Source organism: Mucilaginibacter sp. UR6-1, from assembly GCF_020880975.1.
GTDB lineage: Bacteria > Bacteroidota > Bacteroidia > Sphingobacteriales > Sphingobacteriaceae > Mucilaginibacter.
Genome location: NZ_JAJIWP010000009.1, coordinates 1 through 51,157, shown reverse-complemented (window position 1 = coordinate 51,157; position 51,157 = coordinate 1). Strand labels below are relative to the sequence as shown.

The 51,157-nt window shown below is 43.0% G+C and carries 39 protein-coding genes; 24 read left to right on the top strand and 15 right to left on the bottom strand.

The genetic code is table 11. From position 1 onward, the window contains the following. The 8 genes from LJ707_RS20225 to LJ707_RS20190 form a co-directional block, all read right to left on the bottom strand. The coding region (locus tag LJ707_RS20225; RefSeq protein ID WP_228954585.1) for a DUF6443 domain-containing protein at positions 1-906 on the bottom strand (906 nt) is incomplete at its 3' end. Positions 907-1,257: 351 nt separating this feature from the next. Beyond that, positions 1,258-1,818 carry a PKD domain-containing protein gene (locus tag LJ707_RS20220; RefSeq protein WP_228954583.1) on the bottom strand — a complete coding sequence of 187 codons (561 nt, stop codon included), beginning with the start codon at positions 1,816-1,818 and terminating at the stop codon, positions 1,258-1,260. 98 nt (positions 1,819-1,916) lie between these two features. Further along, a complete protein-coding gene (locus tag LJ707_RS20215) occupies positions 1,917-3,209 on the bottom strand; it encodes a hypothetical protein (RefSeq protein ID WP_228954581.1) in 1,293 nt (430 codons plus the stop codon). Then, on the bottom strand, positions 3,164-4,051 hold the full coding sequence (locus LJ707_RS20210; RefSeq protein ID WP_228954579.1) for a hypothetical protein: 888 nt from the start codon (positions 4,049-4,051) through the stop codon (positions 3,164-3,166). Before LJ707_RS20210 ends, LJ707_RS20215 begins: the two co-directional genes overlap by 46 nt. A 40-nt stretch (positions 4,052-4,091) precedes the next feature. Then, positions 4,092-4,874 (bottom strand): hypothetical protein, encoded by a 783-nt coding sequence (locus tag LJ707_RS20205; RefSeq protein WP_228954577.1) that lies wholly within the window; start codon positions 4,872-4,874, stop codon positions 4,092-4,094. 855 nt (positions 4,875-5,729) lie between these two features. Beyond that, a complete protein-coding gene (locus LJ707_RS20200; RefSeq protein ID WP_228954575.1) occupies positions 5,730-6,125 on the bottom strand; it encodes a two-component system response regulator in 396 nt (131 codons plus the stop codon). A gap of 107 nt (positions 6,126-6,232) precedes the next feature. After that, positions 6,233-6,442: a hypothetical protein gene (locus LJ707_RS20195; RefSeq protein WP_228954572.1), complete on the bottom strand. Its 210-nt coding sequence runs from the start codon at positions 6,440-6,442 to the stop codon at positions 6,233-6,235. 153 nt (positions 6,443-6,595) lie between these two features. After that, the gene (locus LJ707_RS20190) at positions 6,596-7,618 is read right to left on the bottom strand and encodes an LLM class flavin-dependent oxidoreductase (RefSeq protein WP_228954565.1); all 1,023 of its coding nucleotides are present in this window, start codon (positions 7,616-7,618) and stop codon (positions 6,596-6,598) included. A 634-nt stretch (positions 7,619-8,252) separates the two neighbouring features. Here LJ707_RS20190 and LJ707_RS20185 point away from each other — a divergent pair. The 5 genes from LJ707_RS20185 (at position 8,253) to LJ707_RS20165 (ending at position 19,199) form a co-directional block, all read left to right on the top strand. Then, the gene (locus LJ707_RS20185) at positions 8,253-11,408 is read left to right on the top strand and encodes a TonB-dependent receptor (protein ID WP_228954563.1); all 3,156 of its coding nucleotides are present in this window, start codon (positions 8,253-8,255) and stop codon (positions 11,406-11,408) included. Positions 11,409-11,418: 10 nt separating this feature from the next. Next, positions 11,419-13,104 carry a RagB/SusD family nutrient uptake outer membrane protein gene (locus LJ707_RS20180; protein ID WP_228954561.1) on the top strand — a complete coding sequence of 562 codons (1,686 nt, stop codon included), beginning with the start codon at positions 11,419-11,421 and terminating at the stop codon, positions 13,102-13,104. 27 nt (positions 13,105-13,131) lie between these two features. Continuing rightward, entirely contained in the window at positions 13,132-14,280 is a 1,149-nt protein-coding gene (locus tag LJ707_RS20175; protein WP_228954559.1) for a glycan-binding surface protein, read from the top strand. Positions 14,281-14,307: 27 nt separating this feature from the next. Beyond that, positions 14,308-14,919, top strand: a complete 612-nt coding sequence (locus LJ707_RS20170) for a hypothetical protein (RefSeq protein ID WP_228954557.1) — start codon at positions 14,308-14,310, stop codon at positions 14,917-14,919. A gap of 158 nt (positions 14,920-15,077) precedes the next feature. Further along, a complete protein-coding gene (locus LJ707_RS20165; RefSeq protein WP_228954554.1) occupies positions 15,078-19,199 on the top strand; it encodes a hybrid sensor histidine kinase/response regulator transcription factor in 4,122 nt (1,373 codons plus the stop codon). A gap of 1 nt (position 19,200) precedes the next feature. Here the strand turns inward: LJ707_RS20165 and LJ707_RS20160 are convergent, their stop codons facing one another. The 4 genes from LJ707_RS20160 to LJ707_RS20145 all read right to left on the bottom strand — a co-directional run bounded on the left by LJ707_RS20160 (position 19,201) and on the right by LJ707_RS20145 (position 22,681). Beyond that, entirely contained in the window at positions 19,201-20,307 is a 1,107-nt protein-coding gene (locus LJ707_RS20160; RefSeq protein ID WP_228954552.1) for an endo-1,4-beta-xylanase, read from the bottom strand. A gap of 193 nt (positions 20,308-20,500) precedes the next feature. Beyond that, positions 20,501-20,896, bottom strand: a complete 396-nt coding sequence (locus LJ707_RS20155) for a cupin domain-containing protein (RefSeq protein ID WP_228954550.1) — start codon at positions 20,894-20,896, stop codon at positions 20,501-20,503. 1 nt (position 20,897) lies between these two features. Beyond that, entirely contained in the window at positions 20,898-21,617 is a 720-nt protein-coding gene (locus LJ707_RS20150) for an SDR family NAD(P)-dependent oxidoreductase (protein ID WP_228954548.1), read from the bottom strand. 2 nt (positions 21,618-21,619) lie between these two features. Then, positions 21,620-22,681: an NAD(P)-dependent alcohol dehydrogenase gene (locus tag LJ707_RS20145; RefSeq protein WP_228954546.1), complete on the bottom strand. Its 1,062-nt coding sequence runs from the start codon at positions 22,679-22,681 to the stop codon at positions 21,620-21,622. Positions 22,682-23,006: 325 nt separating this feature from the next. Here LJ707_RS20145 and LJ707_RS20140 point away from each other — a divergent pair, with 325 nt between their 5' ends. The 16 genes from LJ707_RS20140 (at position 23,007) to LJ707_RS20065 (ending at position 46,547) form a co-directional block, all read left to right on the top strand. Beyond that, positions 23,007-23,567, top strand: a complete 561-nt coding sequence (locus LJ707_RS20140) for an RNA polymerase sigma-70 factor (protein WP_228954544.1) — start codon at positions 23,007-23,009, stop codon at positions 23,565-23,567. 115 nt (positions 23,568-23,682) lie between these two features. Further along, complete coding sequence (locus tag LJ707_RS20135) at positions 23,683-24,666, top strand: FecR family protein (RefSeq protein ID WP_228954542.1); 984 nt, start codon at positions 23,683-23,685, stop codon at positions 24,664-24,666. Positions 24,667-24,865: 199 nt separating this feature from the next. After that, positions 24,866-28,168, top strand: a complete 3,303-nt coding sequence (locus tag LJ707_RS20130) for a SusC/RagA family TonB-linked outer membrane protein (protein WP_228954540.1) — start codon at positions 24,866-24,868, stop codon at positions 28,166-28,168. Between the two features lie 11 nt (positions 28,169-28,179). After that, on the top strand, positions 28,180-29,589 hold the full coding sequence (locus tag LJ707_RS20125; protein ID WP_228954538.1) for a RagB/SusD family nutrient uptake outer membrane protein: 1,410 nt from the start codon (positions 28,180-28,182) through the stop codon (positions 29,587-29,589). Between the two features lie 37 nt (positions 29,590-29,626). Beyond that, a complete protein-coding gene (locus LJ707_RS20120) occupies positions 29,627-30,565 on the top strand; it encodes an ABC transporter ATP-binding protein (RefSeq protein WP_228954536.1) in 939 nt (312 codons plus the stop codon). Next, positions 30,562-32,850: a Gldg family protein gene (locus tag LJ707_RS20115; protein WP_228954534.1), complete on the top strand. Its 2,289-nt coding sequence runs from the start codon at positions 30,562-30,564 to the stop codon at positions 32,848-32,850. The genes LJ707_RS20120 and LJ707_RS20115 overlap by 4 nt, the downstream gene beginning before the upstream one ends. A gap of 49 nt (positions 32,851-32,899) precedes the next feature. Continuing rightward, entirely contained in the window at positions 32,900-35,650 is a 2,751-nt protein-coding gene (locus LJ707_RS20110) for a pitrilysin family protein (protein ID WP_228954533.1), read from the top strand. Positions 35,651-35,818: 168 nt separating this feature from the next. Next, on the top strand, positions 35,819-37,030 hold the full coding sequence (locus LJ707_RS20105; RefSeq protein WP_228954532.1) for an AraC family transcriptional regulator: 1,212 nt from the start codon (positions 35,819-35,821) through the stop codon (positions 37,028-37,030). A 119-nt stretch (positions 37,031-37,149) separates the two neighbouring features. Next, complete coding sequence (locus LJ707_RS20100; RefSeq protein ID WP_228954531.1) at positions 37,150-37,755, top strand: DUF2306 domain-containing protein; 606 nt, start codon at positions 37,150-37,152, stop codon at positions 37,753-37,755. A 206-nt stretch (positions 37,756-37,961) separates the two neighbouring features. Beyond that, complete coding sequence (locus LJ707_RS20095; protein ID WP_228954530.1) at positions 37,962-39,209, top strand: efflux RND transporter periplasmic adaptor subunit; 1,248 nt, start codon at positions 37,962-37,964, stop codon at positions 39,207-39,209. Between the two features lie 4 nt (positions 39,210-39,213). After that, positions 39,214-40,671, top strand: a complete 1,458-nt coding sequence (locus LJ707_RS20090; protein WP_228954527.1) for a TolC family protein — start codon at positions 39,214-39,216, stop codon at positions 40,669-40,671. 64 nt (positions 40,672-40,735) lie between these two features. Continuing rightward, positions 40,736-41,401, top strand: coding sequence for an ABC transporter ATP-binding protein (locus tag LJ707_RS20085; protein ID WP_228954525.1), 666 nt, complete (start codon positions 40,736-40,738; stop codon positions 41,399-41,401). A gap of 23 nt (positions 41,402-41,424) precedes the next feature. Next, a complete protein-coding gene (locus LJ707_RS20080; RefSeq protein ID WP_228954522.1) occupies positions 41,425-42,666 on the top strand; it encodes an ABC transporter permease in 1,242 nt (413 codons plus the stop codon). A 29-nt stretch (positions 42,667-42,695) separates the two neighbouring features. Beyond that, positions 42,696-43,874, top strand: a complete 1,179-nt coding sequence (locus LJ707_RS20075) for an ABC transporter permease (RefSeq protein ID WP_228954520.1) — start codon at positions 42,696-42,698, stop codon at positions 43,872-43,874. A 17-nt stretch (positions 43,875-43,891) separates the two neighbouring features. Next, positions 43,892-45,265, top strand: coding sequence for a sigma-54 dependent transcriptional regulator (locus tag LJ707_RS20070; RefSeq protein WP_228954518.1), 1,374 nt, complete (start codon positions 43,892-43,894; stop codon positions 45,263-45,265). Next, positions 45,249-46,547 carry a PAS domain-containing sensor histidine kinase gene (locus tag LJ707_RS20065; protein ID WP_228954516.1) on the top strand — a complete coding sequence of 433 codons (1,299 nt, stop codon included), beginning with the start codon at positions 45,249-45,251 and terminating at the stop codon, positions 46,545-46,547. Before LJ707_RS20070 ends, LJ707_RS20065 begins: the two co-directional genes overlap by 17 nt. Positions 46,548-46,601: 54 nt before the next feature. Here the strand turns inward: LJ707_RS20065 and LJ707_RS20060 are convergent, their stop codons facing one another. Both LJ707_RS20060 and LJ707_RS20335 read right to left on the bottom strand, forming a co-directional pair. Continuing rightward, positions 46,602-46,928 (bottom strand): hypothetical protein, encoded by a 327-nt coding sequence (locus LJ707_RS20060; RefSeq protein ID WP_228954513.1) that lies wholly within the window; start codon positions 46,926-46,928, stop codon positions 46,602-46,604. Continuing rightward, the gene (locus LJ707_RS20335) at positions 46,928-47,059 is read right to left on the bottom strand and encodes a hypothetical protein (RefSeq protein WP_255679017.1); all 132 of its coding nucleotides are present in this window, start codon (positions 47,057-47,059) and stop codon (positions 46,928-46,930) included. Before LJ707_RS20335 ends, LJ707_RS20060 begins: the two co-directional genes overlap by 1 nt. Positions 47,060-47,595: 536 nt before the next feature. Here LJ707_RS20335 and LJ707_RS20055 point away from each other — a divergent pair. The 3 genes from LJ707_RS20055 (at position 47,596) to LJ707_RS20045 (ending at position 49,710) form a co-directional block, all read left to right on the top strand. Next, a complete protein-coding gene (locus LJ707_RS20055) occupies positions 47,596-48,825 on the top strand; it encodes a BamA/TamA family outer membrane protein (RefSeq protein WP_228954510.1) in 1,230 nt (409 codons plus the stop codon). 118 nt (positions 48,826-48,943) lie between these two features. Next, positions 48,944-49,135, top strand: a complete 192-nt coding sequence (locus tag LJ707_RS20050) for a cold-shock protein (RefSeq protein WP_228954508.1) — start codon at positions 48,944-48,946, stop codon at positions 49,133-49,135. Between the two features lie 122 nt (positions 49,136-49,257). Next, positions 49,258-49,710 (top strand): cold-shock protein, encoded by a 453-nt coding sequence (locus LJ707_RS20045; RefSeq protein ID WP_228954505.1) that lies wholly within the window; start codon positions 49,258-49,260, stop codon positions 49,708-49,710. 185 nt (positions 49,711-49,895) lie between these two features. On the opposite strand, the gene LJ707_RS20040 is transcribed toward LJ707_RS20045, so the two are convergent. Further along, complete coding sequence (locus LJ707_RS20040) at positions 49,896-50,852, bottom strand: SDR family oxidoreductase (RefSeq protein ID WP_228954502.1); 957 nt, start codon at positions 50,850-50,852, stop codon at positions 49,896-49,898. Positions 50,853-51,157: the final 305 nt, after the last annotated feature.

The window sequence follows — 51,157 nt, the reverse complement described above, 5'->3', positions numbered from 1 at the left end:
AGGGATGGTCTTTTCAGTCAACCTGCCTTTGTCGTCGTACGTATAGGTAAATATCAACTTACTGATGATTGCTGTACTTAGCGTATAACTGTTGTTAGCAGCCAGCAAGTTTACTGCCTTTGGCGGCAAAACATAACTAACTAAACCGGCATTGTTGTATATGTAATAGGTGTCATTATTCGTCGTAGTATTAACTACCTGGCGTTTAAGGATTGTCCGGCCCAGATCGTCCGTAAACACAACAGCCTTGTGACCTTCTGTATCGGTAGCCTTGGTTACAGAGAGGGCATTAACACCATAATTCCCTGTGTTCGATCCTTCTGGACTCCACATAATAATATTGCCATCTGCCGCTGTATTGCTCCGGTAGCTCATGCTGGAATAATGCTGACCGGATAGGGGCTGGAAATCATTGCCTACACCTCCTGCGGAAAGTACGCGCTGCAAAGGGCTGTTTTCAAATAATTGTTCACTATAGGGATTGGTATCGTCGGCTATTTTGTCCGAAGTGCCGTTATTATAAAATGCGGGCTGCTCACTGGTGAGGGCATTCGGACGGAAATTGCCGCTGCCGTCCGTACCGACGTAAGGCAGATAGCCACGGTTTTGTCTTCCCTGGTTGTCATATCCTATCGGCTGGATAATGTCCTTTTGCGTGGGGCTGCCTTGTACAAGTGCTTGTTGTACCGGGCGTCTCAAGCCATCATAATAAGTTTTTGAAGTTGTCTTTTGCGTGGCATTCAATCCGTAGATCATGTCCTCAGTTGTTATACCGGAGATTTTGATGATCTCTGTTTGCTCCACGCTCAGATCCTGCTGTTGCTGAGCATTTGCATAAATGGTGCCTAACAGTAATGGTATCATTACCGCTAACGTACGGGTATGTTTCTTGGTAATTGGTCGCATTGTTGTGAGGTTAAGGTTGATCTTATTGTTCTTCGGATGGGGGGGGGAGTTGTCAAGCTGACGCCACCTCCGATTGGCCAATTGGGATTACAACTGCTCTCACTTAATATGACCGACATATCGCTTTTTCCATTCAGATCTATACCGTAAAATGTATAAACATTACTCGTAGATTTGTAGTTTATGCATCCCAGCACCTGGCTGCCGCATTGTATGTAAACACATTTGAATCCATTTCCGGTCACAGAATTATACTGTGAGCCGCTGATGGTCACGGTAACAGTGTAAACACCTTGGTTCACCACGTAGCTGGTTCCAGCTTGTGTTTGTTCTTTACCTGCTCCAGTGCCGCTAAATTGTACGCTCGTAATTGCCACCTTGTCTGTCTATGGTATACAGCGGTAACTTAATAGTCGAATGATCAAATATTTGAACAGCTTGTGTAACAGTTTTAGTACCTATTATCGGTGAAGTTTTTGTCAGCGAAACCGAATAATTACCCGGCTGTGTATAGGTGTGTCCGAACGTACGGTATTCCACTGGCTGCCCGCTTTCCATAACAATACTTACTGTACCAGGACCGGTTACGGTTGGTGTGCCGTCACCAAAGTCATATGTTCGCATATTACCGTCCAATTCCGTGTCAACGCGATCTCTGAATGTAAGCTGGTTGTTGTAGTTCAATACATCCCCCTGCAGGTTGTTTGCGAAGTAAACACTGAAGCTGGAGTTAAAATTCGTGTAATCATCCGGTTTGAGGTAGCCCTTTCTTTGGATAATGTTTTTGTCCTGATCCAGTATGGTCTTGAGTCGTCCGTAAGTGTCGTAAGTATAATAGACAGACACGCCATTCATATCTGTATCGGAAGTTTTAGCCAGTGTTTCCTGATCATATACTGCAGTTTGAACCATGGCATGTTCCGGGTAGAACAAAATGTCGTCAACCAGTACATTAGCGCCAGCGATGAGCTTACAGGTGAAAGAGTTTGCCAGACTGTTCAGCGTGGTTTTTATTTGGTAAAACCGCCACTTGCCAGAGGTATTTGCATAATTAAGGGGATAGCTGTAAGTGTTTGTACCGTCAGTAAGCTGTACGGTAAGCGTCCCGGTCGCAGTGGTGTTGACCCATATCGAAAAATATTGTTCGCCGCCTGCGGGTTTCTGGTCATCGCCCGGCTGATCACACTTGTCGTTTTTAAGGTAGCAGCCGTTTTACCTGTTCTGGCATTAGTGCTGGCAACGGTATCTGTAAACGTAAATCCTGCACCAAGATAAGGAGTATCAAAATCCTTATAGGCTATTTCAGATAACAAGGCGTTTGTAAATACGGCAAATGGTTGATTACTCTTGTGATCTGTCAGCGTGGTCACCTGCTGGCGCTTGTTATTATCGGCCATTTGTAATATGCCCATGTTATCATAAGACAAGTAGTTGGCTTTTACTTCGTACCTGCTATCCCATATAAGTGCATTCCCTGATATGGATGAAGGCTGAAAGTCCGAAACGCCTGCCGGCGATACAAAAGATAACGATTGAGTAGGCTTATCTCTGACTCCCGCAGAAACCACGTTTTTATATAACGTTAAATTGGCACCGGTTGTGAAGGCAGTACCTCCGCGTTGAACTTGTTGATACTGTTCAATAGGAAAGTTCTGGTTCGCCTGGTTCATCCGGTATAAGGAATTTGCCATTGAATCCGTGCCTAATGTCGTGGCATAATCTTTTACATATTTTGTGAACGCCTTATTGACGCTACCATCACTGTTAGCTGTCTCCAGGGAGGTAAGCAATTTGTGATTAGGACTTTCATATTTGTAAGTGATCGTTTTCGACTTAAAAGTTGTCAGTGCAGGAAGATCGAACACCTTGCTTGTCTGCTGCGCAGTCAGCTTAGAGGTAGTAGTCAGGATATTGTACTTGGCATAATTACGTGCTGTGCTGGTATTATTCTCAAACTTTAATCCTGTTATAACTATTGGGTTAGTATAAGATCTTTGATAAGTATAGCTTTCTTCACTGGTCTGCTGCCCGGCTTCATTATAAGTACTTACCTTTTTCAGCAATCCACGCTCAAAGTCAAAGTTTGGATTCGGGGCATAAGGATAATTATTCCTTTGCGTGGTAGCATAGGTCGCTGCTGTACAGGCTATGCGCCCGGAATATACCGTGGTGGGTGACCAGTCCGGCGAGGCGCTGGCATCCCAGAATGTGCCGGGGATCTCGTATTCATAGCGTACCTGGCCACCTCCCGTACGGGTTATGGATACATTTTTATAAACGATGGTTTCATCTTCTTCTGCCATATCATTTTCAGAACGGACTGTTGATGCAGCCCATTTAGCTTCGTCTGTTCCAGTACCCGTATAAGGGATGGTAAGGCATAAGAAGGGAGATTAATTGGCTTGCCACTGGTGGCGCCAGTAGCCGGATCATTATAGTTATAATTCGTTACGATAGTATTACCGGAACTGAGGCCGTCACTGGACGACAGCTTTTTGACCCTGATCCCGCCGCCGTTGATTATCCCAGCTGCCGTATTATCGTAATAGCTGTTCAATTCATATTCGATCGTGCTAGCGCCGCCGGTGTTGGCCGTAACGGACATTAAGCTGCCGTTGATTGCCGCGGCAACGTTAGCGGAACGATCAGCTCCGCTCAATGTATAGATATAATTGGACGATGCTCCCGGTGGGATCACCCGGTAGCGCTCAGCTGAATGTAATGGATAAGTGTACACCTGAAGCGTAAGACTTGTAGCGCCACTTGCATTATAATACCCCCAATAATCAATCTCTTTTGAGGCTGAATCAGGTAAGTTGATAAAATCTCCTATCGTACTATTATTACTCAAGCCATAGTAGGATAGATCAAGAGTGCTTTTCAGGCCTGAGCCTGAAACAGTAACCCTGCTTAAAAAAGATCGTTTGGTGGCGGGGGCTGTAAATCTTTTGTATGCGAATCCAACCTTACGGCCCATGCCAGAGATATTAGTTATTTCATCCTCTGTATCAAATAGGCCATAACTGAAAATCACCGCTGATGAATTAATATCGTCAGTCGTTAAAATTTGTTTTACTAATACCGGATCGTATGATCTAGTTATGGAAAATAAAGTAGTAGAAGCAGAAGCATTAGGCAGGGTCACGGAAACTTTATCGTTGTTTTTTATCCGGTTACCGTTAATATTAGGTGAACATAATTGTTTCCCCTGAACGAGATGAAATATTGGTCAGCTTCCATGAGCGTGCGAAGCTGATCTCATTCACATATTGATCGTAACCGCGCTTAAAATAACTTACTGTACCAGTTGTTGTACTTTTGCGATACTCTATTTCAGTTTTGCTAAACGTATAGATAAGTCCTTGCTCATTAATAACTGAAAAAGACTCAATTTTGCCGCTCGTTACATTAGCTGAGTAACTAATCTTCAAGTCTCTATAGGGGATCGTTCTTACAATTTTGTCCTTATCAAACAAGAACTGACAAGAAAGCCCGGGCGCATTAATGTTGAAAATATCTGGCTCGGTGTCAGAAAGGTCGGCAAAATTCGAGCTGATATAGCTGTTATCGGCTGTTTCATCTGAACAGACCGTTGTGCTATTACTGTTGCTGATCGCAAAATTATTGATCTTAGTGCCATTCGTATTATATAGCCAGCCTAAACGGCTGTTATCATACTTCATATCATCAGGCAGCCCCCGCAGTGCCCGGCTTATTTCTCCGCCTGCTATTAAACCCCAGTTCATTCCCATTATGCCTTTAGCATCCTTAACTTTAACACCATTGGCATTATACGCTGCTGCTATTTGTAGACTCAAGGAGCCGGATGTTACCTGAAATAAGGGTATGGTGACATTAGCAGTACCCGTGTAGTTATTGACACTGACGTTTGCGCCGTTTTGGGCTATAGCTGTGCGTGCTAATATGCTTAATAAGCACAAAAGCAGGAGCATTTTGCGTGTATTCATTGTGATAAGGAAAGCTTAACAGATTGTAATGATTATAAAAAAGAACTCAGTTATAACAAAGTGCTTGTTGATTTAATTAAAAAAATTATGATGCATTTTTTACGCATATGGGATAAAGTTTAGAAACGAAGAATAGGGAATTTTGTATGGCATAAAAATGTAAGGGCTGCCAGGGATTTTTTTGTGTGAATTGCTGTAGCATTGTGACGGCTAAAAAATGTTTAAGTTGCTCAATTATAAGTAATATCTTACATTTTGCAAAATTGCAAAATCGAATTCTAAATTATTTTAGATGTCTGGAATAGGGTAGGTGTAAAACGATAAAGATTATTTCGTAAATTTACATTACGAATTTTAACGTTCTTTAAATTAGTTAGCTTCTTTGCAGGAAGCTTTTAAAAGATACTCGGAGAAAGGTGGAAAGTAGTTGTGGCACTTTTGTGGCACTCATCTCGACAAGTCACATTTACACGCTTTAAAAGCACTTTTTTGGGCTAAGTTCATTTCCCTCTCTCTCCGCCAAGTAAGATTATCTATTTCAAAACGCCTTAAATCATACGATTTGAGGCGTTTTTGTTTACAGGCAATAATCGAGCAGTATTTTGGGAATGCAGAAGCTCTTTGATTGGTGGGGCAATAAATCACACTCAGTTGTAGAATGCTGACGAAACTGTTGTAGAGCTGATCTTTATTCATCATACATATTATTAATTTATGCCGTAGCAATCCAATTAATAATATGATATTGTTAAAATTGCCCATTAGTTTATCATTTTTATATGATTTTGATTTTATGGACATAAAGGCATTGCTGCAACAAGCTGTTAATGCATTGATCTTTAAAAAGATGGTATCTTATCTATCATTCATTTGATCTTCTTTTTTAGAGGAGGCCAGGAGTTGAGCGACTGTTGCGCTCAGGTCATCGTTATTAAACGGCTTATCCATAATTTGGTCAGCGCCGTAATCTCCAAGAGATTCTAATACTTTGCCATAACCGGATAATATGATTACAGGCAAATGTGCAGTGCGGGCATCCCGTTTGATTGCGCTGCAATACTCTCCGCCGTTAATTCCTTCAAGTATATAATCGGTGATGATAAGGTCAGGTCCGGTATCCAGAACTGTCTGAACAATGTCATCAGCCTCAGTAATTGCTGAAACCTTGTACCCATCATCTGCCAGTACAGTACTAATAATCTCTGTAATATCCGTATTGTCCTCTATGAGCAATATTTTTTTCTCTGTCATAATTATCTGTTCCGGGTATCTGTTTATCATCAGTCCCGATTTCGTCCGACAATAACAATAATCATGCTATAATGCCCGGAGTGACAAAATTCAAGGGGTTTTTTACTTCAAACCGGAGCCGTCACATCCTGTTTTAGCATTACATCCATTATGGAAGTAAATATTGCACGTCCGCTGTACTTAACCCAAATGTTTGTCCATCCGTTACTGTCGTAACCTAAAAATGTAACAAAAGGGTTCTCTTCCCTAAATCCCACGAAGGCTTTTCCTGTGTATAACAATTCAAGGCCTTCCAGTAGTTCTTCTTTAGTGATCATAAGTAAAAACGTTTAGTGATGAACTGTTATAACATTGGGATACGGAGACTGTTTTAATCTTATAAAACGTTATAAGCGCTGCCTTTGGTCAGCGGCTTGAGAAAATTCGACAAAAAATATTCCTGCAAATTTTCTCAAACCCTTCACATAAGCTTAACGCCAGCCTAATCCCGGTGCTACATGCTCTAAAATTGATGATAGCACATGCACGTTGTAATCAACACCTAATGTATTAGGTATGGTTAAAAGTATGGTATCGGCCTCCTTAATGGCTTCATCCTTGCTTAGTTGGTCAATTAGTTTATCCGGTTCTGCCGCGTAGCTCTTTCCAAAAACCGCTCTTTTATCACTTTCAATGTAACCAAAACTATCGGCGGCTTTAGCTTGTTGCCCAAAGTATTGCCTGTCCTGATCTGTTACAAGCGCGAAAATGGAACGGCTTACTGAAATTCTTGGTTCTCTTTGATGCCCGGCCTTTTTCCAGGCTTCTTTATATAATCTTATCTGTTCGGCCTGCTGTACATGGAAAGGTTTGCCGCTTTCATCAAACTTTAAGGTTGAGCTTTGCAGATGCATACCATTTTCGGCCGCCCAAACAGCGGTAGCGTTAGATGCTGCTCCCCACCAAATACGTTCACGCAAGCCCTCGGAGTGAGGCTCCAAACGTAACAAGCCCGGTGGATTCGGAAACATTGGATAGGGGTTGGGCTCGGCAAAACCAACACCTTTTAGTTTATCTAAAAACTCCAACGCCTTTTTGCGCCCCATGTCGGCATCGTTTTCACCTTCATCAGGATTATAGCCGAAGTATCGCCAGCCTTCAATAACCTGTTCCGGCGAGCCTCTGCTTATACCTAATTGCAATCTTCCGCCTGAGATCAGATCGGCAGCTCCGGCATCCTCAACCATATACATAGGGTTCTCATACCGCATATCAATTACCCCGGTTCCAATCTCTATTTTTCTTGTTTTGGCACCGACCGCCGAAAGCAGAGGGAATGGCGATGCCAGTTGGGCAGCAAAATGGTGCACACGAAAATATGCACCATCCAAGCCCATCTCTTCGGCAGCTACAGCCAGATCGATAGACTGGAGCAATGTATCGCCTGCTGTGCGGGCTTTATAAGCAGGGTGATTAGCCCAATGGCCAAAAGATAAAAATCCAATTTTCTTCATTATTAACAAATGTAATAACCGCCAGGCCTATTTGGCATCAGTGAAAAGTCAACCTTTAATTATTTCCGCACACAACCAGGTTAACACACAGAGGTGTTCATTTGGCTTGTACTTATCTGTGACAGGTAAATATGATATGAAATACACACGCAGTAAAGGTAAACCGTAATAGATGATTTTTATGTAAAGTATTAATAATAAGAGTGTTATTAAAGGTTAACATTTGTGGTATTAATATTAACATCCTTTGTATGCATTAATTTTAAACCCACCTAAATTCAGCAATTATAAATACGGGCAATTCAACTAACCGGCCCGGCATGTAAACCAATTTTTTTATAAACCAATTTCCTAAATAATGAAGTGCTATGGTAAAATTTTTACTTCTGATTTTCTATGCTGTAAATTCAGCGATCAATTGCCAACAACCTGTCGCCATTTTTTACCGGCAGTTATAATTGAGCCTGTTAATTATACGGGTAACAATTGATATACAACCACCAATTAATTCCTTTAATATCCTGATAAACTTTCGGCGAAACCTGAACGGATAATAGGCCGGTGTAACCGCAATATTAAGCGTGTAAGCATACATTATTACAAGCCACTTACCAATAAACCTAATTAATAAACCATGCGACAAATTTTACAAAGATTACTATTGCTGTCTGTGTTTACCTGCGCGTGTGCAATTGCATTTGCACAAAGCCGTGTAATAACCGGGACAGTTACCAATCAAAGCGGCGAAACCCTTCCGGGAGCAACCGTTACGGTAACCGGTACCAACGTTTCGGTTGCAACAAACGCGATGGGTGCATTTTCAATTAACGTGCCCGGGGGCAGCAGCAGTTTAACCGTTTCTTATTTAGGGATGGAAAAACAGCAATTTACCCTAACCGACAAAACTAATGTAAGCATAGCCTTAAAGCCATCGGCAACCGCTTTAGAAGAAGTTGTTGTAAAGGTAGCTTACGGCAGCGCTAAAAAGGCCAACTTATCAAGCGCGCAAACATCTATTTCGGCAAAAGAGCTTAACCGTACAGTTAATACAACTGTTGAGCAAGCCTTGCAAGGCCGCTCGGCCGGCGTGTATGTAACCCAAAATACAGGGCAGCCGGGCGGCGGCATGTCAATCAACATACGTGGTGTGAGTACTATTAATGGTGCTACCGATCCGCTTTATGTTATTGATGATATACAGATAGCTCCTACTCAAATAGGCTTAGGTCCGCAAAGCTCAACTAACCCTTTAGCGGGTATTAACCCTACTGATATTGAAGATATCCAGGTGTTGCAAGGTCCGGCAGCAACATCGCTATATGGTTCGCGCGCCACAAACGGCGTTGTATTGATCACCACAAAAAGAGGTAAAGCGGGAGATGTAAAACTTACCTATAACTACCAGTACGGATTGCAAACCGCGCCCAAGCACCTTGATGTAATGAACCTTAGGCAATATGCCCAAATGGTTGGCGAGTATCATGCTATTGCCGGTGGTGAAACACCGCTTGAGTTTTTAGACCCATCGTTATTAGGCGAGGGTACTAACTGGCAGGATGAGCTTTTTAGAAACAGCGCGCGCCAAAACCATACCCTGAGCCTTAGCGGAGGTACCGAAAAAACAAAATATTATCTATCAGGCGATTATCTTGACCAAAAGGGCGTGGCAGCAGGCTCGGGCTTTAAAAGGTATTCGGCACGCTTAAATATGGATAGTAAGGCAAAGGAATGGTTAACCTTTGGTACTGATCTTAATTTTAGCCAAACCAAAGAGAATTTAACTACCAGCCAAGAGAACCTAATATCTAACGGCATACAGCTAACACCACAAATACCGGTCAAAAATATTGATGGCTCATGGGGCGGTGGCGATCTTAACAATGGTGCCAACCAGTTTGCGCCTGTTAACCCGGTTGCTATAGCAAACCTGGTAACCAACAATTTTTTACGCCGCGAGTTTCGCGGTGGTTTAAGGGCTGATGTTAAAATACTGCCCGAGCTGCATTTTAAAACATCGCTCACTACAAACGTTGGCTACTCCGAATCGCAAAACTACATTCCTACTTATAAAATTGGCTGGGCCGAAAACGTTACGGCCGCTTTTACAAACGCCACCGGCTCAAACACGTACTGGAACTGGAACCAGTTGCTGGAATATAATAAAAGCTTTGGCAAACATAATTTTAACGTAATAGCCAGCCATGAAGCGCAGGCAGGTACCTGGAAAAACCTTTCGGCCCGCCGAACAGGCTTTTTAACAAACGATGTATTTGATATTGAGGCCGGTGACCCACTAACCGCAAGCAATGGCGGCGGCTCCGGGCATTGGGCCTTAGAATCATACCTGGCCCGGATCAATTATAACTATAACGACAGATATATTGTATCAGGTGCCATACGTGCCGATGGTTCTTCAAACTTCGGTTCAGAAAATATCTGGGGTTATTTCCCATCGGTATCAGCAGCCTGGCGTATTACAAACGAGAAATTCTGGAATATACCGGCGATCAACGAGTTAAAACTTCGTGTTGAAACAGGCTTAACCGGTAACCAGGGTGGCGGCGCGGGCATATACTCGCCACTGGCGCCGGGTGCTACACCAAGCAGTACCGGCTTTTTACCAAGCAAGTTTGCTAACCCTAACCTTAAATGGGAAGAAACCCGCACCAACAACATCGGCGTAAACATTGGTTTACTTAAAGACCGCATTAACATTGAGGCTGACTATTATGAAAAAGAAACCAGTAACTTGTTGATGGACCTTTCGCTGCCATGGTATATGGGCACAAATGGTACCGGTGCTGTTGGCGCTCCGCTGGTAAACATTGGTACTTTAACCAATAAAGGCTGGGGCGTAACCTTAAACACAACCAACATCACCAATAAAAACTTTACCTGGACAAGTAATTTCAACATATCGCACTTTAAAACCACTATCAAAAAGCTTAATAGCGAGTCGGCATTTATATCACGTACATCATGGTGGTTAGATAACTGGACGCAAAAATCAGCAGTGGGTTCGGCACCATGGTTATTCCAGGGATATATTGAGGAAGGCATTTTTCAATCTGTTGATGAGATAAACAACAGTGCTGTACCGGTTGATAATAATGGCAACAGGCTGCCAACTGCCGATGTTAACGGTGTTTGGGTAGGCGATGTTAAGTATAAGGATATTAACGGCGATGGAAAGATTGATGTGAACGACCTTACCAACATCGGCAACCCATGGCCTAAGCTGTATGCCGGTTTTACCAATAACTTCGCTTACAAGGGTTTTAACCTGAGCGTGCTTTTAACAGCGGCTTATGGTAATGATGTATACAATTACCTGGCAAGGGCAAACTCAAACCCAAATAATATTAACCTGAGCCGTAACATGCTGGTTACCGCTATGGATTATGCCCGCCCTATAACAAATGCTGACGGCTCGGTATCATTGGCAAACCCGGGTACAAACGTTGCCCGTATATCATTTGGCCCCAACGGCAACTACGCGCGTATTACCGATAAGTGGGTTGAGGACGGATCATTTATCAGACTTAAAAACGTAACCCTGTCATACAACGTGCCTGCTAACTTTTTGGCTAAACAAAAATTTGTACGCGGTGCCCGTATAGCTTTTGGTGTGCAAAACCTGGCCACAATAACCGGCTATAAAGGTTTAGATCCCGAAGTTGGCTCATACGTTGGCCGCGATGCGCAAGCCACTAACCAGGCTATTGGGCTTGATAACGGGCGCTATCCGCTAACGCCATTTTACACATTCAGTTTTGGAATTGATTTATAATATTAAAGAGATGAAAATCACAAATAATAAGATTTTTTGGGGCTTGTGTTTGTTCCCCGTGATCATGCTCTCGGCATGTAAAAAGGCCTTTTTAGAAAAATTGCCTACTGATGCTATAGTTGATGCCAGTTTTTATAAAACGGACGACCAGGTACTGGCAGGCACAGGTTTACTATATAGTAAAGTTTGGTTTGATTATAATGACAAGGCATCATACAACCTGGGCGACTTTAGGGCCGGAACGGCTTTTTCAGCTTATAACGACAGGGGTAACGTATTGTTTAACACCACCGGCGATAATTTGGAAAACTCGGCAGCCTGGCGCGCATTTTTTATTGTTGTTGCCCAATCAAACCTAACCAGGCAAAACATTGAAACCTATGCGGGTGATGGTGTATCAGCCACAGTAAAAAATCAAGCTATAGCCGAAACACGTTTTATGCGTGCACTGGCTTATCGCTTTTTGGTGATGAACTGGGGCGAGGTGCCTGTTATTGAAAACAACACAAAACTGTTGTTAGATACCAGCCTTCGTAAAAACACGGTGCCCAGCGTGTGGAAATTTATTATTAACGACATGCGTGCCGCCGCCAATGGGTTAACAGAAACACCCATACGTCCGGGCAGGGTAACCAAATGGGCTGCCGAAGCCATGCTTGCCCGCTTTTATCTTAACAGATCAGGCGTTGGGAGCGCCGGATCAGGCCAACGCAACCAAACGGATCTTGACAGCGCCAAATACTTTGCCGATAGGGTGATAAAGCAAGGCGGTTACACGTTACTGCAAAACTATGCCAGCCTTTTCCTGTTTCCTTACGATAATAATACCGAATCAATATTCTCATTACAGTGGGTGTACTCACCGGGTGCGTGGGGTACGCAAAACTCAACCCCGGCTTACCTTGCTTACAGCGGCGACATTGCCAACGGCGATGGCTGGGGCGGCGATAAAAGCGCCACCTGGTGGATGATGAAACAGTATGACGGCTTTACGGTTAACGCGGCCGACAATGAACTTAAAGGCCGTACGCTCGACCAGCGTTTAAAAGCTACCTTTATGCTGCCCGGCGCTTCGTATCCTGAAATTACCCAATCAATACCCGGCGGTGAGCAAAGGCTCATATATCCTTTTACTGGTAGCGACAATAACTTTTTAGCCATCAAAAAGTATGTAACCGGCAAAGCCAAGGATAATGGCGGCTTAGCCGCGCAACAATACTACGGGCACGATACTTACATGATGCGCCTGGCCGAAATGTATTTAATATATGCCGAAGCTGAGCTGGGTAACAGTGCATCAACTACGGATGCGGTGGCTGTTGACTACTTTAACAAAGTACATACACGATCAGGATTGCCTGCCTTTGAGGACCCGCTTACGCTGGATGTGATATTTAAAGAGCGCGTACTTGAATTCGCGATGGAGGGCATGGCCTGGTATGATCTGGTGAGCATGCATTATTACAATGCGCAAAAGGCGTACAGCATACTTAACTCGCAGGATAGAGGCTTGTTCTTTACTGCTCCTAACCAGTTCCCGAACCCAACACAATGGACGCTGACCAAAACGCCATGGGCTACTACCGACCGCGTTATCAACGCCAATAGCGGTAACTTTTTATTGCCTATACCTACACCGGAGTTGGACCAGGCGCCCAACCTGAAAAAACCGGCGGTTGACTATTATGCACAATAAACATCTGTTTATTTAAATAAAGTAAAGATGAAAAAGATATTCAAAGCACTCATATTACTTATTGTGGCAGCACTTACAGTAAGTATTTATTCGTCATGTTCAAAAAATGATAATAACGATGGCGGTACACCAACCATAAGTTACATCAGGATAACTGACCCGAATTCATCCGATTCGTTGTTGGTATCCGCAGGGCAGGGTAATCTTATTGCAATAGTTGGTACAAACCTGCAAAACGCCCGCGAAATATGGTTTAATGACAGGAAAGCTATTGTAACTACCACTTATGTAACCAGCACCTCAATACTGGTAAGCGTACCCAGTGAAATTCCGGTAGATATTACTAATAAGATAAAAATTGTTTTTTCGGACGGAAAAACACTTGAGCATGATTTTACTGTTAGCATAGCCGAGCCGCAAATATCATATATGGATTGTGAGTATGTACCTGCCGGTGAAATAGCCACTATTAATGGCAACTATTTTTACCAGCCGTTAACCGTAACCTTTACAGGTGGCGCCGAGGCTGAAATTGAATCAATTACCGACGCGGTAATCAAAGTACGGGTTCCGGCTGGCGCGCAGCCCGGCCCTATCACGGTTAAAACCAATTTTGGTGAAACCAAATCAGACTTGTTTTTCAGGGACAACCGTAACATCATTCTGAGCAGCGACCCTTTTACAGGCTGGTGGAACGCGTCGTTCGTAGTGAGTTCTCCGGGGCCTGACGATCCGATCGCTATCAACGGCAATTACATTCGTGTAAAACGTGTAATTGGTGCCTGGGGCTGGACAGAAGTTGCAGGCGGCCCACCTGATGCCATGGGGCCTATCAGTAAGAATATTCCGGATGCTGCCATTTTAAAGCCCGAAGATTACAACCTGAAATTTGAAGTAAACACCGTTAAGCCATATAACAACAACATGATCCGGTTTAATTTCGGTTTGTCTGACTTTAATAACGACGCTTATTTATGGAACCCGCCGATAGATACAAAAGGCAAATGGCAAACCATTACTATTCCGTTTGATGAATATGCGGATAGTTTCGCCTCACCGCTGACTGTAAGGCCGAATGGCTATTACACGCGTATACTTCTCCTTGGTCCGGGAGAGTTAGATGCTGACATATCATTTGACAACTTCAGGGTAGTTCCTAAAGTTAATAAAGACTAACGCTATTCATACTCAACCTGAAATAATATGAAACTAACATATCATAAACCATTATTTACCGTAATTACCGGCTTTATGCTGGTAATTACCATGGCCATGTCATGCAAAAACACAGATAACGAAGTTAATTCCGGTAAGGTAGAACTGTTAAGCTTTGGCCCTGCAGGTGTTAAGCACGGCGAGCAGATACGCTTTATTGGCAACAACCTGAAAAAGGTTACCGAAATTGACCTGCCGGGCGCAACCGTATCAAGCTCGGCTTTTGTTGAACAGTCTGACGAATTGATTGTGATAACCGTGCCGCAGGAAACCGAAAAAGGATTAGTAACCCTTAAAAGCGCTGACGGCGACGTTACCTCAAAAACGGAGATACAGTTTGAAGTACCGGTAACCATAACATCGGTACCTGCTACAGCACGTGCCGGGGATAACATAACCATTACCGGCGATTTTGTGAACTGGGTAACAAGCGTACAATTTTCTCCGGATATATTGGTTGAGGACTTTGTGAGCAAATCGTTAACGCAAATAGTAGTTAAGGTGCCGGCTGAGGCCGCTACCGGCACGGTTGTGTTTTATACCGGGGGTACCAAACCGCTCGTAATTGAATCAGAGAACGAGTTGGTTATCACTCCCTGATAATTATATGGTTAAGGGCATTATATTCAACGTGCTTTAGTAACCCAACACTCCTGCAGCGTTAACCTGACTGCAGGAGTGTTTTATTTATAATGATATGATGACAGGCATTATAATGCGGATTATGATATCTATTTAATAGATTTGATAACCTGATTATGACGAAGCCTTTATTTATGCGATATGTGTTTGCGTTACTGTTATTTTGGCAAAATGCTTTTGGCCAGAATGATAAATATGCTTTTTCACATATTAATGTCAACACCGGGTTATCGCATAATAATGTAACGGCATTTATAAAAGATAGCCGCGGTTTTTTATGGATAGGCACCCAAAATGGCCTTAACCGTTATGATGGCAATACCTTTAAATTATACCAGCACGATGCCGCTAACCCTAAATCTCTGAGTGATAATTTTATCATCAGTATTTTTGATGCGCCAGGCGATAAATTCTGGATAAAAACACAATCGGGTTATAGCATATATGATCAATCTACCGAAAGTTTCAGCGAAGATGTTGGTGCTTATTTAAATCCTTATGGCGTGCCCGACTACCGGGTGATGAAAATACTGAAGGGCAAAAACGGTAATTACTATTTTTTGCACGCTGTTGAAGGGCTTTTTATTTATAATCCGGTAACGCGCAAAACCCGGAGCTATCCTAATGTAAAAGGCAAATCAGGCTCGCTGTATTCTATCAACGTGGCCGATATGCACCTTGATTCAAAAGGCAACGTATGGATAGTGTATAAAGATGGCGTAATTGACAAGTTTGATACGCGTGTTAATAAGGTAACATACCGATCAACCGCTATAGCGAACAGCCTTGAACGTAAATCATACCAGCTATACCGAATTTTTGTTGATGCCCAGGATGATATTTGGCTTTATTCAGGCCCTATCGGCGCATTTTACCTTAATCCGGCAAACGGAACCATAAAGCATTTTTATAGAGATGCGCCCGGACAAAGCCTTAATGCTAACCTGGTAAACAGCATTATACAGGATAACAACGGAAAAATATGGCTGTCAACCGATCCGGGTGGGGTAAACCTGATCGATAAAAATGGCTTTACAATCAGCTATCTTGTAAAGAAGGAAAACGACAGCAAAAGCCTGAGCCAAAACAGCTTAACCGAATTATATAAAGATGATCTGGGTACTATTTGGGTAGGCACCTACAAAAAAGGGTTTAACTACTACAATCAAAACGTAATAAAATTCCCTTTATACCGGCATAACCCCCTGCAGCCAAACACTATTGGTTATGACGATGTTAACGCTTTCGCCGAAGATGCAAAAGGCAATTTATGGATAGGTACCAACGGCGGCGGGCTAATTTACTACGACAGAAAAGCCGAGAAATTCACCAGGTACATCAACAGCAAAACCAACTCCAACAGTTTAAGTAACAATGTAATAGTTAGCCTTGCCGTTGATCATGAACAAAAACTGTGGATAGGTACCTATTTTGGGGGACTTGACTGTTTTGATGGAAAGACGTTTACGCATTACAGGCACAACGAAACTGACCCATATAGCCTGTCTGACGATAGGGTGTACGAAATTAAGGAAGATCACCTGCACCGGCTTTGGATAGGCACACTATCCGGCGGATTAAATGTGCTTGGGCCCGATAGGAAGAAATTTACCTTTTACCGTGCTTTTAAACCAAATTCTATCCACTCCGATTACATTTTCAGTATCATTGAGGATAGTAAAAACAATATCTGGGTAGGCACCTCAGACGGGATCGACGTAATTGCACCAAATGGCAAAATAGCTCATTATAAACACATTAACGGCGACCCCAACAGCTTGGTTTATAACAATGTTTACTCATTGCTGGAAAGCCGTAACGGCAATATTTGCATAGGCACACGTGAGGGGCTGAACATTTTAAACCCTAAAACCAAACAGCTAAAACTCTATAGCAAACAGGATGGATTGCCGGATAACAACATCGTATCGTTAGAGGAAGATGCGGAGGGCAACCTTTGGATGGGTACCGCGAACGGGCTATCGCAAGCCAAACCTATAGCAGTTAATGGTGAGCAGCGGTTAAAATTTATTAATTTTAATGAGAGAGATGGCTTACAGGGCAGACAGTTCAACGATGATGCATCATTAATTACCCGTAAAGGTGAATTGCTGTTTGGCGGTGGTAACGGCTTCAATTTATTTAACCCTTCAAGTATTAAACTCGATAAAACAACGCCCCGCTTTGTTTTTACTGATTTTCAATTATTCAATACCAGCATAAAACCCGGCGAAAAGGTAAACGGTGATGTGATTCTGTCAAAACTTATTGCTGATACTAAAACGCTTACACTTGATTATGACGCTGATTTTTTTTCGGTTGATTTTGCCGCGCTCAATTTTTTGAATCCCGAAAATGTAAGGTACAGCTACAAAATGCAAGGTTTTGACGATGATTGGATCTTAGCTGATAATAAAGTACGCAAAGCAACCTACACCAATTTAAGCCCCGGCGATTATACTTTTATTGCCCGTGCCGAAGCGATTGACAACTCGTGGAAGGCGCAAACCATTTCTTTGAAAATAACGATTTTGCCACCCTTTTGGCGAAGCACAGCGGCTTACATATGCTATTTAATTTTAGCATTGGCTATACTTTTTTATATACGCTATCGGGGCATCAAAAAATTGAAGGCCCAATTTGCGCTTGAGCAGGAAAGAAAAGAAGTGGCCAGGCAGCGCGAGCTCGACTCGATGAAAATAAAATTCCTTACCAATGTAAGTCATGAATTTAAAACGCCCATATCGTTAATTATGGCGCCTGTTGATAAACTGCTTAAAGATCCGGCGCTCAGCGAGCAGGGAAAAGATTTAGGCATTATCAAAAAAAACGCCTATCGCTTACTTAACCTGGTAAACCAGTTGTTAGATCTGCGTAAGCTGGAAACCCGCGAATTAAAGCTTAACCTTAAAGAGGGCAATATTATAGCCTTTATAAAGGGCATCTCGTACTCATTTACAGACATAGCCGAGCAAAGCAATATACAATTTGCGTTTGATACGGATACCGTTAAACTCGACACCATTTTTGACCACGACAAGGTTGAACGCGTATTGTTAAACCTATTATCAAACGCATTTAAATTTACCCCTGCGGGAGGAAATGTCAGCGTGTTTATTAGCAGTAAAATGCATGCTGAAAATACAGGTTATTGTACACTTAAAATAAGTGTGATTGATACCGGCATAGGTATCCCGGCAGATAAGGTGGATAAAATATTTGAACGCTTTTTTCAGAATGATGCACCGGCATCAATGATAAATCAGGGCAACGGCATCGGGCTTTCAATAGCCAAGGAGTTTGTTAAAATGCACAATGGCGTTATTAATGTTGAACATGTGGCCAACGGCGGAAGCTGCTTTACAGTAGAGTTGCCATTGCCTGTTAAAGAGGCTCAAGTTGCCGGTAACGCCCGGGCAGAAAATAAGGCCAAAGCAACAGCGCAAGATTTAAATAAAAAGGCGAAAGTTTTGCTGGTAGAAGATAATGATGATTTCAGGTTTTACCTGAAGGATAACCTGGCCGAACATTATACCATACTTGAAGCGGTAAATGGCAAAGAGGGCTGGCAAAAAGCGCTGGCATTTCATCCCGATTTGATTGTAAGCGATATTAGCATGGCTGAAATGGACGGACTGCAGCTTTCAAGCAAAATAAAAGCTGACAGCCGTACCTCACACATCCCTGTTATATTATTAACCGCTATGCCAAATGAAGAAACGCTGTTGCAAGGCCTTAATACCGGCGCTAACGACTACCTGGTAAAGCCGCTGAACTTTGATGTGTTACAATCAAAAATTAAAAATTTACTGGCGCTGCAAATGGTTATTAAAAATAGCCAGAGTAAAAAAGTTGATGTGCAACTGCATGAAACAGCTATACCTTCGGCCGATCAGAAATTTATGGACACAGCCTTACAATACATCGAAACCAACTTGCAAAACGCCAACCTGAGTGTTGAGGAACTTAGCAGGCATATGTGTATGAGCCGCGTTTCGCTTTACAAAAAAATGTTGCTGCTCACCGGCAAAACGCCTGTTGATTTTATACGCTCGATACGGTTGCGAAAAGCCGCCGGCATGTTGGCCAAAAGCCAGCTCACCGTTTCAGAGATATCGTACCAGGTTGGCTTTAATACCCCGCATTATTTTGCCAAAACATTTAAAGCCGAGTATGACATGCTGCCCTCTGATTATATACATCAGCACAGAAAGGAAACTCAACACCGGGAGGTATGAGTTATTTGAAATTTACAACCTCCCAAAACGCTTTTTTTGGCTGCAATTGTGTGTCAAACAATAAAGGATAATTTTTACGCCCTTTAACCGGGTAATTATCAAGCCAGGTGTGCCGGTCAGAAATGTTCCAAAACGTTACTCCTGTTATTACATTTTTATACTGCCTGAATTGATCAAAAATCATTTTGTATTGACGGGCCTGCTTGTCGGCCATATCGTCCGTAAATACGTCCGATTCGCCAGGCCTTAATGCACGGTTTTGTTTCTCCCAGGGATAAACAGAAACATCCAGCTCAGTAATTTGCATCCTTATACCCAGCGATGCAAATTTTTCAATTGTAGCCGACAGCTCTTTTTGAGATGGCTCAAATACCGACCAGTGGGCCTGTAAACCTACAGCATGTACAGGTACTTTTTTAGCCAATAGTTTTTTTAGTAACTGATACACCCTTTCGCGTTTTTCGCTACGTTCGGTATTATAATCGTTATAAAAGAGCACCGCGTTTGGGTCGGCGGCGTGAGCATATTCAAACGCTTTAACAATAAAATCTTCACCGCATATCTGGTACCATAATGAGTTGCGTAAGAATTTTGTACTGTCGTCATCAATAGCTTCATTAACCACATCCCAGGCATAAACTTTGCCTTTGTAGCGCCCCACAACCGAGTCAATATGCGTTTTCAGCCTTTGTAGCAATACGGTTTTTGATACCTGCTTACCATCTACGCCAATAAATAACCAGGATGGTGTTTGCTCATGCCAGCAAAGGGCATGCCCCCTTATTTTTAAGCCATTGCTTTGCGCAAATGAAACGATCATATCAGCATCGTTCCAGTAAAACCTGTCTTCAACCGGGTGTATAGGCCCCATCTTCATAGCATTTTCAGGAGTTATGCTGTTGAAATGCTTTATAATTAAATTGGCTTGCTCCGGGCTTTTAAGCGCCTGCGGCGACACGGCAACACCAATTGGAAAGTAATTTGCATAATAGTCTTTCAGCCCTGGTTGTTTGGTAATTTGCTGGCTGTAGCCACCTGTATTTATAGCAGTAATAAATAATACTGCATAAAACAACTTTAATACTTTTATATGTGATTGTATTAACATAAAGTATGGCTTTAACATTTTGGGCAAATTCCTTCTTTAAAAATAAGTAAATAAATCATTGTATATCACAAAGTTTCTGTTCGGTACAATAGGTAAGGTACAAGCTGATACAGGCATCATAAAGGTTATAAACGGCAGGAGAAAAAAGATGCTATAAGTTAAAAGGCACCGTATTTACGGCACCTTTTTAATATCAATGTTTGTAGTCTTCATCAGTAACATGTTCCAGCCAGTCAACCACTTTTCCATCTAAATTTTCCTGTATAGCTATATGGCTCATACCATTAGTGGCTGAAGCGCCGTGCCAGTGCTTTTCATTGGGTTCAAACCATACCACATCGCCGGGCCGGACTTCTTCAACCGGGCCACCTTCACGCTGCACCCAGCCCAGGCCGGTGGTAATAATAATTGTTTGCCCCAGCGGATGCGTGTGCCAGGCGGTGCGGGCACCAGGTTCAAACGTAACCGTGGCCGCGGCAGCGCGGCGTGCTTCATTCGCATCAAAAAGAGGGTCGATCCTTACAGCACCGGTGAACCAATCACCCGGGCCTTTTACAGATGGTTTTGTTGCTATTCTTGTAATTTCCATATCAATTTAATTTTATTCCGGTAAACTGTTCACAAGCCGCCAAAAAGCGATCCTGTAACGCATGGTCATCAGCAACATGATTATAGCTGCTGTCTTTTTTATGATGCAAATAACTGCCGGAAAACTCATTGTTATTAACCAGCCACACTTGTGTTTCATAGCCCTTTTGCAGGCTATCAGGCGCGCCGGAACCGCCCATTTTGGTGGGCACCCAACCTGGATCAATGGCATTTGATAATATATCGGGCCACATACGCGCTACGGCCTTGGCCAATAATAGCATGTGCAGCTTGGTGTCTGAATAAGTGATGCTGTTTACATCATGCGCAAATGCTTCCAGCCTGGGTTTGCCGCCCAAATGCATGCCCGAACTCAGGTAAATCAGCCGTTTAGGTTTCTCTATTAAGCAGGTTAACAAGTAAGGAGCGATGGTATTGACCGCGAATAGTTGAGCGGCAGGTGCTTTGTATACACCCGCATTATGTATCACTGCATCAAATGTCCCAAGTTGGTTAATCTTTTCTGCCAGTTGTTTAACAGCAGAGGGATCAGCCAGATCAGCGGCCAAAGCGGCTTTTGCGCCGGGAGCATTACGCAAAGCCTCCTGCACGCGCGCTTCATCGCGCGCATGCAGTACCACTTCATGCCCTTGTTCTATCAAAGCCACGGCCGTTAGTTGCCCTAAACCATCAGCAGAACCGGTGATAAATATTTTTGCCATGCTTAGTTGCTTTTCAGCGATTTCATATCAATCACGAAACGATATTTTACATCACCTTTTAATAATCGTTCGTAAGCCTCATTGATGCTTTGGATATCGATCATCTCAATATCTGCAGCAAGGTTGTGTTCAGCACAAAAATCCAGCATCTCCTGGGTTTCTTTTATACCACCGATGGCAGAACCGGCAAAGCTTTTTCGGCCAACAATAACGCTGAACGCTGAGATAGGCAGCGGATGCTCCGGAGCGCCAACCAGTGCCAGTGAGCCATCCACCCGTAATAATGCCAAATAAGCGTTCACATCATGCTGTGCTGATACGGCATCCAGTATGAAATGCAGTTTGCCACGGTAAGCGGCCATTTGTTCTTCATCTTTTGATAGTACAACTTCGTCAGCACCCAAGCGCTTCGCTTCAGCAAATTTGCTTTCTGAGGTGGTAAAGGCTACTACATGTGCACCCATTGCTTTAGCTATTTTAATGCCCATATGGCCCAAGCCGCCTATGCCAACTATACCAACCTTTTTGCCCGGGCCAACCTGCCAGTGATGCAGCGGCGAATAAGTAGTGATACCGGCACACAAAAGTGGGGCAGCCGATGCCAGATCCATGTTATCCGGAATGCGCAGCACATAGTTTTCATCTACTACAATACGCTCTGAATAGCCGCCAAAAGTGGGGTTGCCGGGTAAGTTTTTGTCGGGCGAGTTGTAAGTTCCGGTCATTCCGGGTTCACAATATTGTTCCAGATCATCTTTACAATACTGGCATTCGCGGCATGAATCAACGATACAGCCAATACCAACCGTATCGCCTACCTTAAATTTACTCACGTGCGTACCCACGCTTTTTACTTTGCCCACAATCTCGTGGCCCGGAACGCAGGGGTATATTGTTGGCCCCCATTCGCTGCGGGCCGTGTGCAGGTCTGAATGGCAAACCCCGCAAAACAGTATTTCTATCTCCACATCATGGGGCGTAGGTTTCCGGCGGTCAATATTCAGGTTTTTTAAAGGTGCCTCGGCAGACTGGTTACCATAAGCTTTGATATTTGTTGTTTCCATAGTTTGTTGTTTTTACGTTGTTTTATATTGTAGCCGTATCAATAACATACCGATAGCGCGCCTGTTTGTTTAAAACTTTGGCCCGGGCATATTTATTTCTGTCGCTTTTATTACCTGCATCTAAGGCAGCAATAGGTAAGTATGGTTAAATTATATATGATTATGATAATAATTACGTCGTGTTTAAACTCGTACTTAATATCAATATGTTCATCAGCAAGGTGTTACCAGAATGTATCCTGAATATAAATTCTGTGTGTGTTACCTGTTTATATATTTTGTTCAAGTTTCACTATATTAGTTTTTTGCTAATACAATGACGTACATGAAAGGTAAGACGGACGAAGAGTTAATTGATCACATTCGCGATCATAGCCTTCCTGCCTTTAATGAACTTTATGATCGTTACTGGAACCCATTGCTTGCCAAGGCTGCAGATCGTTTAAAAAACAGGGAAGATGCCGAGGAAGTATTGCAGGAGCTGTTTGTTAACCTTTGGAGGCGCAGGGAGCGCTTAGTTTTGCAATTTACTTTTCGCACTTATATTTATGCCGCCCTAAAGTATGAAATATTGCGACAGGTGGCCAAAAGCCAGATAAGGAGGAATGAAGTTGCCCTTGAGGATAATAGCCTGATGGAATTCCTCAGCCTGGATGAAAGTTTTTTCTCTGTCGAGATCAAAGAATTACAGGTGCAGATAGAACAAGAGATCAATAAATTGCCGGAAAAGTGTCGTTTGATTTTCCGGATGAGCAGAAATGAGGGAATGAGTGCGAAAGAAATAGCTGATAATCTGAATTTGTCCACCCGGACGGTTGAAAATCAAATCGGAAAAGCGCTGAAAATCTTAAAAGGCAGCTTAAAGTCCTTTATTTTTCTCTTTTAATAACGGATTTATTAAATCTATAGATTAAAACCGCAGAGAATAATATTTTTTTTATTTGAGAATGAGTATTGGTGTTAAAAATATGCGCTATCATTCCGAATAACCTCTTTAAAAGATGTCGGTTCCGGAAAAAATAAAAGTATTAGTATTTAAATGGCGTAAGGGCACGCTGACTCCTGAAGAAAGAAAGGAGTTAGACGCATGGTATGTTGCCGCCCTGCCCGAAGAAATAGATTTTGCTGACGATATAACGGAGGATGACTATCGGCAGCAATTGCTTGGCCGTATTCATAACAGTATAGGAGCAGGCAGTGCCCAAACCGTAAGGATGATCCCGGCATGGTTACGTGTAGCTGCGGTTTTGCTTGTTTTTTGTGGTGTATCACTCCTCATTTACCGGTATCTCGATGTTAAAAAGAATGATATGCCGTTGCAATCAATCCATACGCAAAACCTGACTGTGAAACGTATAGTATTGCCTGATAGCAGCATAGTATGGTTAAAAGGTAACAGTAACTTATCCTTTCCGGATAAATTTGACAAACTAACCAGGCAGGTTGAGCTTCACGGCGAAGCCTTGTTCGAGGTTTCCCATCATGAGCACTGGCCATTCAAGATCAGGTCAGGTAATTTTGTTACCACCGTATTGGGTACCAGCTTTAATATCAATACCGGTATTAAAGATGATGATTACAACATCAGCGTGCTGACCGGGCGCGTGCAGGTGGTGCAAAAAAAGGCAGATAAACAAGATGGCGTGTTTTACATTAACGCCAACCAGGTTTTTCAGGCGGCTGCTGGAAAAGTGGAAACAGTACCGGCAGTAGAAAAGCAGGCGCAGCGGGTTTTGTTAACAAAAGGTACAACGTATGATATGGACTTTGAAAAAATTCCGTTTGAAACGATCATGCATCAGTTCTCTGCCAAGTTCGATATGGAATTTGAAGGTTACACCGGCGAATATAAAGCTTGCAGCATAACGGCTGATCTGACGGGTTTGCCGATGGAAAAAGCGCTGAAAATATTATGCCTGTCAATCAACGCTACTTACAAAATACACGGAAACAAGATCAAATTAACGGGGGGAGGCTGTTTTTAATGAATTGATTTTTCCTAATTATAAAATAAAACGGAGATGCTCGCAACACCTCCGTTCAGTGGTTTTTCAATTTCTTTTACTCAAAAATCAAACCTATCAAATGTATAAAAAATATTTGACATGCACTTTCTATGTCTTGTACAGACATTGGCTGAAATTCATAAATAATGTGCTGCAATCAGCGCCAGAATTTCGTATTATGAAGCTAACAAGGCTTTTTCAAATTTGTTTTATTTGTTTGCTGCTCTCGCAGCAGGCGGCTTTGGGGCAAACCATACCGGCGAAAACCATCACCGTTTCATTCAATAATATAGGCCTGGAAGAGGCGCTTAAACTGGTTGAAACCCGCACCGGGTTAAGGGTGGTTTATAATGATAACCTGATAAACCGAAAACTTATCATTAATCAGCGCTACCAGGATCAATCTCTGCAGGTTGTTTTAAACGGACTTTTGGCGCAGGCGCAACTTACTTATCAGTTGGTTGACGATCAGTATATTATACTCAGACCAAGCAGTATACCTCCGGGCAATGCTCAGGCTGCTGCCAATAATGCCGCCGGTGCCAACGTTGCCGGCTTTGTGCAGATAGGGGTAGTTGTTGACGAAACAGGATCACCATTACCAGGCGTTTCAATACGCCTGAGCAACGCTACCAATACGGCGCAATCAGACGCGAAGGGCCAATTTGCTATCGGTATACCCGGTGGTAGCCAAACATTGATATTTACCTATATAGGCTATAAAAAAGCAGAGCTCCCTGCCTTGCAGAACCAGGATTTAAAAGTTGCTATGGAACCCGATCCGGGAAAGCTTGACGAAGTAACGATTATTGGATATGGTACTTCTACAAGAAGGACCAGTACGGGTTCACAAGTTGAAATTACGTCAAAAGAACTTACAAATACACCGGCAACCAATCCTGCCGCGGCATTGCAGGGGCGTGTGGCAGGGGTATATATAGAACAGGCTAACGGTTTGCCCGGCAGCCCCATGACGTTTACCATACGCGGAACGAATTCTATCGCTGGCCGCAATAATCCCTTATTTATTGTTGACGGCGTGCCCTACCTTGCCGATGCGATCAATGCCCAGGCCGGAACACCGCTTGATGCGGCGAATGGCGCAACCAGCCCTTTAAACAGCATCAATCCGGCAGATATTGAAACCATTACAGTACTGAAAGACGCAGACGCGACCGCGATCTATGGTTCAAGAGGCGCGAATGGTGTGGTGCTGATCACCACCAAAAAAGGCAAGGCCGGACGTACACAGGTTGACGGACTGGTAAAGCATGGCGTATCACAAGTTACCCACTTTGTTCAAACCCTCAGCACGCCGGAATACTTGGCCATCAGGCGCCGTGGTTATCAAAATTCAGGAATAGATCCGGCAGATGATCAGGCTTTTGACCTAACGCAGTGGGATCAGAACGCATATACGGATTTTCAAAAACTGCTGATCGGCAATAAAGCGGAGATGACTGATGCTACACTTGCACTTAGCGGCGGTAATGCTTCAACCAATTTCAGATTCAGCGGCACCCATCACCGTGAAGGTAACGTTTTTATAGGAGATCAGGGGTTTGTAAGAAGTGCAGCTAATTTTAACCTGGGGCATAAAAGTGATGATAACAAATTTGAGTTTAACCTCTCAACGATTTATAGTACAGACAGGAACAATGTTTCAGTATTAGATCAAACCAATGCCGCCTACAATCTTCCGCCCAACTATCCGCTATACAACCCGGACGGTTCGTTGTACTGGAGTGGCGTGAGTTTTGGTATACCGGCCAATCCATTGGGCCAGTTGAACGAATTACAGGATAACAAGGCAAGTAATTTGATCAGCAACATGTCGTTAACCTATCATTTCCCTAAAAATATTACGTTCAAAACCTCGCTGGGTTATAGCCGTTCGGACATGGATCAGAAACGGCTGACACCCATGTCGTCAATGGATCCGGGGGTGCCATGGAATACGTCAAGAAGTATGTTTGCCTATAACCTGACCAACAATTACATTATAGAACCACAACTTACCTATAGCACTAATATCAGCAAGGGGCAGTTAAACGCGCTGGTAGGTGCTACATGGCAATTTCAAAATTCAAAACAGCCCTTTTATACACTGGCCAGTGATTTTGCATCTGATGCTTTTTTAGAGGATCTGTCATCTGCGGCTAATGTATCTACAAGCAGCGGTTCCAGCCAGTATAAATACGCATCACTATTTGGCCGAATTAATTACGACTGGGAAAAGAAGTATATTATCAACCTGAATTTCAGACGTGACGGATCTTCCAGATTTGGCCTCAATAACCGTTACGGTAACTTCGGATCAGTAGGTGCCGCCTGGATATTCAGCGAAGAAAACTTTACCAAAGGCCTTTCTTTTCTGAGCTTTGGTAAATTGAGGGGGAGCTATGGTATACTTGGCAGCGACCAGATCGGTGATTATCAATACCTGGACTCTTATGCCTCAACCTCGTATAACTACAATGGTGTACCCGGACTTGTACCCACACGTATAGCCAATAATAACTACCGCTGGGAACAAACACGTAAGTTAGAGGCTGCCATTGACCTGGGTTTCCTGAAAGACAGGATCTCAGTTGCTGCGGCATTTTACCGTAATGTAACCGGTAATCAATTGGTTGCCTTCCCGCTGTCAATACAAGCCGGATTCAGCAGCTACCAGGCTAATATGCCTGCACGTGTTGAAAACAAAGGCTGGGAGTTTACCCTGTCAACGCAAAACTTTAAAACAAAGGCCTTTCAGTGGACTACCGGTTTCAACCTTTCTATCAACCGCAACAAATTACTTTCATTTGCTAACATTGAAAGAACTTCATATTACTCCCGGTATGTTGTCGGGCGTCCGCTTAACAGTTTCTATGTATTTCGTTACACCGGATTTAATAGCCAAACCGGGCTTCCTGATTTTGAGGATATTAACGGAAACGGTAGTATAAACTTTGGCCTGGCTGAAACAGGCCGCGGCGACCGCTACTTTGCAGGTGCCTCACGGCCCCAATATTATGGAGGTGTTTCGAACACTATCAGCTACAAAGGTTTAACGCTCGACTTCCTGGTGCAGTTCGTGAAGCAACGGGGGAGTTCAATCCTCTCTCAATCATTTTACCCTCCGGGTTTTATGTACAATTCTGCAGCAGGGCCAATGTTGGGATATATCAACGCCGGGCAACCATCACAACCACAGGTTACCAGCACGTTTGATGATGCTTATGACGCATACTCCAACTATACCGCTTCTGATGCCATATTACAGGATGCTTCGTTTATTCGCTTTAAAAACGTGAGCTTATCCTATGATTTTAAAAGCGATTGGGTAAAGCGTGCCAAACTTCAAAACCTGCGGTTACAAGTGCAGGCACAAAACCTTTTTACCATTACCAATTACGTTGGGTTTGACCCCGAATCACAGGGCGTAAGCGTGCCTCCGTTACGCACCATAGTAGGTGTTATTCAGTTTACCTTTTAATTCCGGTATTTATGAAATCAACAAATAACATTAAAATATTAATTATAGTTACACTGCTTTCGTTAACCTCTTGCCAAAAAGTGCTTGATATTGATGCACCTACTAATGAGCGCCCTTCCGGGGTGGTATTTGGCAGTGACGATAATGCAAAAGCGGCGCTTTCCGGCGCTTACAGCCAGCTTGGCGGAACGCAAACTTATGGCTCTGATTTAACACTTATTACCGGGCTGGCTGCGGATGAGCTCAAAACAAGCTCTCCGTCTGTAAGGTATGTTCAATTACAAAACAATACTTACGATGCGATCAATAACAGCCTGATCCGTAATGCGTGGGAAGATTCGTACACCAGTTTATATCGTTTCAATGCCATTATCGCCGGGCTCAGCAGTGCAAACGGGGTAACACCCGCTGTTGCCCAACAGATGCTGGGTGAGGCAAAAGCGATGCGCGCTTACATCTTGATGTCTCTTGTATCATTATACGGTGACGTGCCGCTGATCCTGACCACTAATGTTCAGGAAACGGCTACCATGCCCAAAACACCGGCTGCCCAGGTATGGCAACAAATCATCACTGACCTGACCGAGGCCAAAGAAGAACTGGCCGATGCTTATGTCAGTAATAACGGATCGGCTCAGCGTATGCAGATAAACAAGAGCGGCGCGGCTGCCTTACTGGCAAAGGCTTACCTGGCCACAGGTCAATGGGCGCTTGCGGTAAGTAATGCAAGCGAAGTGATCAGCAACACTACACTTTATGGTTTGTTACCGGGTACACAATTAAGCGATGTATTTCTGGCAAATTCCAGAGAGAGTATATTGCAGCTTGGATCTGCTTTTATGGGAGATACCGGTTACACAGGTGAAGGGTCGATTTTTATACCCAGCGCCTTCACTTCTGCCATGAATTTCGCGATCAGAGATGGCTTGCTTAACGCCTTTGAAAACAATGACAGGCGCCGGGATGCCTGGGTGCGGACCTATACCTTAAATGGGGTAACAACCAACCAGCCGTTTAAATACCAAAATGTAGACCGTGATGCGGCTACTGCATCAGGCAGAACGGAATCGGTAATGGTTATCAGGCTGGCCGAGGTTTACCTGGTACGTGCTGAAGCTAACGCCCGCTTATCAAACGCTGGTCAGGCAGTGGCCGATTTGAACGTGTTACGAACACGTGCCGGACTGGCCGCGCTTCCGGTAACCGTTAACTTACTGAACGCGGTGGAGCAGGAACGCCGGGTGGAGTTATTTTGTGAGCGGGGCGACCGCTGGTTTACACTCAAAAGAAATGGCAATGTTAACCAGGTGATCGGCGCGCTGAAGCCACAAACATGGACTGAAACAGCACAGCTTTTCCCTATACCGCAAACGGCTATTGATGCTAATCCAAACCTTATACAAAACCCGGGTTATCGCTAAGCAGTAAGGCAAATCTAAAATTTTAATCATTTATCTAATGACAGACAATATTGTAAAAATTGCCGGGCTATCGCACCGGTATGGCTCCTCGTGGGCTATTAAGGACATCAATTTCGAGATCAGCCAACATGGTGTTCTTGGTTTACTGGGTTCAAACGGAGCCGGAAAATCCACCACCATGAACATTATGTGCGGTGTATTGAATCAAACAGAAGGCATTGTTGAGGTTGGCGGGCACTCCATGCAAACCGAACCGATAGCAGCTAAAAAACTGATCGGCTTTCTTCCGCAAAATGCGCCGCTGTACCTTGATCTGACCGTAAAGGAATACCTTACACATTGTGCTAATCTGAGGTTGATCGCTCCCCGGCAGGTAGCATCATCAGTACAAAAGGCAATGAGTAAATGCGGTGTCAGCCATTTCGCAAACCGCCTGATATCAAATTTATCAGGCGGTTACCGCCAACGGGTAGGTATAGCGCAAGCCATCATCCACGAACCAAAATTGGTGGTGCTGGATGAACCGACCAACGGCCTTGACCCTAACCAGATAATTGAAGTACGTAAATTGATAAAGGAAATAGGCGAAGAAAAGGCGGTTATTTTTTCCTCACACATACTTCCGGAAGTTCAGGCCACGTGCAGCCATATTAAGATGATCGAAAACGGAAGAATGGTATTTGCGGATAGCATGCAGGCCTTCAATAATTACATTGAGCCCGATAGCCTGCTTGTTACTTTAAAGCACCCACCGGCAATAGAGGTTTTGGAAAAAGTAGAGGGAGTTACCAGTGTAGAAGTGATCAGCGATGACCGCTTTCGTATTCACTTTACAAACGGGCAGGAACTTACCGAGCGGCTGATCAGCATGAGCGTAGCAGAGCACTGGCGGATGCAGGAGATCGCCTTTGAAAAAAGCTCTCTCGACCAAATTTTTGCACAACTATCTCAAAAAAACACAAGTACTACCGCATGAAAAATATTTTAAGAATCGCCAGGATCGAGTTAAGTCAGCTTTTTCTTTCACCCGTAGCATGGATCGTACTGATCGTATTTATTGTTCAGTCCGGCTGGCAGTATATGTCAATGCTCGAGCGGCTTGAGCAGGCACAGCAAATGGGGCAGTCGGTAGACGGGATCACTGAACGCATATTTGCAGGTTTCAGAAGCCTGTATCCTAATATGAAGGATTATCTCTACCTGTATATACCGTTGTTAACGATGGGGCTTATCAGCCGTGAAACGCACAGCGGTTCCATCAAATTACTTTACTCTTCTCCCATCCGTGTTATGGACATTGTGTTGGGCAAATACCTGGCTATGGCAGTTTACAGCCTTTTGCTGATGGGTGTATTGTTCGGCTTGGGGATGATATCTCTGTTCACAATAAAAAGTACTGATCTCACTTTTATTATATCCGGAATCATCGGCTTATATCTGCTGGTTTGCGCTTATTCGGCCATAGGGCTCTTTATGTCAAGCTTAACCTCGTACCAGGTTGTGGCGGCTATAAGCACACTGGTTGTGCTGGCTATATTAAACTTTATAGGAGGCCTTTGGCAGGATGTGGATTTTGTACGAGATATCACTTACTTTCTCTCCATATCAGGGCGTACTGAGGAAGCGATAAATGGGTTGATCGGATCAAATGATGTGCTGTATTTTGGTATTGTAATTGCCTTATTTATTGGGCTAACGTTGCTTAAATTACAGTTTGAGCGCAGAACATTACCACTCGGAACTAAAATTTTACAGTATGCCTGTTTAATTTCAGTAATGCTGCTGTTGGGTTACATCAGCTCGTTGCCGCAGTTTACGGTTTATAAGGATATGACCGGAAATAACAGGCGTACCCTAACGCCGCCAAGCCAGGCTGTAATAGCGAAGTTTGCGGAGCCGGTAGAAATTACAACCTATGTGAATCTGCTTGACGAGAATAGTTATTTCGGGCTGCCGATGTATCAAAACCAGGATAAAAAGGTGTTTGAGCCTTATTCGAGGTTTATGCCATATATGCGGCTAAAGTATATTTATTATTGGGCGGATGCTGGTAATGAGCGTTTGTACAAAGAAAATCCAGGTCTTAGTCACGAGCAGATCGCACGCAAGCTTGCCAAGATCAATGAGTTGGATTTCAATATGTTTTTGCGGCCTGAGCAAATCAATAAGCTGATAGATCTGAAACCGGAAAGGTACCGGTCGGTAAGAACGATCAGATATAGGGACAAGATAACCTTCCTGAGAATATATGATGATCTTTTTCGTCAGCCTTCTGAAAAAGAAATTACTGCCGCGTTGAAACGCTTGGTTGTAAAACCGCCGGTGATAGGTTTTGTGCAGGGGCACCGCGAACGCAGTATTGAAAGATTGGGAGATCGCGATTATAAAGTTTCTACCAACGAGGTATCATTCCGGTATGCGCTGATCAATCAGGGTTTCGATGTGCAGGCCGTTTCTTTAACCGATCCGGCTTTAAAGGAAAAGATAAATGTTTTGGTTATTGCAGATCCGGTAGGGGCATATAATGATGAGGAGCTATCAAATTTACGCTCTTTTATAGATGCCGGTGGGAATGTCATGATCGCTGCGGAGCCCGGATCACAAAGTATAACCAACCCTATCCTGAAGCTGGTTGATGTAAAGCTTGAAGATGGTTCACTCGTGCAAAAAAGCGAAAATTTTGAACCCTCATTTGTTATGAGCGGCGTAGCTTTAAAAAACTGGATAGCACTGCTGGGGCAAAGCAACTTTACTAAGCTTGACAGCCCGTTTGTGACAACACCAACGGCAGCGGCATTGTCGGTTTTGCCTAATACTCCTTTTACTACCCAACCGGTATTGGTTACACAAGCTGCCAATACCTGGCAGATAGCCCAGGTAGCATTGGACAAAACTACTGAGATAAAGGATATACGCCTGAATGACCAGAAAAAGTCATACCCGGTTGCCTTTGCCTTAAAACGCCGTAAAAATGATCGTGAGCAACGTATACTGGTAGCCGGTGATGCGGATTTCATGAGCAATGCCGAAGTGATGCGCCAGTCGCCGCGGTCGGTTAATTTTACTTTTGTTACAGAGGCATTCAATTGGTTCAGTAACGGGGAATTCCCGATAGATACCTCGCGGCCCCAAACCTCTGATAACCTGATACTGGCAGATAGTAAAGAACTAACCATCCTTCGGTGGTGCTGGATAGGGCTGTTGCCTGCAGTGATCGTACTGGCTGTTTCAGGCCTGCTTATTTTTAGAAAAAGAAGATAACATGAAAAGGTATAAAATATATATCAGCATATTAACGTGTTGTATAATTATGATAACGCCGGTATGCTTGCCGGCACAAAACAGGTTGATTAAAAATGACCCGGGCGTAATTAAGGGCAGCTTGCCTAATGGTTTCCGCTACTACATCAAACATAATCAACAACCTGCGGGGCGTGCAACTATATACCTGGTTACCAAAGCGGGTGCCATTTTAGAAAAGGAGAACGAAAGGGGGATTGCCCATTTTTTGGAGCATATGAATTTTAACGGTACAAAGCATTTCCCCAAGAATGATCTGATCAGTTATCTTGAACGTGCAGGAGTACGCTTTGGAGCCGATCTGAATGCTTACACTGCCTTTGACGAAACAGTTTACCAGCTACCTCTGCCTACCGATAATGAGCAATTGTGGAAGAATGGTTTGCTGATTATGCACGATTGGGCAAACGGCGCGACTTTGAGCGAACAGGATTTTAACAGCGAACGCGGCGTGATCCTTGAAGAAAAAAGGATGAGAAACACGGTTGATCAAAGGCTACAGGAAAGGTATCGCAGGCAATTGTTCAGCTATTCCCGTTACGCAGACCGTATGCCCATCGGCACAGAAAGTGTTATCAGGAATGCTGATGTTACCATTGTGCGTAATTTTTATAAACGATGGTATCGGCCCGACCTGCAAGCCATCATTATTTCGGGCGATATTGACCCGAAGAAGGTTGAGCGTGAAATTAAGTTGTTATTTGCCGATCTGCGCCGCCCTGCTGCATATGTTGCAAGGCCTGAGTATAAGGTTAAATTGCAGGACTCATCAACCTTTGTGAAGCTTGGCGATCCTGAGTACGGGCGTTATACAATTGAATGGTATTATAAATTCCTTAGTCAGCCTGTTACAACAGAAACGCAGTTTAAAGACCGGCTTGTGCAAAGTATGATAAGCAGGCTGCTGTCCGCACGTTTCCGGGAGATCGCTGATCGTGAAAAACCGGCCTACATCAGCGGGGCAGGTGGTATGCGTGCTGTGGTGGCCAACATGAATGCGCTTGAATTGCAATTGATGCTCAATCCTGAACGCATAGCTTCGGGCGTAAAGGCATTTTTACTGGAAGCTGAGCGTATTCGCCGGTTTGGCTTTACCAATACCGAGCTTGACCGGATAAAAAGCCAGGTGTTGCTGGCTACTGATAACAGATTGGCGGAGCAGGACAAGATTAATTCATCGGAGTTTGCAGACGATTATCTGGATCATTTTGTGAGAGGTGATAGTTATCCGGATGTTGCCCAGCAACAGTTGCTAACCAAAGGTGCCGTTAAATCCATTACCATTAATGAGATCAATGAAAAGCTCCGTACGTTGTTTGCGGCTAAAGACTGTACCACTTTGGTAATAGGCCCTGAGTCGGGTCTGAAGAATCTGCCAGACCGGAAGGAACTGCAGGCCTGGGAAAACGAAGCTGCGGTCGCGAGCCTTAAACCGTATGAATCATCGGCTGTTGCTGCAACCCTGATCGCCCAAACACCATCTCCCGGAAAGATTGTTTCTGAAACCGGCCCTGACAGTGCAGGCGTATCACGATGGACTTTATCAAATGGTGCTGTTGTTTACGTTAAACCAACCAACTTTAAAAACGATGAAGTTTTATTCTCCGCTTTTCGCAGCGGTGGTTCAGCAGCTTTTAGCCTTGATGATAGCTACTCGGTAAAAAACGCGACCACATTTATTGTCAATAGTGGGGTTGATGGATTTAGCGGAAGCCAATTATCTCAGGTACTTAACGGCAAAGCATTACAGGTAAGGCCATACATCAATGATCGTTATGAAGGGTTTCGTGGCATCAGCTCTAAAAAGGATCTTTCTACGGCACTCGCCCTTACCAATCTGTACATGACAAGGCCCAGGTTAGATACCGGGCTCTTCTCGCAGATCATCGGGCAATCAAAGGCTGCTTTCAGAAACCGGGGCGCTGACCCTGACCGCGACCTGACAGATACGATCACGTACGTGTTATCAGGCTATCACCCGCGGCGCAAACCTACGGCCCTGGCCGATTTTGATCGAATAGATTCCGCAAAACTGCATGCTGCATTTAAGGAGCGTTTTTCAAATCCGGCTGGCTTTAACTTTATTTTTGTAGGAAATTTGAATACTGATTCATTGAAAAAGCTGGTGACCACTTATATCGGAAGTTTACCGGTAAATAAAGTTCCTGCGCCGGCTCCCGATCTCAGGATCAGGGTACCTGAAGGGAAAATAAGGAAGAACCTGACAGGCGGCAAGGATAACAAAGCTTCTGTACAATTTGTGATAAGCGGCAACTTTGCTTATGATACACAAAACCTGCTTTATCTCGATCTGCTTCGGGCCGCGCTTGAATCCCGGCTATTGGGCAGGCTAAGAGAAAAAGAGGGCGGTATCTATACACCCTCTGTAATGGTAAGCCCTGTAAAAGAACCTGTTAACTTCTACGCGTTTACCATCGCTTTTCAATGTGATCCGGCACGTATGGAAGAACTGATTACAGCAACGCAGCAGGAAGTAGATGGCCTGGCGCGGTCAGGCGTAACGGCGGATGAATTGCAAAAGTTTGTTGCTGAGGAAACCCGCTCGAATGAGTTGGACATAAAGGATAATTCTTTTTGGCAGCAGTATATTCAACAGCAGTTAATGAATGGTGAGCCAACGCCTGATGTTTTGTATCACAAGCGTAACCTTAATCAGCTTAATACAAATAATAGCCGGTTAATGGCAGCTAAATTTCTGTCACGGAAAAATGAGTTGCTGTTTACCCAAAAAAATCAATAAACTTCATTCGTTCTGATCAGTTAACAGATAGTTTAACCGGCAGTATGAAGGCTGCCGGTTTTTTTTATTCTTCTCCATTCTATCGTTCTTTTCGAACTGCATTCGTTATTTACGCAAAGTTTATCCGTACCCCACAAACGGTAATACTGCTTTGCGGGTGCCCAAAAATTGGGCGATATCATTGAAATTCAAAATCCGTCCGTTTCTTTTATATTTAGCCCACACTTTAGTATAGGCATGTTACATATCAGTGGAGTAGTTATCGCTCTTTTTCTTTCAATGCTACTTTTTACAAAGCGAGGAAGATCCGGTGCCGATATGGTGTTGGCATTTTGGCTTTTTTTGATCTCTGTTCATTTATTTTGCTATTATTTACTGGCATCAACTAAATATTTGGAGTATCCATACTTTTTAGGACTTGAGATTGCCATGCCCCTGTTACATGGCCCTTTACTGTTTTTATATACAACTTTGTTAACCGGAAAAACGATCAGTAAATTATATCGCTCTCTTCACTTTATTCCTGCAATCATAGTATACATTGCTTTATCAAAGTTTTTTTTGTTACCCACACCCCAAAAGATATATGTTTATGAAAATAATGGCATTGGCTATCTGGGCTTATTAAAAATAGTCCATTTTGCAATTTTACCTTCTGGCATTGCTTATATCTTAACGTCGCTTTATATCATACAAGAACATCGCAAAAATATTTCAAACCTGGTTTCTCATATTGAAAAAATAAATCTAAACTGGTTAAGATATCTGATATTCGGGATGTGCATGATCTGGGTATCTATCCTGTTAGGGAATGATATTTCTACTTTTAGCTTGGTTGATGTGTTTATTCTGTTTATAGGCTATTTCGGCATTAAACAAGTTGGGATATTTACCAATAAGGTCACACCTTTGCCTGTTGGCAATTTGGATGCACCAACACCGGGTGATATAAAAGACATACCTTTTATTGCAAATGTAAAATACCAAAAATCAGCAATAGGGCAGGAGTTCTTGTCAGAAATACATTCGCAGGTTACGCGCTTAATGCAGCAGGAAAAAGTATTTAAAGATCCCGAACTGAGCTTGAATGAACTTGCGGAGCAATTGAACATTCATCCAAATACTTTGTCGCAGGTGATCAATACAATGGAAAATAAAAACTTTTATGATTATATCAACGACCTCAGAATTGAAGAATTCAAGCTCATTTCGATACAGCCTGAAAATCAAAAATTTACATTATTAGCCATGGCTTATGAAGTTGGCTTTAATTCTAAAACCTCCTTTAACAGAAATTTTAAAAAGAAGATAGGGTTATCACCAACAGCTTATTTAAAACAACAGAAAATAGCTCTTCAACCTATCAATATAAACATGTAATAGGTGCCACCTTACAAAATGGAACCATTTTTAGTGCGTTAGTGCACATTTTTGTTGAAATAACATTCGGGTAATGTTGTACTTGCAACAGCCCATTACATTCAACATAGCGCGCTGACATGAAAAAAAAGATCTTGTGGGTTTTATTTGGTTTTTTCTCCATTATTATTGGCCTTTATCCACTTAAATATTTACTGATAAACGGGAAGGTTGGAATACTGAATGGTAAACCGGAGTGGCTTTTAAGCAGCGTTATATGGTACATTTCGTTTTATATACATATTACTTTTGGTGGGGTTGCACTACTCATAGGGTGGCTTCAATTTAGTCCGAAACTTAGGTACAAAAACATTAAAGCACACAGGATTATAGGTAAAGTATATGTTGCTTCGGCCTTATTCAGTTCCTTTTCCGGTTTCTACATCGCGCTGTTCGCGGATGAGGGTTTTTGGGCATCACTTGGTTTTAGCTGTTTAAGTATCATCTGGTTTTGTACCACCTTAATGGCTTACTTAACCATCATAAAACAACAGGTCATAAAACATCAGGTATTGATGATCTATAGCTACGCGGCTTGTTTTGCCGCTGTTACGCTAAGAATCTGGCTGCCTGTTTTGATACTTGTAATAGGCAATTATGGTATGGCCTATATTGTTGTAGCTTGGTTGTCGTGGCTCCCAAATTTGCTCGTTGCCTATTTGCTCACAAAAAAGCTGTTAAAATAAATTGCGCTATAATGATCTTAGAAAAGTATAGCATTGCCGGGTGCGGTCAAAAGGTCTTCGCAAGTTTTACCGGATTATCCCACATCTAAAACACTTTGTCCGATATCGGACAAGTATTTTATTATTTTTTTCATAAGTTATTGATTTTTAGTTGAATGTGTTTGGTATGGCACTTGTAAAGCCATATGCGTATTACATACCAACAAATGGATCAACTTATAGAAAAGGAAGTTACCGCCCGCAAGCAAAAAAAGAGCATTTTAATAGGTGTGGTGCTTGTATTAATTCTTGCTGCCGCGATATGGCTGGTAAGGGCCAATTTTAAAACCAGTATAAACAGAAGCGAACTGACTACCGCTACCGTTGAGGTGGGCAGCGTTGAAAATACGCTGAATGCCTCGGGCGAGGTGCTGCCTGAATTTGAGGAGATACTGACCAGCCCGATAAGCGCATCCATTAAAAGCGTGGTTATGGATGCCGGTAATAAAGTTCGAACAGGGCAGTCTGTACTTTCTCTGGATAAATCAGCCGCGCAAACTGAGTTTGAAAAGATAAATTTTCAGATCCAGAGTAAACGCAATGAGATCAGCAAGCTCAGGCTCGATCTTAATAAAAGCTTTTTTGATATACGATCAAATAACGACATCAAACAACTGCGCATAGGCAGCCTGGCTGATGCTGTTGAAAATGCCAGGCGTTTATTTAAGGCCGGTGGCGGTACCCGTGAGGGTATTGACCAGGCAGAGCTTAATCTTAAAGTTGCCCAAATGGAAAAAAAGCAACTGGAGAACGAGATTAAAAGCAAGCAGCAAACCATGCAGATAGAAATAAAGGAGGCGGAGATAGCCCTGGCGATACAGGAGAATGATCTGCGTGAGTTGAAACGCAAGCTGCAACTTGCCGATATTGTGGCTACCCGGGGCGGGGTGGTTACCTACGTAAATAAAAATATTGGTGCAAGCGTGCACGAGGGAGATGCGCTTGCCCGTATTGCCGATCTTAGCAGCTTTAAAGTTAACGGTAGTATAAGCGATAGTTACCTTGATAAGCTACATAATGGTATGCCGGTAATTGTTCGCGTAAACGATGCGCAGTTGAAGGGCCACGTGCAAAACGTATATCCATCGGTACAAAACAACACCGTTAATTTTGATATACAGTTGGATGAGCGCAACAACAAACAGTTGCGGCCTAACATGAAGGTTGATGTATACCTGGTTACTGATGTTCGTGGTAAAACACTACGGGTTGCCAACGGTGCCGGGTTTAAAGGTACCGCCGATCAGGATGTTTTTGTGCTTAACGGAAACAAAGCGGTGCGCAAAGCAGTACGCCTCGGCCTAAGCAATTTTGATTATGTGGAGATAAAGTATGGCTTGAAGACCGGCGATGTGGTCATCACGTCTGACATGAGTGAGTACAAGAATGCCCGCGAACTAACTATAAAAAATTAACGCGATGAAATACTTATACCTCATCATCCTGTTAATTACCGGTAATTTGGCATTTGCTGATAGCGGCAGCGATACCATTAAACTAAGCCTGCAACAGGTGGTTGATATGGCCAAACGCAATTCAATTGCCGCCAAGCAGGCCAATACCGTGCGCGAAACCAAGTACTGGCAATGGCGTACTTTTAAATCAAATTACCAGCCGCAGCTATCATTAAGCGGTATACTGCCGGGTTACAGCAAAACTACGCAGCAGGTGCTGCAGCCTGATGGTACCATTATATTTCAGCCGGTGCATAATGATAATTCATCGCTGCAGCTTGATTTTAGCCAGAGCATTACGGCAACCGGCGGTACAATATATGGTACAACCTCCATGCAGCGGTTTTATGATTTTGATCGGCGTAACGAATTATATAACGGGGTGCCTTACGCTTTAGGTTACAGCCAGCCGTTATTTCAGTATAATCAGTTAAGGTGGGATAAAAAGATAGAGCCGCTTAAATTTAATGAGAGCAAGCAGGCGTATATCGAATCGCAGGAGCAAATAGCCATTACGGTAACGGGTTATTTTTTCGATCTGTTACTGGCACAGGTAAATTTGCAGATAGCCGAAACCAATTTTACCAATACCGAAAAAATATTGGCCATAGCCAGGGTAAAGTTTGATTTGGGTAAGATTTCAAAGAACGAGATATTGCAATTGCAGTTGGAGCGCCTGAACGCGCAAAAGGCCGTAGGCACCGCCCGCAGGGATATGGAAATAGCTACCCTGAACCTGCGCACCTATACCGGGGCAGAGGGCGATGAAAAAATAGCCCTTGCATTGCCGTCGGCCACTATTGCCATGAATGTATCTGCCGATAAGGTGCTGGCCGAAGCGTTTGAGAATCGCAGTGATGCCATTGCCTTCATCCGCCGCATTGCCGAGGCTAAAAGGGATGTTGCCAAAGCGAAGGGGCAAAGCGGGCTGGTGGCAACGTTAACGGCAAATATTGGTTTTTCAAACACAGCCCGTAATATTCCGGATATTTACCGTAATCCTCAAAACCAGCAATTGCTGCAACTGCAGTTTGCCATACCGGTGCTTGACTGGGGCCGGTCAAAATCCCGTGTAAAAACGGCGCAGGCTAATGAGCAATTTACCGAATATGCCGTGGAGCAGGATAAGCAAACCTTTAAACAGCAAATAGTAACACAGGTTACGCTGTTTAATATGATGAAGGATCAGTTAATATTTACGGCCCAGGCAGACAGCATCGCGTCAGAAAAATATAAAATAGCGCGTGACCGCTATGTGCTTGGCGACCTGAGTATTACCGATCTTAGCATCGCTTTCCAGGAAAATGACCAGGCCAAGCGCGATTATGTTGCCGCGCTAAGAGACTTTTGGGGTGCGTATTACCAGTTACGCTACCTGAGCCTGTATGATTTTGAGAAGATGGAAAAGATAGCTTATAAGTAAATACAAAAAGTATAATCACAACTTTATCAGCAAATTATAATTTAAAAAACTAAACATACACACAATGATACGATTACAAAACATTGAGAAGGTGTACCGCACCGACACTATTCAGACACTGGCATTAAACAGCATCAATCTTGATATAGAAAAAGGGGAATTTCTGTCAATAATGGGGCCTTCGGGTTGCGGCAAAAGTACATTGCTCAATATAATGGGCTTATTGGATGCTCCTTCAAAAGGCAGTATTACTATTGATTCACAAGACACCGCCAGTTATTCAGATAAACAACTGGCCCGGTTCAGGAATAAAAAACTGGGGTTCATTTTCCAGAGCTATCACCTCATTAATGATCTGCAGGTGCTGGATAATGTAGAGCTGCCATTGTTGTATCGCGATACCACAGCAAAAGAACGCAGGGCATTGGCTACCGAAGCTTTGGAGAAAGTAGGGCTAAGTAACCGTATCAAGCATTTTCCAACGCAATTATCAGGGGGGCAAAGGCAGCGTGTTGCTATTGCAAGGGCTATAGTAGGCAAACCCGAAATTATATTGGCCGATGAGCCGACCGGTAACCTTGACAGTGCCATGGGCAACGAGATTATGGACATCCTGTTGCAATTGAACCGTACCGACGGTACCACCATTGTAATGGTAACGCACGATCAGTATATGGCTCAAAAAACGCATCGCCTGGTGCGCTTGTTTGATGGTTCGCAGGTTCAGTAATTCATCAGCTTAAAATAAATATCATGCTTAAAAATTATTTTAAAATAGCGATAGCGGTGCTGAGGCGAAGAAAGTTCTTTACGTTCATCAGCCTGTTCGGCATCAGCTTTACCTTAACTGTGTTAATGGTACTTGCCGCTTTTATTGATAGGGTTGGTAATTCAAATTATCCGGATAAAAAGCGCGATCGTAGCTTGTATATTCTAAGTATGGAGATGCAGGGTACTAAAAATGGTTATTATAACCGGGGCCCTCACTCTTTCTACTTTCTTGAACATTATGCCGGGAGCCTCAAAAGTGCCGAAAAGATAGCCATATCATCCATGTTTGATTATTCGAGCACGTATGTAAACAATAAAAAGGTGGCTATCAATCAAAAATATACCAATGCCGCTTACTGGCAAGTGCTTGATTATGATTTTTTAGAAGGTAAACCATTTACCCCGCAACAGGTAGCTAACGCCGAGCGTGTTGCTGTAATATCCGAAGATACCAAGACGGCCTATTTTGGTAACATACCCTCAGTGGTTGGCAAATACATTGAGGCTGATGATATAAAATACAGGGTAACCGGTGTGGTGAAAAATGTACCTATTACTCAAATAATGATGTATGGCGACATGTATTTGCCTTACACACTCTCAAAAGGTGATTATAAAACGAACAAAGGCTTCAACGGCAATTTTTCGGCCATTGTGTTGGCTAAGTCCGCGGCCGATCTGCCCAAAATAAAAAAAGAATATGCCGGTATTGTAGCGCGCATACCCATTACCGATAAAGACTATGACCACATTTACAGCTTTGCCGATACTTACTTTGTTGGCCTGGTGCGTACCATACTGGGCAATGGTAACAACTCGGGTGTTGGTAAGGTAATAACCGGGCTTGGTATCTTTGTATTCCTGTTTATGCTTTTGCCAACTATTAACCTGGTAAACATCAATATTACCCGCATTATGGAGCGGTCATCCGAGATAGGGGTGCGTAAGGCCTTCGGCGCGTCATCACGTACACTGGTTTACCAATTTATTGTAGAAAATATCATCCTTACGCTTTTGGGCGGCTTAATAGGTATTGTGTTAACGCTTGTAGTAATGAGCCTGATCAATAACGCCGGCTTGATAGCCAATTTAAACCTTACCATAAACTACACGGTACTTGCATGCAGCTTACTGGCTTGTTTGGTGTTCGGGTTACTCTCAGGCGTTTACCCGGCCTGGCGCATGTCTCGGTTAAATGTGGTGAATGCCCTTAAAGCCAAGTAAGAATTAATCACAATTAATCAAAAAATATTATGTTCAAGCATTTATTTAAGCTGATCTGGAATAAAAAGAAGCAAAACTTTTTGCTCATTACAGAGATCCTGGTATCCTTTATGGTGATTTTCGCGGTGTTCACGCTCATTGTAAATTACTATCAGAATTACAGACAACCCATGGGGCTCGATTACGAAAGGGTATGGGTGATCAATTACCAAAACAGGGTAGAGATAAAGGACCGGGATTCATTAAAAACCTATTACGATAACCTGCTGCGAAAGATAAGCTCAATGCCCTATGTTCAGGAAGCGAGTTTTGCCAGCTCAAACGTGCCATTTTCGGCCAATACGCATATGAACGGCGTTGATTATAAGAAGATTCACGTTAATAGTGTTAATTATTATGAGGCAGGCGATACCTATCATAAGGTTTTAAACATGCAGGTTACCGAAGGTCGCTGGTTTAGCAGGGTGGATGATGCCGGTAAAGTAAAGCCCATCGTTATCAACAATTCGCTGCGTAAGGAGCTGTTTGGAACCGGTAAGGCAATAGGTGAGCAAACCGGCGGTAAGGACAGCAAGAGGGTAGTGGTTGGCGTGGTAGAAGATGTTAAGGCAAAGGGAGATTATCAAAAGGCCGGTACGGCTATGTACGAGCGTGTGGATACTTCTGCATCAGGCGGCCGCGGGCGTATACTTTTAAAGGTAGCTCCATCGGCAGATGCGGCATTTGAAAGTCGGGTTTATAAGGTTATGGCAAACGATCCGATGAATTCAGGTATCGAGATAGAACACCTGGCCGATAAGCGCGTGAGCATTAACAAAACCACATTGGTACCCATGATTATATTATTGATAATAGCCGGTTTTTTAGTTGTAAATGTGGCTTTGGGCTTGTTTGGCGTGTTATGGTACAACATTAGCAAACGTAAAGGCGAAATTGGTTTGCGCAGAGCTGTTGGCGCATCGGGTGCATCGGTATCAGGGCAGTTAGTAGCCGAATCAATGATACTGGCAACGCTCGCGCTTATTGTGGGTGCTTTCTTTGCGGTTCAGTTTCCTATATTAAATGTTTTTGATTTGCGGGCGAGCGTTTATATCATCGCCATATTATTGTCGGTGATGTTTATTTACCTGTTGGTGCTGGTATGCGCATTGTATCCGGGCAGGCAGGCCGCGGCAATTTATCCGGCTGTTGCCCTACATGAAGAATAAAAAATTAGTTTTGAGGTATGATATTGGTTATTGATGATGATGTTGCCGTTCGTACATCTTTGCAGCTATTGTTGCAGAGTGAAGGCTATGCGGTTACCGGTACCGAAAAGCCGGATGAGGCACTTAACATCATCAAACATAAAGCCCCGGGGCTGATTATCCTTGATCTTAATTTTTCCATCAGCACCACCGGGGAGGAAGGGATGGATCTGTTGCAGCAAATAAAGCAGGTCAATGCCGGGGTGCCGGTGATCCTGATAACCGGCTGGGGCAGTATAGCCCTCGCTGTGCAGGGGATAAAACTTGGCGCAAATGATTTTATTAATAAGCCATGGGAGAACGGCTACCTGCTGCAATCAGTAAAAACGCTGCTTGATCTGCGCGAAAAAGCAGCGGTATCACTTACCCGCAGGCAGCTTGATAAGGAATATAATTTTCAGCAGATAATAGGCGAGGACCCGCAAATGCTGCAAATACTGGAAACCATAGGCCGCGTAGCGTCTACAGATGCATCTGTACTTATTATGGGCGAAAGCGGGACGGGTAAAGAACTGATAGCCGAGGCCGTACACCAAAACAGCGGGCGGCGGCATAAGCCATTTATCAAGGTAAACCTTGGCGGTATTTCTACATCGTTGTTTGAAAGCGAAATGTTTGGCCATGTGCGCGGCGCATTTACCGATGCCCGTTTTGACAGAACCGGCAGGTTTGAACTGGCTAACAAAGGTACTATATACCTTGACGAGATAGGTGAGCTTGACCCGGGAAGCCAGGTTAAACTATTACGCGTTTTGCAGGATCGTACTTACGAGGTTTTAGGCAGCAGCCGTACCAAAACAGTAGATGTACGCGTAGTTTGCGCCACTAACAAAAACCTGGTAGCAATGGCGGCCAATGGTACCTTTAGGGAGGATTTGCTGTACCGCATAAACCTGATAGTGGTAACCTTGCCGCCCCTGCGCGACAGGCCGAAGGACATACCGCTTTTAGTAGAGTTTTTTATGAACAATTTAAAGCAGATCTACAATCGCCCGGGTTTAACGATATCTAAAAACGCGATGAAGTGGCTGCAGCAATTGCCTTTGCCGGGCAATATCCGCCAGCTAAAAAACCTGGTAGAACGTTCCATACTGGTATCTAAAAAGGATGTGCTGGAGATTGAAGACTTCCGATCTCAGCTCGAACCCGCGCCTGTTACCAGCAGTAATGGCCAATGGCCGCGGGTGGGTACAGTTACGCTTGAGGAGATGGAGATAGAAATGATAAAAAGGGCCATGGCTTTCCATCGTAACAAGGTAAGCAAGGCTGCCGTGGCACTTGGTTTAACCCGCAGTGCCTTGTACAGGCGGCTCGATAAATTTGAAATACCTTACGATGAAGCTGAGGACTAAGTACATTCTTTTTGTGGTTATACTGCATCTACTCGCGCTGATGCTTTCCTTTTATATTTTTGATAAAAACCGTATTTACTTCATCGTATCTGAGGTATTTGTCATTATCTCTGTGGTCATATCTATCAGCTTATACAGGCAGCTTATCAGCCCGATAAAAATGCTTATACAGGGCATAGAGGTTATTAAAGACAGGGAGTTCAACGTTAAGTTTTTGCCTACCGGCAAGCATGAGGTAGATGAACTCATCAGCGTATATAACCAAATGATAGATGAATTAAGGTATGAGCGTACCCGGCAGGAAGAGCAGCATTTTTTTTTAGAGAAGTTGATCCATACATCACCCACAGGTATTGTGATACTTGATCATGACAACAACATACGCCAGGTAAACCCTAAGGCACAAAATATTTTATCACTTACAGAGAAAGAACTTACGGGGAAAAGTATAGGGCATATACAAAATGCGATGCTTATGCAGGCCGCTTCCCTTAAAGCGGGCGGCACATTAACTTTAAAAACCGACGGCATTAATACTTATAAGCTGCAAAAATCATATTTTATTGACAGGGGATTTCAACGCGGCTATATTATGATAGAGGAGTTGACCAGTGAAATACTGGCCGCTGAAAAAAATACCTATGGTAAAGTGATCCGTATGATGGCACACGAGGTTAACAATACCATAGGGCCGGTTAATTCCATATTACAATCAACTCTTAATGCCGGTAGGCTGTGGGAGGGTAAAACAGAACACTTGCTGCATAACGCCTTGCAGGTGGCGTATGATCGTAACCAAAACCTAAACCACTTTATGCGCAACTTTGCCGACCTGGTAAAACTGCCGCCCGCCAACAAAAAACCGGTTGAACTGCAAGTGCTGATCAATGCTATTATAGAGCTGATGCAGATACGGGCCGATGAACAACAGGTGCAGTTAATATTTATGCCACCCGTAAAACCGGTAATAGTTATTTTAGATATTGAACAGTTTGAACAGGCGCTCATCAATATCGTAAAAAACGCGCTTGAAGCTATTGAGGTGAGCGGGATTATACAATTTATAATTAATGAGCAAGCCCGTACGCTTACCATTACTGATGATGGTAAAGGTATTAGCGAGGAGCAAAGTAACCAGTTGTTTTCACCATTTTACAGCACCAAAAAGGATGGGCAGGGCATAGGCCTTACTTTGGTTAGGGAGGTAATGCTTAATCATGGGTTTGACTTTTCGTTAAAAACCACGGATGATAAAACAGTTTTTAAAATAAGCTATGCTTAAAATAGCCGGGTATGTTTTTGTTTCGAGCCATCCTAAGCATCTTATTATAGTTTATCAATGTTTCAACCTGTCGGGGTTAAAAGCTACAAGATAGGTTTGATCTTTATCAAAAGGGTTATTAGTTTCTGCCGCAGTTGTTGAATTACCTTTTGAAGTATTAAGGCGGGCTTGAATGATGTTGAATAGTTCAGGCAAAACATCAGGTAAAACTTTGGTTGATACGGTCAGGAGATATTTTTTCTCAATTTCCGCCTTTTCCTCAATGGTGGCTTTTGTTAATTTCCAGTCTTCATTTTGCTTAAAGCCATGTTCACGTGCAGAGTTATCCAGATCAAAAAGATATATTTTAGCCTGGGTATTAATTGTACTGTTATTTATCATTACTTCTTTTTGCTTGGTATGGGTATAATTTTTGAAACCGTTGTCTTTTCATTCTGATATTCAGAATTTGCTTTTTTGCCGTTGGCAGCCGGCGCTTTCTTGATGTTTTTACCACCTTTATCTTTACTCATATTATTTGTTTTATTTAATGTTTATTTCTCTTTCAGGCATCAGGATGCTACTTTAGGTAAGAATCAGGTTGAATACGATATATTATCTTCCGGGCGGTATTGTGCAGTTGCTGGTACGGTAACTCATTGGAGTTTAAGTTTGAGGCTGGCTTCAGACCTGTAACAGATGCTTCTTTAACTACTGTAGACGTTTTATGAAAGCAATAATGTTTATGGTAGGACTTTTTCATGTGCTTGATAATAATTATAGCGTAAAGCTTAAAAATTACCAGGTGTGCTAAACAAGTAAAGTCTAAGTAGAAGGTAGTGTGCGTGAGAGGTGGTTTTTATAAAGATAAGCTTAATAGTCGGATAACCTAATTATATCTTAATATATATTCAACATTAATAATTATTAGGTTAAAATCTATATATCTTATTAAAAAAGCAAACAGGTATTTAATTATATCTCATACATCTTAATGTAAGGTTTAAGTAAAGTAAAACTAATTATGTTATTGAATGTATTTCAGTTACAGTTTTGTTAATACAATTACATGTCAATAAAATATTATATACTGATTTGCTGCCTGCTGCCTGTTAAATTGTTAGCTCAAAATGCCCCAACCATTATCCCGCAAAATGCTACAAAAAAGGATACTGCGCGGCAAACGGATCTTATCGATGTAGCAAAAGGCTTATTCAGCATTAAAAAGAAGAATACGGTAGATACCTCATCACGCGAGAAAAAGGTTTTCTTTTCTTTTCTGCCATTTGGTACCACAGTACCGGGCGGTAGCGGCCGGGCACTGATTACCAGTACAACTGCCGGTATGTATCTGGGGCCACGCTCAAACACCAGCCTTTCAACCGCGGTGTTTGCGCCTTACTGGAATTTGAAAAGCCGTTTTGGCCTGCCTTTGCGCACCAGTATTTGGTTGCCCGGTAATAAATGGACAATACAGGGTGATACGCGCTTTTTAGTATACCCGCAATACACCTGGGGCTTAGGCAGCAGAAACGAAGAGGATAACAAAACCCTTGTCGACTATAAATATATCCGCTTTTACCAAAGCGCGCTTAAACGCATTAAGCCTTATTTATTTGCCGGGTTAGGGTATAACCTTGATTACCGTATTAATGTTAAAAGTGATAACCCTGATGTTAGCCTGAAAGATTTTACCGGTTATAGTTACGGTACCGACCGTAATTCATTTTCATCAGGCTTGAGTTTGAATTTATTGTATGATACACGTAATAATACAGTAAACCCGTTACCGGGCTCGTATGCTAATATCATATACCGTGTTAATCCAACGTTTTTGGGCAGTAATAATAACTGGCAATCCTTATACCTTGATGTGCGCAAGTATGTATCGCTTAACCCTGCCAGGCCAAATCAGCAAAATACGCTGGCATTCTGGTCGTATTTCTGGACAACGTTAAGCGAGGGTACACCTTATCTTGATTTGCCAAGCACAGGCTGGGATCCAAACAACCGTTCAGCCCGTGGTATTGATCAAAACCGTTATCGCGGTAAAAGTTTGCTGTACTTTGAGAGTGAGTACCGCAGAGATATTACCAATAACGGCTTGCTGGGTTTTGTTTTATTTGCAAATGTTAATACGGTAAGCGGGTCGGGCTCATTGTTAAGGTCATGGCATCCGGCGGCAGGTACAGGTTTGCGCATTAAATTCAATAAGGCTACAGGTACTAATATAGGTATTGATTATGGCTTTAGTAAAGGTTACAGCGCAATTTTGCTTAACCTTGGCGAAGCTTTTTAGGATTGCTATATTTGTCATAATAGTCTGTTTTTATTTAACTATATTTTTTATTTTTTTACCAAAAGGAAAATAAACCATTTATTATGCGTACCTTGTGGACTTATCAAAATAAAATATAATGCAACAAGGAACAGTAAAATTTTTTAATGAAACTAAAGGTTTCGGATTTATCACTCCAAGTAACGGTGGTAGCGAGATCTTTGTTCATACTACAGGCCTTATTGACAACATCCGTGAAAACGATGTAGTTAATTACGAGGTTGAAGAAGGTCGTAAAGGACCTAATGCAATTAATGTAAAAGTAGCTTAACACACTATAAATTATTGTATGGCATTCTCCTTAGTAGGGAGAATGCTTTTTTTATTCTATAAAAAAGAGTTAATTAAGAAACTTTTAAGTATAAAAGTTTAATGTAACACATAAAACAAAACATGGGTAGATCCACAGAAACATTCAATAAAAAAGAACGAGAAAAGAAAAAGCTCAGAAAACAGCAGGATAAAAGAGAAAAAGCTGAAGAGCGTAAGGCAAATGCTGTTAAAGGCCAGGGTTTAGATGATATGATGGCTTATGTAGATGAGAATGGTAACATTACCTCTACGCCACAAATACCGGGTAAACGTAAAGCTGTATTGGCAGAAAATATACAGATAGGGGTAGCAAGGCAGGAAGATATACCTGTTGAGGTTGTAAGAACAGGCAAGGTTGCTTTTTTTAACGATTCAAAAGGTTATGGTTTTATTAAAGACCTGCAAACCCAGGAAAGCATCTTTGTACACATAAACGGCATACTTGAGCAAATAAAAGAGAACGACAAAGTTACTTTTGAGGTTGAGCAAGGGCAAAAAGGCCTTAATGCAATCAAAGTAAAAAAAGCGGTATAAAATTATCGCTGTTGTCAATATACTATCTGGCTGAATTGTAGCCTTGCCCTATAGTTATTGTAATATTGATCATCTCAGATGATTACACCCGAAGATGATCAATATTAAAATAAATACCTATGTGTTATAGTTGCTTTTGGCCACTATACGTATTGGTTATCCTTACTAATACTTTTTAAGTATTATTATTTACGCAGCAGCAGCCATGTTGCAGCAAAGCCCGCCAGCACCGATCCGGCAATTAAATTTCGTTTTTGCTTAGGCGCAATTGGCAGGTTAAAGCCACCATGCACGCCTGTGCCAAAATCAACTGTATTGTATGTATTACCATCAGTTAAGGCTATATCTGTCGCTGTTTTAAAATAGCGCCTCATTACCCATCCGGTAATATTAGTAGTAGTTTCAGGCGCTATCGCATGAGCGAATTTTAGTAACAACGATGCGCTACCAACGTAAGTATTTGATTTTGGATGAATACTTAGTTGAACCATAGCCCTTGCTACCCTTACAGGATCATATACAGGAGGGGCCGGTTTTAGCTCCTTGCCGGTGTAGTTTGCCGCGTGATATATTCCCGGGGTATCTAAAAAAGCAGGGAACAGGTCGCACACATGAATGCCGGGCCATGCTTTGAGCTCTGATTTTAAAGATTCAGAAAAACCGCGTAACCCAAACTTGCTGGCAGTATAACCTGCGCCATAAGGTACGGGTAAAAAACCACCTATTGATATATTGTTGATGATGATGCCTTTACCTTTTGCCTTATATATTGGCAGTATGGCATGTGCGCCGTGCATATAACCTAATAAATTTGTCCTGATGATCTGTTCGTGGGTGTCCATAGGAGTTGTTTCAAAATTTCCGGCACCTAAAACCCCGGCGTTGTTGATCCATACATCAACCCGGCCGTAATAGTCGTTAGCGACATTGGCCAGATTGATCACCGCTTTGCTATCCGTAACATCAGTAATCACAACCAATACTTCCGAACCTAACTCGCGGCATTCTGCCGCTACCTTTTCAAGTGCGTGTTCATTTCGGGCCGCTAACACCAATCGGTTATTGTATTGAGCAAACTCCAACGCCGCTGCCGCGCCAACACCACTTGAGGCGCCGGTTATTACTACCACTTTTCTTTCCATATAGCATATAACCCGTAGTGTTTAAAGATTGTTCTTATAAATTGGGAGTGCTTTTTTAATGTAGTATACATATCTATATGCAATTCCGAATAATATGTTCGTCATCTTCATAATGTTTGGTTTATTTTGATATTTTTTCTCCTTGAGGTACAGGGGGTTTAAGGGGTTATGGTAATAAAAAGCGGTACAGGATTTGGAAAGGCGGGAAAAGGGCGTACCTTTGCAGCCGCTTTGATAGATAAAGCGAAGTTATTTGAAAGAAGGTTAAAGGTACGGCGGGGATAGCGAAGGGGGCGGCTTTAGGG

Coding starts and splice junctions, on each gene's coding strand:
- LJ707_RS20220 (WP_228954583.1), bottom strand. CDS start 1,818: ATGGTTCAAACTGCAGTATATGATCAGGAAACACTGGCTAAAACTTCC.
- LJ707_RS20215 (WP_228954581.1), bottom strand. CDS start 3,209: ATGGCAGAAGAAGATGAAACCATCGTTTATAAAAATGTATCCATAACC.
- LJ707_RS20205 (WP_228954577.1), bottom strand. CDS start 4,874: ATGAATACACGCAAAATGCTCCTGCTTTTGTGCTTATTAAGCATATTA.
- LJ707_RS20200 (WP_228954575.1), bottom strand. CDS start 6,125: ATGACAGAGAAAAAAATATTGCTCATAGAGGACAATACGGATATTACA.
- LJ707_RS20195 (WP_228954572.1), bottom strand. CDS start 6,442: ATGATCACTAAAGAAGAACTACTGGAAGGCCTTGAATTGTTATACACA.
- LJ707_RS20190 (WP_228954565.1), bottom strand. CDS start 7,618: ATGAAGAAAATTGGATTTTTATCTTTTGGCCATTGGGCTAATCACCCT.
- LJ707_RS20185 (WP_228954563.1), top strand. CDS start 8,253: ATGCGACAAATTTTACAAAGATTACTATTGCTGTCTGTGTTTACCTGC.
- LJ707_RS20180 (WP_228954561.1), top strand. CDS start 11,419: ATGAAAATCACAAATAATAAGATTTTTTGGGGCTTGTGTTTGTTCCCC.
- LJ707_RS20175 (WP_228954559.1), top strand. CDS start 13,132: ATGAAAAAGATATTCAAAGCACTCATATTACTTATTGTGGCAGCACTT.
- LJ707_RS20170 (WP_228954557.1), top strand. CDS start 14,308: ATGAAACTAACATATCATAAACCATTATTTACCGTAATTACCGGCTTT.
- LJ707_RS20165 (WP_228954554.1), top strand. CDS start 15,078: ATGACGAAGCCTTTATTTATGCGATATGTGTTTGCGTTACTGTTATTT.
- LJ707_RS20160 (WP_228954552.1), bottom strand. CDS start 20,307: ATGTTAATACAATCACATATAAAAGTATTAAAGTTGTTTTATGCAGTA.
- LJ707_RS20155 (WP_228954550.1), bottom strand. CDS start 20,896: ATGGAAATTACAAGAATAGCAACAAAACCATCTGTAAAAGGCCCGGGT.
- LJ707_RS20150 (WP_228954548.1), bottom strand. CDS start 21,617: ATGGCAAAAATATTTATCACCGGTTCTGCTGATGGTTTAGGGCAACTA.
- LJ707_RS20145 (WP_228954546.1), bottom strand. CDS start 22,681: ATGGAAACAACAAATATCAAAGCTTATGGTAACCAGTCTGCCGAGGCA.
- LJ707_RS20140 (WP_228954544.1), top strand. CDS start 23,007: ATGAAAGGTAAGACGGACGAAGAGTTAATTGATCACATTCGCGATCAT.
- LJ707_RS20135 (WP_228954542.1), top strand. CDS start 23,683: ATGTCGGTTCCGGAAAAAATAAAAGTATTAGTATTTAAATGGCGTAAG.
- LJ707_RS20130 (WP_228954540.1), top strand. CDS start 24,866: ATGAAGCTAACAAGGCTTTTTCAAATTTGTTTTATTTGTTTGCTGCTC.
- LJ707_RS20125 (WP_228954538.1), top strand. CDS start 28,180: ATGAAATCAACAAATAACATTAAAATATTAATTATAGTTACACTGCTT.
- LJ707_RS20120 (WP_228954536.1), top strand. CDS start 29,627: ATGACAGACAATATTGTAAAAATTGCCGGGCTATCGCACCGGTATGGC.
- LJ707_RS20115 (WP_228954534.1), top strand. CDS start 30,562: ATGAAAAATATTTTAAGAATCGCCAGGATCGAGTTAAGTCAGCTTTTT.
- LJ707_RS20110 (WP_228954533.1), top strand. CDS start 32,900: ATGATAACGCCGGTATGCTTGCCGGCACAAAACAGGTTGATTAAAAAT.
- LJ707_RS20100 (WP_228954531.1), top strand. CDS start 37,150: ATGAAAAAAAAGATCTTGTGGGTTTTATTTGGTTTTTTCTCCATTATT.
- LJ707_RS20095 (WP_228954530.1), top strand. CDS start 37,962: ATGGATCAACTTATAGAAAAGGAAGTTACCGCCCGCAAGCAAAAAAAG.
- LJ707_RS20090 (WP_228954527.1), top strand. CDS start 39,214: ATGAAATACTTATACCTCATCATCCTGTTAATTACCGGTAATTTGGCA.
- LJ707_RS20085 (WP_228954525.1), top strand. CDS start 40,736: ATGATACGATTACAAAACATTGAGAAGGTGTACCGCACCGACACTATT.
- LJ707_RS20080 (WP_228954522.1), top strand. CDS start 41,425: ATGCTTAAAAATTATTTTAAAATAGCGATAGCGGTGCTGAGGCGAAGA.
- LJ707_RS20075 (WP_228954520.1), top strand. CDS start 42,696: ATGTTCAAGCATTTATTTAAGCTGATCTGGAATAAAAAGAAGCAAAAC.
- LJ707_RS20070 (WP_228954518.1), top strand. CDS start 43,892: ATGATATTGGTTATTGATGATGATGTTGCCGTTCGTACATCTTTGCAG.
- LJ707_RS20065 (WP_228954516.1), top strand. CDS start 45,249: ATGAAGCTGAGGACTAAGTACATTCTTTTTGTGGTTATACTGCATCTA.
- LJ707_RS20060 (WP_228954513.1), bottom strand. CDS start 46,928: ATGATAAATAACAGTACAATTAATACCCAGGCTAAAATATATCTTTTT.
- LJ707_RS20335 (WP_255679017.1), bottom strand. CDS start 47,059: ATGAGTAAAGATAAAGGTGGTAAAAACATCAAGAAAGCGCCGGCTGCC.
- LJ707_RS20055 (WP_228954510.1), top strand. CDS start 47,596: ATGTCAATAAAATATTATATACTGATTTGCTGCCTGCTGCCTGTTAAA.
- LJ707_RS20050 (WP_228954508.1), top strand. CDS start 48,944: ATGCAACAAGGAACAGTAAAATTTTTTAATGAAACTAAAGGTTTCGGA.
- LJ707_RS20045 (WP_228954505.1), top strand. CDS start 49,258: ATGGGTAGATCCACAGAAACATTCAATAAAAAAGAACGAGAAAAGAAA.
- LJ707_RS20040 (WP_228954502.1), bottom strand. CDS start 50,852: ATGGAAAGAAAAGTGGTAGTAATAACCGGCGCCTCAAGTGGTGTTGGC.